Below are 56,201 nucleotides of genomic sequence, written 5' to 3'. Positions count from 1 at the left end.
AATATTGCTGGTAATTCTTATAGCAGTTCTATCTTAGATATGCTTAAATCACATGAAAAATCAGCGCCAGAATCTAAATATATAGGGCAAGAAATTATTAATGTAAAAACGCTTGACGGTGTAATGAGTGAACTTTCAGTAGGCGAAACCAATATTTATCTTAAAATAGATACTCAAGGTTTTGAAAGTAAAGTCTTAAAGGGTGCTGAAATGTCGTTAGACCGTATCCATACTATTCAGTTAGAGATGTCATTAGTACCACTATACAAGGATGAGTTGTTATTTGATGAGTTATATAAGATTCTATCTTCTAAAGACTATGTTTTGGTTTCACTTGATCCTGGTTTCTCAGACAGTAATTCTGGTCAGATGTTGCAATTAGATGGCATATTCCATAGATTTTAAATAATTGAAATCCTTGTAGCGTGTAGCCAAATACGAATAATCATCAAAACACTACCTTTCATCAGTTTGAAAATAGTATTAATTAAAAAAAAAGCCTAAGAGAGCAATGAAAAAGACACTTAAAAAGCATTTCCCAAATTTTTATAATAAACTGAGCAAGGTAAAGCAAGATAGGATATTAAAAAAATTCAAACGAGTACACCCAAATACAAATTTTTTTCCTACAGAAGAAGCGATAAAATTATATTCTCAGCATAACCAAGATTATATAATTTATAATAATTTTTTTAAAGAAAAGAAAGATGGTGTATTTTTTGATGTAGGCGGAAATCATCCTTTAAATATAAATAACACAAGGTATTTTGAAGAGATAGGCTGGAATGGATATGTATTTGAACCCTTACCAAGTATGCAACCTCTTTGGGAGAAGCACAGAAAGGCTAAATTTTTCCCCTTGGGTGCTTCAGATAAGGCAGACGAACTTACCTTTTCAGTTGTAAAAAATGTTACAGGCTGGGAAGATATGCTTTCATTTGTAAAGAAAACAAGGGATAAAACCTACGCTGGGCATGAGACAGAAGATATTATTATAAAAGTAGTGCCATTAAGAGATGTTTTAAAGAAGGAAAACATAGTCCACATAGATTATATGTCTATTGATGTAGAGGGGCATGAATTAAATGTCGTTAAGGGTATTGATTTTAACGAAGTCAAGATAAGTGTTTTAACCATTGAAAATGCGCCTCCAGGAAGCACAGGATATGGGGATGATAATATTAGAAAATTAATGTTCAAAAATGATTATATTTTATGGGGTAGAATTATAGACTTGGATGATATTTATGTGCATAAGGATTTTTTAAATACACTTGAATTTACATCATAAGTACAGCAGCATCCTTGGTTTTTTTAAGCACACTAAAACAAGCAATTATCAGCACTTTTTAGTGTCATTACTTTTTATAAATGGTATTAGAGACCTTTGCATAAATATGAATAACCATCAAAACGCCATCTTTCATCAAATTACAAACTTTTTAAAAACACCCTTAGCCCTGCTAGGAGTGGATTTAAAAAATTTCCAATTTAATAAAATCTGTCATTTTGCTAATCATCCCTATTTATGCAAAGGTCTCTATTAGAATAAAAAATAATTAGAACAATATATTTGACAAATAAATATCAAAATGGTTAAATGCATAATATATTAGTCATAAAGACACGATAATGAATTATCAAGAATTTGGAAAATTTATCAAACAATTGAGACAAGGTCAAAAAATATCTCAACAAACTATGGCTAATCACCTTTGTATTTCTAGGGCCACTTTAAGTGGTTTTGAAAATGGGGTGAGCGGGGAAATTGGTTTTAAGAAAGTTTTGCAGATTGTTGATTATTTAGGTTATGAACTTAATCTCAAGGAAATGAGTGCTTTTCCAGTATTTGAAGAGGTGATAGATGGATAATTTAGAGGTATTAGTCAATCGGCATCTCAGTGGTCAAATACTGTTTGAAAATAATGAATATATCTATAATTATAAGACGCAAGATAAGCGTAATTTTGTCTCATTGATAATGCCAGTGCGAGAAAAAAGTTATATCCATTATAAATTGCATCCTATCTTTGAAATGCATTTACCCGAGGGGTATTTACTTTCTGTGATTAAGAAACATTTGGCTAAAATAATGAAGTTGGATGATTTCGGTCTTTTAAAGGCGATGGCACCCGCTGTTAATGCGAGAGTAACCTATAGCAATACACAAAAAATAGAAAATAAGATAACATTGAATGAGTTAATACATCCAAATAATAAAAATCTTTTTAATGAGTTGGTAACAAAGTTTGCGTTGGACTCTGCCTTGAGCGGCGTGCAACCAAAAGTATTGGCAAAAGTAGAGGATAAAGCCACCCTAAATTGTAAAGAGTATATCGTCAAATCTTGGGGCGATGATTATAAAGAATTGGCACTGAATGAATATTATTGCATGAAAATTGTGCAAGGTGCCAATATTCCCGTGCCTGATTTCTTTATTTCTGATGATGAACGATTATTCATTATGAAACGATTTGATATATTGAATAATGGCAAATGTTTGGGTTTTGAAGATATGTGTGTGCTTTTAGCAAGGCAAAGAGATGATAAGTATGAAGGTACTTATGAGCAAATTGCAAAAGTTATTAAAACATTTGTTACTGCCAAATATAAAAAATCGGCCTTAAAAGTTTTTTTTAAAATGATTGTAATTAATAACCTTATTCAAAATGGCGATGCACACCTTAAAAACTTTGGTTTAATTTATGAAGATATAGATAATATCAATTTAGCACCCGCTTACGATGTTGTCTGTACCAGTGTTTATATTGAGCATGATATACCCGCACTCCATCTATTAGGTAGCAAAAAATGGCAGAATAAACAGCATTTATTGCGATTTGGTATTGAAAGCTGTGAGCTTACTGTTAAAGAAGTTAATATTAATTTTCAACAATGTGTTGACTCTATAATGTTAGTTGCCAATAAAATCAGTGTCAGGATTAAAAAGGAAAGCGATAAAGATAAATTGGATGTATTAACGAAATTGCATTGTATATTTATGGGTACTGCGATACAGAAAAAATAGATTGACGCCATTTTTAAAAAAAATATAAATTTTTATCAAGACCCTAATCCAAAAGATAACTGCAAAACTTACTAAGGAAACTGCAAATGATTAAAGCACCAAAAATATCAATAATTACAATTGTATTCAACGATGCCAAGGGTTTGGAAAAAACTATTCAAAATGTTATTAATCAAACCTACGATAATATTGAATATATTATTATTGATGGCGGTTCAACAGATGGAACGATAGAGGTTATCAAAAGATATGAAGACAAAATATCCCGCTGGGTCAGTGAACCTGATAAAGGTATTTATGATGCGATGAATAAGGGCGTTAATTTGGCGAGCGGGGATTGGATGAATTTTATGAATGCGGGAGATGGTTTTTTTGATACAAGTATCGTAGAAAAAGTGGTTCCTTTACTGGATAACGATATGTTGGTCGTATATGGAGATACTGTTCTTGATTATGGGACTTACACATCTTTAAGGACAAATTTGGATTTGTCTAACATGTACTATGGGCAAGTATTGGGACATCAAAGCTCTTTTACTAATGCCATTTATCAGAAAAAAAATCCATTTAGTTTGGAATATGAAATTGCAGGGGACTATGATTTTCTCTTGAATGCTTATATCAAAAATAAGGATGGGTTTAAGCAAATCCCAATGGTTGTTTCTGTTTTTTCAATGGATGGAGTCTCTAGTAATAATGAGATACAGTCAACATTAGAAAGAATAAGAATTTTAAAAAAAGTCAAACAATATAAATTAAAAATTCGGCTTGCTTACTACCTAGTTTTATTAAGGATTATGATTAAAAATAAATTACCAGCAAAAATAATAAAAAGGATTAATGTTGGGGAGAGACAATAATGCTGCCGTATATTTTTTTTTATTTAATTATTCTATTTGTCGGGTTGTGGAATACTAAAAAAATAAATTTTAAATATGGTGTGCTGTTTTTTACTGTATTTATTTTCTCTGCTTTTAGGTTTGATGTGGGTTATGATTATGAGAATTATTACAGAATAGTCTCAAATTTAGCATTTACAGATTATACACAATTTGAGCTTATATCCAAGTATATAGCAAAATTCTCCAATTATATTGATTTTACCCAGTTATTTTTTATTGTCACTTCGTATGTCATTATTTATAGTGTTCACTATGTTTTAAAAAATTACAGTAAAGATTATTTTTTATCACTACTAATTTTTATCTCTATTCCGTATTTTTATTTTATGTCCTTTAGCATTATCAGACAATATTGTGCGATAGCCATAGTTTTTTATGGAATTAAATATATTTTTCAAAGGAAATTTTTTTTCTATGTTGCTACAGTAATAGTAGCATCACTGTTTCATTACAGTGCAATTGTTGCTGTTGTTATCTATTTTTTAAATAGAATCAGTTTAAATAGAGTAACATCCATTGCTTTAATTATAAGTTCATTTTTTGTAACATCTGTTCTACTTGATGTTATTGTACAGATTCCTAGATATGCTTCTTATGCTGATTACAATACTGGAACGGGAACAAGCATGCAGGTATTCTTATTGTCAATGTCTGTTGTTTTTATACTTTTCTTTGATGCTTTTAAATCCATAGAAGCAAGGTTTTACTACACTGTATTTATTGTGGGTGCTTGTATGTATAGTGCATTTATTCTTATGGGGGAGGCGGCTGCAAGAATATCTTATTATTTTATTATTTATTTGATTTTGTTAATTCCTGAACTGAGATACAAGTTCAAAAAGAAACAATTCTACTTGGCAGTAATTTTGTTTTCAATATTAATGTATGCAATTACTTTTTACCTTTCATATACAAATCCATACAAGAATCATCTTGTTCCATATCAAGTATTCTGGTTTAAGGATGACAAAAATTTAAAGTCAGTTAAATGAAAAATAACAAAAAAATCGCAGTTATTATTCCTACTTACAAGCCACAAGAATATCTAAAAAAATGTTTGGATTCTCTTGACATTCAAACTCTGTCTAAGAATAAATTTTGTGTTTATATTGCTTTGAATGGGGGTAAGCAGCCTTATGAAAATGAAATATTATCCTTACTAAAATTGTATAGTTTTCACTCTAAATATATCTACATTAAAGAGTTAGGTGTCTCTAATGCTAGAAATAAATTAATTGATTGTTCTAAAGAAGAATTTATTGCTTTTATTGATGACGATGATTTGGTATCACCCAATTATTTGAGCAATTTATTAGAGGTTTCTACAGAAGAATATATGGGAATTGCCAAGGTTTATAATTTTAAGAAAAGCATTAACACTGTAACAAGTCATTATGTAGGAATATTATACGACAAACTTTCTCAATCAGAGGTGCCCAAGTTTAAAACTCGTAAATATTATTCACCCATGTGTGCAAAGTTAATCCACAGAAATATAATAGGCGAGACTAGATTTGATACTCATTTAAAAAATGGTGAAGACGCTTTATTTATGGCGACTATTTCTATAAATATAAAAAAACTTTGTAAGCCTTGTAATGAAGTTTGTTATTATATTTATGAACGCCCTAATTCGGCAAGTAGAAGGAAAATTTTATTCAAGTACAGACTTAAAAATTATGCGTATGTAATTAGAGAATATTTTAAATTATTGATATCACCAGGCTATAATAAATTATTTATTTTAACTAGAATTCTTGCCACACTCAAAAAACTCATCATGGGGTTAAATTAAATAGGTACAAAAAAATATTGAGAATTTAATTTTAATCATCACACTACTATATAATTCAGAGGAATTTATCTACATCTAAATAGAATCAATTTTAACCCAAAACTTATCAAAATTGGGAAAATGATTATTCCCCAATCCATAAAGTAGAGATTGCAAAGATAGTGCTATCCTTTGTCCCGTCTGTGTTTGCAAAAAATATTAGTCCCCCATAGGTTCGGCGGCTATTTTTTGTAAATGCAGACGGGGCAAAGGGTGGTATTATACCATTTATAAAAAGTAATGACACAAAAGCACTAATTATTGTCCGTTTTAGCGTGCTTAAAAAACCAAGGATAGCAATAAGTATCCTTGATTTTTTAAGCACACTAAAACAAACAATTATCAGCACTTTTTATAAATGGTATTAGGTTTGTGATTTCTATTTTTGGATTGGGGATAAGGATTGGTTTTTGTATTATTATTTTTTAAAAATGGTTTTTTACTAATCACCCTATTTATCCGCAAGAGAAGTTATATACTGCAAAGGTCGCTTTAAATATATTTATTGCGAATTATTTTTATAGAGCTTTATACTGAACAGACATTGGCAGATGGTATTGTTGATTAGCTGTCTAATAAAAATTTTAAGTTAAAAGGAGTTTACAATATGTATTATGATGATAACAGGGGTAAATGTTCAGGCAGATTTCCTATTTATGCAACAAGAGACCTTTGAATAAATATGAATAATCATCAAAGTGCCACCTTTCATCAAATTGCAAACTTTTCTAGCAACACTAAGCAGCCCTGGGTAAAAACACCCTTAGCTCTACTAGGAGTGGATTTAAAAAATTTCCAATTTAATAAAATTTGTTATTTTTCTAATCATCCTTATTTACCCGCAAGGGAGGATACGCACTGCAAAGGTCTCAATAAACATATTATTTACACATGAAAATATCTATTATTACAGTAGTTTTTAATGCAAAGAAAACTATAAGAGAAACCATTCATTCGGTTTTAAGTCAAACTTATGCAAATATTGAATACATTGTTATTGATGGCGGTTCAACCGATGGGACTATTGAAATAGTAAAAAATTATGGCAATAAAATATCAAAATTTGTCAGTGAAAAAGATGCTGGTATTTATGATGCAATGAATAAAGGTATTGCTTTGACTACTGGCGATGTTATTGGATTTTTAAATGCCGATGACTTTTATGCAGGTAGCAGTGTTATTGAAAATATTTCAGCAGCGTTTCAGCGATATGAAGTTGATAGTGTGTATGCGGACTTAGAGTATGTAGAACAAAAAAAAATAGAGAATGTTGTGAGGTTTTGGAAGTCTTCATCTTATAAAAAAGGTGCATTTAAAAGAGGATGGCATCCTGCACACCCTACTTTTTTTGTTAAAAAAGATATTTACAGTAGATACGGTAGTTTTAATTTGAGTTATAAAATTGCTGCTGATTATGAATTAATGCTAAGATTTCTTGAAAGATATCAAATATCATCACACTACCTGCCCTATGTATTGGTAAAAATGAGAACTGGGGGTGAGAGCAATAAAAATGTGTTGAATATTATTAAAGCAAATATAGAAAGTTATCAGTCTTGGAAAGATAACGGGCTACCTGTTAATCTATTTATGTTTATGTTGAAACCAATTTCAAAAGTGTTTCAATATTTTAAATAACTTTAGTTATAAGTTGGTAGCAATAAAGTATAATTGCTTCATTTATTCTCATTAATTCTTTTTGCAAGCATCACTAATTACTTTAATATTTTCAGCAATTTTGTCTGTTTTGATTGTCATTTTGGCAGACAAAAAACAGTGGTTTTTAAATCAGCACGATTTAATCGGGGTGCAAAAGTTTCACCATCATCCGGCACCCCATGTGGGCGGTTTGGCGGTGTTCTTTAGTTTCTCCTTTGGGTGTTATTTTCTACCGCCCGATATTCAAAGCATTTTGCAGCCTATATTATTGATTTCATTGCCTATTTTTGTTATCGGTTTAATTGAAGATTTGAGTGCCAAAATATCACCCTTATGGCGTTTAATGTTTATATTGCTCTCTATTGGCAGTGCTTTCTTATATCTTGATATTGGTATTTCTTCATTGGGTTTTCTGTGGACAGATAATTTATTGTCTTACCCGGTAATCGGCTTGATGTTTACGCTGTTAGTGGTTGGCGGTGCGGTGAATAGCGTGAATGTGATTGATGGTTATAATGGATTAATGTCGGGCTATGCGATGCTTGCATCAACAGCGATGGCAATTGTGGCTTACCAATTAGGTGATGTATTGATAGTGCAACTTGATTTATTGTTGATTGCGTCTATTTTAGGTTTCTTTTTACTCAACTTCCCAATGGGGAAATTGTTTATGGGTGATGGCGGGGCGTATTTTATTGGTTTAATGTTGTCGATGATTGGTCTGGTATTTGTGAGCAGACACGATGAATTGTCTAATTGGTTTGTGCTATTACTACTAATGTATCCGATGTTTGAGTTATTATTTAGTATTTATAGAAGGAAAATTATCCACAACACCCCTGCTAGCGAACCCGACCCCTACCACTTGCATACGCTGATACATAAAATCTTAGTAAAGCGTCATCCTCAAGGCGATAAAATAATGAATAACAGTCTAACAGCACCTTTTTTATGGGTCTTGTCTTTGGTGGGCATTATTCCTGCCGTGTTTTGGTTTGACAATAAGTGGGCGTTAATTGGCTGGGCGTGTTTATTTATGTTGATTTATATCGTTATTTATCGTCGTATTCAATCGCGCTATGTTTGATAATATTTTAATGGTATGTGTGGGTAATATTTGTCGCAGTCCGATGGCTGAGGCGTTGTTGCGTGATAGATTGGCTCAACAAAAAGGGGTAAAAATAGCATCAGCAGGAGTAGGGGCTTTGGTAGGGCATAGTGCTGATGCAACTGCACAAGCGCTAATGTTGGATCAAGGCGTTGATATTTCCATGCATAAAGCGCGCCAATTGAACGATGAATTATTGAGCGAATATGACTTGGTACTGGTGATGGAAAAAGACCATATTGATGCAGTACATGATATTGCACCATTATCAAGAGGCAGAGTGCATTTATTGGGGAAATGGAGTGATTTTGAAATTCCCGACCCCTATAAACAGTCAAAACATGAATTTGAATCAGTACTCAGATTGATTCAGCGTGGCGTTAATGAATGGGTAAATAAATTGTAAAATAACCCCAACATTCGGTAAAATAATTTCTTTCCAATTAAAAATAAAAATAATGAATTATTCAAAAATTGTGATATTATTCACGGCTGTATTGATACTAAATGCCTGTTCTCCAGGTATGAAAATGGATAAAAATATCTATGATGGCGATATGTCTGATACCATTTTAATTACCCCAGCATTGGTTAAGAAGTTGAATGCCAATCATGAAAACAATCCTATCTATAAAATTGGCAGACAGGATGTACTGACAGTTAAAGTTTGGGGTGATGACAATTTAAGCACTATTGATGGTGATAAAAATAAAAATCGAAGGGCTAACGGCTTAATTGTGCAAAATAGTGGGGAAATTTTTTACCCCTACATCGGTAATGTTAAAGTCATTGACAAATCCATTGAGCAAATTCGCATCCTGCTCACTAAAAAACTCAGTAAATATATTAACGACCCTCAAATCAGTGTAAGCGTTAGCGAATACCATTCAAAACGCGTGCATATTATGGGTGAGGTGCAAAGACCTAAAACTTATGCAATTACAAACACGCCAATGAGTCTTTTAGATGCAACACTGTTGGGCGGTATTAACAATGCCACAGCCGATACTCAGCAAATATATATTATCCGTCGCCTCGATAAAAACAAGCCAACCATTTATCAATTTAATGGTGAATCCGCCGATACAATGCTTCTGGCAGGGCAATTTTATCTAAAACCTAATGATGTGGTATTTATTGCACCTGCGGGTGTTGCTTCATGGAATCGCGTGATTAGCAATATTCTTCCATCGGCTAATTTAAAAGCAGCAGCAGGTAACTAAATTATATGGAACCCTCAACACACACAAGTCAAAACCTATCTATTGATAGCGAAAATGAGATTGATTTACAAGAATTATTTGGCACTCTGGTAGAAGAAAAATGGCTGATTGCGATTGTTACTGCTGTCATTTTTGTTATTAGTTTATTTTATGTCTTAGTCGCCACGCCAATCTATCGGGCCGACACGGTTTTACAAGTCGAAGATAAATCTAGTAATATGCTGAGTTTGGGTGATTTAGCTGATTTTTCTTCTGCCTCGCCTACCTCAGCAGAGATTGAAATCATAAAATCACGCAATATTATCGGTAAAACCATTGACAGGCTTAACTTAGACATTCAAGTTAAACCCGATTATTTTCCGATTATTGGTGCGGCTATTGCACGCAGAAATAATGACAAAAACATTACCCAAGACAGTAGTTATACTGGCTATGCTTGGGGCGGTGAACGCATTAAGATTGAACAACTTACTCTACCTCGTCTTTTGCAAGAAGATGGTATTACCTTAGTTGCACAAGAAAATCAAACATACGAGCTTATTGATACAAATGGCGAGTCATTATTAACAGGAAAAATAGGAGAACTGGCACAAGCACAGGGTGTTACAGTATTTATTTCAGAGTTAGTTGCCAGAATAGGGACTGAATTTAGCTTATCAAAGGGTAATCGCTTCAAGATTGCTAACGACTTAAAAAAAGACATTAAAGTAACTGAGATAGGTAAGAAAACAGGTATTTTAAACATTAGTTTAGAAGGTTCGGATTCAGCATTAATCAGTCGTATTATTGATAGTATTTCAACATTTTATCTAAGACAAAATGTTGAACGCACCTCAGTAGAGGCTCAACGCAGTTTGATTTTTTTGCAAAAACAAATCCCTTTAATTAAAGATGAAATGGAAGCAGCCGAAGTCGAACTCAATAATTATCGAGGTAATAAAAGCTCAGTTAATCTAACTTTAGAGACACAATCCTTGCTTAATCGAATTATCACTATTGAGACACAACTTTCTGAATTAGAGGTAAAGCGTTCGGATTTATCTAAAAAATATACCGATATTCACCCGATTATGATAACACTAACAAGTCAAGAAGCTAAGCTCAAGGAGCAATTAGAGCGAATCAACGGAAAAGCACACGGACTGCCAAAAACACAGCAAGAAATATTGCGCCTGTCTCGTGATGTGGAAGTGGCGACCACAATTTATACGCAATTATTAAATAAAACCCAAGAATTAAAGGTCGTCAAAGCAGGAACAGTAGGCAATGTGCGTATTATTGATAGTGCCTTGACTGCTGAGCGTCCTATTAAGCCTAAAAAATTACTGATTGTCTTTGTTAGTACGCTACTGAGTTTGCTTGCGGCTATTGCATGGGTGCTTGTGCGTCGTGCTATGAATAAAGGCGTGGAAAACCCTGATTTAATCGAACAAAATACCAATATCCCTGTGTACGCCAATGTGCCACTCAGCCCAGCACAAGTATTACTCGGTAAAGACAGAAATACGGGTAAAGTTAAGCATGCTATTTTATGTGAACAAGACCCTAAAGATATTTCCCTTGAGGGCTTGAGAAGTTTACGCACTAATCTGCATTTTGCCTTGCTTGAAGCCAAGAACAACATTGTGATGATAACAGGACCATCTCCTGGCATTGGTAAAAGTTTTGTTTCAACCAATTTTGCTCATATAGTTGCCCAATCTAATCAAAAAGTGCTACTTATTGATGCAGATATGCGTAAAGGACATATTCACGAAGAATATAATGTTTCGCGTAGTCCTGGTTTAAGTGAGTTGATTGTGCAAAAATCTGACATAAAAAATGTCGTTCGCAATAGTGGCTTTAAAAATGTTGATATTATCACCACGGGAAATCTTCCGCCAAATCCTTCTGAGTTGCTGTTGCACGAAAATTTTGCAAAAAATTTGAAGCATTTATCTAAAGAATATGATTTAATTTTAATTGACACTCCACCATTACTTGCTGTTACTGATGCCGCCATTATTGGTAATTTGTGCGGGACAACTTTTGTTTTATTGCGTTATAGCGCACATTCAATGGCAGAAATTCAAGCTACCGTTAAACGACTTCAGCAAAATAATATTGAGCCACGAGGTTTTATTTTTAATGCCCTGCAGCCACGCGCAGGGTATGGGAAATATGCACATTATCATTATGAGTACAAATCATAAATTTGGTAATTTAAAATTGCAGTAAAACACTGCCCCAGCTAAATCCACCGCCAATTCCTTCAAGCAATAGTTTTTGCCCTTTTTGAATGCGTCCATCACGCACTGCCACATCTAATGCCAAAGGAATAGAGGCAGCAGAGGTGTTACCGTGTTTAGGTAGGGTAACAATAACTTTGTCCATCGGGGTTTTAATGCGTTTGGCAACGGCTGAAATGATACGAATATTGGCTTGATGCGGCACCATCCAATCTAACTCTTCTGCTGTCATATTGCATTCTTTGAGTGTGTCTTCTGCCAAAGCAGAGAGACGACTGACGGCAATTTTAAAGACTTCGTTACCCGCCATCTCAATAATACCGACTTCGTTAATACGATTATTGCTAACTTGCAAAGAAGAGAGATAACGCCCATCACTGAATAATTTTGAATGCAAAATACCTGTTTCTTCACTACCCTCAAGCACAACTGCACCTGCACCATCGCCAAATAAAATGGCAGTGCCACGGTCGTTCCAATCAACAATGCGGGATAAAGTCTCGCTGCCAACCACTAAGACTTTATTGGCAGCCCCTGTTTTAATATATTGCTCGGCAGTAGTGAGTGCAAAAATAAAACCAGCACAGACTGATTGTAAATCAAACGCAGGGCAATTAGCACCCAGTGCATTTTGCAGTATTGTTGCTGTTGCAGGAAATATTTTATCAGGAGTGGTAGTGGCTAAAATAATTAAATCCAACTCACTGGCAGCAATACCTGCCATTTCTAGGGCGTTTTTGGCAGCAATCTCGGCTAAATCGCAAGTACTTTCATTGGTAACCACGCGTCTTTCTTGAATACCAGTGCGACTGGTAATCCATTCATCTGTGGTGTCAATAGTTTTGGATAGGTCGTCGTTGGTTACTATCTTGGGAGGCAAGTAAGAGCCTGTGCCGATAATTCTTGCAAATTTATTCATTCTAATTCCGAAGCCACTTGGCTTTCAATTTTTTTAATAATTTTAGCGTTGGCTTCAAGGTGTGCTTCTTTAATTGCTTGAAAAAATGACTCTGCATCTGCACCCCCATGGCTTTTAACCACAATACCCCGAAGCCCTAATAGACTGGCACCATTATATTTACCAGGATTAAGACTGGCTTTAAAATCTTTTAAAACCGGCGTGGCAATGAGAGCGATAATTTTGGTGAAAAGGTTTTTAGTGAAAGCTTGTTTAAGGTAATGCCCCATCATTGATGCCACGCCTTCACTAGCTTTAAGGGCAATATTACCTTCAAACCCATCACAAACGACTAAGTCAACCGTGCCTTTATAGATATCATCACCTTCAACAAAACCAGCATAGTTTAAGTTTGAATTTTCAAGCAGTTCCGAGGTTTTTTTAATATTCTCATTGCCTTTCATTTCTTCTTCACCGATATTGAGCAAGCCCACACTTGGCGCACTAATATTTTCAGTGTGTTTGACGGCAATAGCACCCATAATGGCAAATTCAAGTAAAGCCTTAGGAGTGGAATCAACATTGGCACCTAAATCCAACATGTGAGTGTGTCCATCCATAGTTGGTATACGCCCCATAATCGCAGGGCGGTCAATGCCTTTGATGGTTTTAAGCACGAAACGAGAAATTGCCATTAACGCCCCTGTGTTACCTGCACTAACGCAGGCATTAACTGTGTTATCTTTGACGAGATTAATAGCAACACGCATTGAAGAATCTTTCTTTTTGCGTAGTGCAATAGCAGGGGATTCGTTCATCGCAACTACTTCACTTGCGTGAGTAATACTAAAACGCTTGGCGAGTTTTTTACTATCAGGATGTTGATCAAGTTGTGCTTGAATGCTGGACGCATCCCCCACAAAAACTAGGTGTAAATCTGCAAATGCACCCAAGGCTTTAACACCTGCTACAATAGTAACAGGTATCCCATAATCCCCCCCTGAGGCATCAATAGATACCTTGATTGTCATTGGGAATTACGCTTCTACTTCTGGCACTTCTTGTGCTTTATTGATCACTTTTTTACCCCGGTAGTAGCCATCAGCAGTGATGTGGTGACGCAAATGCGTTTCGCCTGTTTCTTGATCTTCGGATAAAGCAGGGCTCGCTAGTGCGTTGTGTGAACGACGCATGCCTCTTTTTGATGGGGTTTTTCTACTTTTTTGTACAGCCATTTTAATACTCCTATTTTTTATTTTTTAATTGTTCTAATATTGCAAAAGGGTTTTCACGCTTACACGCTTCTGCCGGTAAAGTATCCTGATACGATACACATTCATGCTCATGCATGGGGGTCATCGGCACAGAGATTAACACTTCATCTGTTATAAATTCTATGGTCGAAAATTCTTCGTCAGCGTTCAGAATTATCTCAAAACAAGGGGCTAACTTCTCACCTTGTTGCTCGTTTTTTAAAAAAGCAAGTTGAAATTTAGGAGTTAAATGAACACTAACTTCATTTAAACAGCGCTGGCAGGTAAGTGCCAAATCCAACTTAACTTCACCTTTAATACAAGGAATCCTGCCTTCTTCAAGGCTAAAATTAACTTTAACGGCAACGGGTGATTCTGAATTACTTGCCAGTTTGCTGATTCGGGGGAAATCCTTCACTTGATATTGCTGTGAAAAGATAAGCCCCTTAGCAGCGAACTTAAAAAGTTTAATTATTTCCGGTATTCCTTGTTTCATAATAAAAAACTCAATAATTTTACCAAAAATAGCAACATAAATGTATTTAATTTAGTCGTTGTCTGCTGGCTTCAAATAGGGCGATACCTGTCGCCACAGAAACATTTAAACTTTCCACATTACCCCGCATTGGAATCATTGCCAATTGGTCGCAAGATTTCTTAGTTAATACACGCAGTCCTAAGCCCTCAGAACCCATAACAATAGCGATTGCTGCGGTTAAATCTACTTGGTAGAGTGAAGTTTCTGTTGAGCCGTCTAAGCCCGTAATCCAGATATCAACTTCTTTAAGTGCTTTAATAGTGCGTGCCAAATTAGTCACTGAGAATATTTTAAGTTGATTAAGTGCACCTGCTGAAGTTTTATGCACCAAGGCATTGATTGGTGCCGAACCGTCTTTGTTAATCACCACACAGTCTACACCGGCTGCATTGGCACTACGCAAACAAGCCCCCAAATTTCTCGGGTCTTGAATTGAGTCTAAAATTAGAATGAAAGCAGATTTTTCCAGTTTAGCAACATAAGTCATTAGTTCATCTTGGTTGGGCAGGGTGGGTAATAATATTTCCGCTACAATACCTTGATGGGTTTGATTTTTAGTGAGTTTATCTAATTGCTGTTTGCTGGCTGGAAAAGTATTGACACCGAGTTGATTGAGTTGCGTGACAATAGTATTTAGGCGTTTATCGTGACGGTTATCTAATGTCCAGACTTTTAATAGACATTCTGGTGTGGTTTCGAGCTGTGCTTGGATTGGGTGAAATCCAAAGATGACGATGGATTTAGACATGTTACTTCAATTTGTCTGTAAAAATCTCGATGTAAGCATCTTTGCGTAAACTTTTTATCCAACCTTGAAAGAAAGCAATTTGCTTAACACGGATGAGTTGTGCTTTGATATTGGCAAGATGTACCATCGCTGTTACAGCTGATTTTTTAGGGTTATTAGCTAGTGTTTCATCAATTTCTGCTTGAGTTAGAGTGATATTGGCTTGTTGTAAGACCATCTTCTCAAGCCCATTAAGGGTAAGATTTTGAGTGACGGTGGCAACAATTTGTTCAAATTGATTGTTAGAGCGAAGTTGTGCTATGGTCAAGCCATTTTGTTTGGCAACATTGTCCAACACTTTATTGACGGCATCTGCTTTAAGGGTAATACCTAATGTTTGAATTTTTTCTTTTTGTAAGGCAATGTCAATTTGTTGTTGAACTAAGGCTATTTTTTGCTTTACCGTAGTTTTTTTGTTGATCTTAGCACTGATGCTGTCCATGGTAATGACGGTATCATTGACGATAGCAATGATGCTATTTGGTGTAGAAAAAGCTACAGATGACAAACTTAATAAAAATGCGAATATGATTTTCATTATTTTATTTCTCTAAGTCAACTAGGTAGTTAGGTATTTCTTTTTCTAAACGCGTTGCTAAGGCAGAGTCGCTTGACGCTAAGCCTTTTAATACTAATTCAAATTTAGTGACTTTATCGTGAATACCTGCACTGGTGTATTCGTCAAAGTGTGCAACGCGTATTGCCCAGCAGCAAGATCCATAAGCGAAACCGACTGTTTTTCTGTTGGTGATTGAGTCACTGAGAGAGCGATTAACCCCTGCAAATAAATGCACTTTCCGAGAGATTGGATACGCACCATAAACACCTGCTGTCCTCTTGCCTGCATCATTTTCATGGGTAAGAGAGATGAATTTTCTTGGATTTAAAACATAGCTTAAAGTAGTGTTACTTCTTGCAACTGATTTAGTGTAAGTATCGTATTGTATGGCGTTTTTAAAAGTAAATTTATCCAGCGTTATATCGGCACCAGCTGCGATATTTGACCTCTTATTTTGAGTGACTAATGTGCCATCCAGTTGCATTGTTGTATCGCTTAAATGATGTGCTTGTGCGATTTTTAGGGTTAAGTAAGTTTCACCCGTGTTTTTGTCAATGAAACTGGATTCAAGCCCAATCACCACATCGTTGGTTTTGCTAATTCTATCCAGTCCGGTAAATTTCTTGCCTGAAAATAGGTTTTCATATGACTCGCCCATATATTCAGAATCAAAATTTTGTAAGGCACTTTGGTCTTTACCAGGGGTGTAGTTGTAAGCCAATCTTGGGGTTAGTGTTTGTATTAAACTTTTGCCAAACAGACTGGTGTTTCTTTCAAGTAGCAGTTTTGAGTCAATGCCAAAACTATAAATAGAACGGTCTTGATTGGCATCACTCTTCATTGCGTAGTGAGTTTTAGAAACAGTAAATTTGGGCTCTATTGAATAGGCATTGGTTTCAATATGACGACTAAAGTCTGCTTGAATATGTCGGCGTGAGCCCTCTTTCTTGTTAGTAGTGTTTGCATTTTTATGTTCAAACTGAGTAGTAATAATGGAAAAATTCGCCTCTCTCTTACCCACCCCCCCTACCTTTTTATTAAGGAATATTTCACCGGCACGAGTGTATTCAGCATCACCAGAAAGTAATTGCTCCTTTTCTGCAAAAACACCACCAGTGATATTTTTAATTTTATCATCATAAGCCATATTTACTGACGACATCAATGAAATCTCATCTGTATTTTTGTGTGCAATTTCTTTAAGGTAATCGCGGTCTGACACACGATTAGTAATAACGCTTAATTCAGTCTTGTCATTTAAGGATAAATCTAATTTTGTATTCAGCAACCAACGATTGTCTTTTTTGATTTTGTCCTTATCTAAGTAATGTCCCTCAATTTCAATACGACCTTTATCTAATAGTTGACGGTATTTACCTTCAACGACACTACCTCGAGTAGAAATATGGTTTAAAGTTAATAAAAAATCACGATCGGTAGTAATATTAAAATAGTAAGGAACGCGAATTTGGTAGCCTTTGCTTGCACTGGCATCTGATTCGGTGTAATCACCCATGCTTGGTGCTAAAAATCCAGAACTTCTGCCTTTTAATGTCCATTCGTGATGCGGTGAGTAAAAAATAGGTATACCCATAAACTCAACAGTAACATTTTCAGCAACACCCAAATTGGCTTTTGTGTCCAGCGTTACCTTGTCTGCTTTCATTTGCCAGTCTGTATTACCGATTGGACACAAACTATAGCTCATTAAATCAAAAGTTTGCTTGTTACCGCTGTCAACGATTTTTGCTGCTTGTCCGTTAATTTTGGCTTTTGGGTAATGGTAATTGGCTTGCTCAAAAGCAGTATGTAATATTTTATTATCCTGTTTTTTAATGACAACGCTATCACCCGTAAGCATAATATCTTTGCCTTGGAATTTAACATTGCCCTTGGCACTTGAAGTTTTAGTGGCTTTATTCAGTTTGATATTATCAGCCGATAGATAGTATTCAGTTGTATTTAAAGACGCATTACCTGTTAATAGATAGTTACCTTCACTGCCTTCACTGTGATCTGTAGTTACATCCACATTTTCAGGGTCGGTAGAAAGCATTTGTTTAGGGAAAAGTAGTGGTGTGCTACTGCAATTAACGGTGTATCCTGCCTCTTGTGCACTGACAACGCCTGACAATAAAAGTAGTGTAGAAAGAGCGAGTAACTTTCTCATAATTGATATCTGTATTTAATTTTAAAAAATAAGTGTGAATTTTAACATTTATATAAGACATATATTAGGAGACCTTTGCATAAATATGAATAATCATCAAAACGCCATCTTTCATCAAATTACAAACTTTTTAAAAACACCCTTAACCCTGCTAGGAGTGGATTTAAAAAATTTCCAATTTAATAAAATCTGTCATTTTGCTAATCATCCCTATTTATGCAAAGGTCTCATTAGAACAAAAAAATTTAATAATAATAGAAACTTCAACCTCTAATATTTTGGGTAAAATAACCGAGATTTTATAAAACACAGAGGAATTTCATGGCTTGGAACGACGATAAAAAAAACCCTTGGGGTGGCAATGGTCAAACCCCACCAGAGTTAGACGATGTAATTAAAGAATTTAAAGATAAATTTAGTGGCATTATTGGCGGCAAACCAAAATCAGGTTCGGGTAAAACTACCGCCCCTTCAACAGGTGGACTTAAGTATATATTCCTTGTCGGAATTATTTTATGGGCATTATCAGGTATCTATATTATTGACCCCGCTGAGAAAGGTGTGGTATTGCGTTTTGGTGCTTTCCAAGAAGAAACTGGACAAGGTCCACATTGGCATTTTCCATATCCAATTGAAACGCTTAATCGTATTAATGTTGAGCAGATTAGAACAGCACAAATTGGTTATCGGGATGCGGTTAGTAATCGTCGTGGTGGCAATGTGTCGTCTGAGTCGTTGATGTTGACTAAGGATGAAAACATGATTGATGCCAAGTTTGCGGTGCAATATAAGATTGATGATGTGCAGGCTTATTTGTTTAATGTGGCCAATCCTAGGTTGACTTTGCGTCACGCTGTGGAAAGCGCCATTCGTCAAGTGGTCGGTAAAAATACGATGGATTATGTGCTAACAGACGGTCGTGTGGCAATTGCGGATGATATTCAAGAAAAATCACAAGCCTTATTGGATACTTATCAGGCGGGGTTGATTATTACCACGGTTAATATGCAGGATGCACAACCACCAGAGCCCGTGCAGGCGGCGTTTTCGGATGCGGTGAAGGCACGAGAAGATAAGCAGCGATTGATTAACGAAGCAAAAACTTATGCCAATGATATTTTGCCAAAATCTCGGGGTAAGGCGGCGCGCATATTGGAAGAGTCCAAGGCCTATAAGTCGAAAGTAGTTTCTAAGTCTGAAGGTGAGGCATCGCGTTTTAAGCAGATTTTAGCAGAATACAAAAAAGCCCCTAAAGTGACTAAGGAGCGCCTATATCGGGAGACGATGGAAATTGTATTGGCGAATACCAGTAAAGTGGTGGTAGATTCAAAAGCCAATAGCATGATGTATTTGCCGATTGACAAATTAATTAATGCCAATAGGTCTAGCACCGAGGTTGTTATGCAAGGTGTGCAGCCAGAACAAGATAAGCAGGGCGGTAATATTAGAAATGTATTCCGCAATAGGGAGATTAGATAATGAAAAAATTAGGAATAGTTATTGTTGTATTGGTGCTTTTTATTAGCATTTCAGCATTATATACAGTGAGTGAAACACAGACAGCCATTAAACTTCGCTTGGGTGAAATCGTGTATGTTGATCGTGAGCCAGGGCTTAAATTCAAAATGCCATTTGTGAATAATGTGGTGAAATTTGACAATCGTATCCAAACTTTGGACACGCCAGCGGATCGGTTTTTGACAGGGGAAAAGAAAAATGTGATTGTGGATTCTTATGTGAAATGGCGTATTACCGATGCTGAACAGTTTTATAAATCGACGGGGGGTAATATGGCAAGAACCAAAAACCGCTTGGCACAAATTATTAAAACGGGGCTGAAAAGTGAATTTTCTAAACGCACCATTGCCGATGTGGTATCGGGTGAACGCAGTGAAATTATGTCAAGCATTGCCAAATTAGCGAAAAAAGATATTGCTGAATTTGGTATTGAGATTGTTGATGTGCGTATCAAACGCATTGATTTATCGCAAGAAGTGTCTAACTCTGTGTATCGTCGTATGCAAGCAGAACGCCAACGAGTGGCTAAGGAATTTAGGTCAAAAGGTGCGGAAGAAGCGGAAATTATTCGAGCAGCAGCTGACAAGAAACGCACGATTATTTTGGCAGACGCCTATCGCGATAGTGAAAAAATTCGAGGCGAAGGTGATGCACTTTCTGCCAATAATTATGCACAAGCTTATACTAAAGATGTGGATTTCTATTCATTTTATCGCTCGTTAGAATCTTATAAAAAAGCGTTTTCAGGTCAAAATGATATTATGGTGTTAAATCCAAATACGCAGTTTTTTCGTCACTTTAATCCAGAAGTCAAGTAATCACAATGAGTGCTTGGCAATTGCCTGAAGGTATTGATGAATTAACGGGTGATGGGGCGTTGGCGTTTGAATTGGTGCGTCGTCAATTGTTGGATTTATACAAGGAAAAAGGCTTTGGCTTGGTAATTCCGCCGATGGTAGAAAATGTAGAATCTTTACTACTTACCAGCGACTCAGTAAATCAGAAAACCTTTAAATTTTTAGATCCCGCTAGTGGAAAAATGCTAGGTGTGCATGCGGATATTACCCCGCAAATTGCCCGTATTGATGCCAAGAACAACAACAGCAAAAGTGCAAAATATTGTTATGTAAATAGCATTTTGCAAACTAAAGCTGATGATTTTTACGCCTCTCGTTCACCTATTCAAGCAGGGGCTGAATTATATGGCACTGAAGATATTAGCGCTGATGTTGAAGTTATTGAATTGATGTTAGCAAGTTTGAAACTACTGGAGATTAGCCCCATTGTGTTAAGCTTGGGCAATATTGCCATCTTTGATGCACTAATTGAAGACGAATTGTTGGTAGAAGAACTGGCATTAACACTCAGACACATCTTTGTCAAGCGTTCTATACCTGATTTGACTGTTTTTTTAAACACCAACAAACTCAAAAATGCCGATAAGTTTAGTGCATTGATGCAGCTAGAAGGTGATGCCAGTGTTTTAGAAGCAGCGTCAGCACTATTTAAAAATCTACCTAAGGCACAGGCAGCCATTCAAGATTTAACCAATATCAGCGCCCAACTGAACGCCGCAGAAGTTAAAGTCGTATTTGACCTTGGCGAACTCAAAACCTATGAATATCATACAGGTGTTATTTTCTCTGCTTACAGTGAAAATTACTCCAAAGCGTTAGCACAAGGAGGTCGCTACAATGGACTCAGTGCTTCGTTTGGGCAATCAAGGGCGGCAACTGGCTTTTCATTTGATTTAAAGTTTTTATCGCAATCAGAAAATAATTAGGAAATAAATTATGTCAAAAAATGTTGTTATTATCGGCACTCAATGGGGAGATGAAGGCAAAGGTAAAGTGGTTGATTTAATTACTGACAAAGTATCAAGCGTGGTGCGTTTTCAAGGGGGGCACAATGCAGGGCACACCTTGGTAATTGACGGCCAAAAAACCGTATTACATCTTATTCCATCTGGTATTTTACGCGATAGCGTTGAATGCCTCATCGGTCATGGCGTGGTGCTTTCTATGTCTGCACTGATTAAAGAATTGGGTGAATTAGACACTGCTGGCGTTGACGCTAAATCCCGTCTCAAAATCTCGCCAGCCTGCCCGTTAATTATGCCCTACCATGTCGCACTAGACAACGCCAGAGAAGCCAAACGAGGAAAATCTGCGATTGGCACTACTGGCAACGGTATTGGCCCTGCTTACGAAGACAAAGTAGCGCGTCGTGGCTTGCGTGTAGGCGATTTATTAGATTTAGACACCTTTGCTGAGAAATTGGCAGAAGTAATGGAATACCATAACTTTGCCCTACAGCATTATTACAATGCCCAAACCTTAGATTACGATACAGTCTTGGCAGAAGCCCTAGAACAAGCCAAAACCGTGATTCCAATGATTACCGATATTACTGAGAAAATTCATCAACACATTGCCAACAATGAAAACCTCCTATTTGAAGGTGCACAAGGTGCATTACTAGACATTGACCAAGGCACCTATCCATTTGTCACTTCCTCAAATACCACCTCAGGCGGTGCAGTAACAGGATCAGGTGTCGGTGTTACTGATATTGACTATGTCCTTGGTATCGTTAAAGCCTACACCACCCGTGTCGGTGGCGGACCATTTCCAACCGAATTGATTTACGATGTTAGCACCGATAAAGGTGATGCAATCGGCAAAGTCCTGGGCACAGTTGGACATGAATTTGGTGCTACGACAGGGCGACAACGCCGTTGCGGCTGGCTAGACATGGTAACCCTTAATCGCTCATTTAATCTCAACGCCGTTACTGGTATCTGTTTAACCAAACTTGATGTGTTAGATTCATTAGATAGCATCAAAATTTGTATAGCCTACGAATTGAATGGCAAGCAAATCACCACACCGCCCTACGATGCACAAGGCTATGCCGATGCAAAACCCATCTATATTGTAATGCCAGGCTGGAAAACTTCCACCATTGGTACAGATTCATTTAACAGCCTGCCACAGCAAGCACAAGACTATATTCGCAAGATTGAAGAACTTTCAAACTTGCCTGTAGATATTTTATCCACTGGTCCAGATCGTGAAGAAACTCTGATCTTAAACCACCCATTTGACGAGTAAAAAATTATGAGCGATCCACACAAAAATAGAGAATCAGAAAAATACGACAACCCCATCCCATCAAGAGAATATATTCTTGAATTTGTACAACAAAAACCCCAGTCATTTGACGACTTAGTTGTTGCAATGGATGTGAATGGTAAACAGAAAAAACCCCTAACACATCGCCTAAGAGCAATGGTTCGAGACCAGCAACTGACTTTAGACCGTGAAGAAATGTATAATATTTTTGACCCAGAACGCGATATTATGCTTGGCACAATCACCGCCAATCCAAAAGGTTTTGGCTTTGTGGTATTAGACGACTACGAACAAGATTTACGCCTTTCTGCTTACCAAATGAAGCAAGTCTATCACGGCGACAGAGTCAAAGTGCGAATGCTAGATGCACGAGGTGATTCTGAGATTGTAGAAGTGCTTGAAAGCCGCACCACCTTTGTCGGACGGCTACATATAGGCAAAAATGAATCTTGGATAGTGGTCGATGACAGACGCGTTTGCAATAATATTATCATTCAAGAGGTTAATCCTGATAACAAAAATGAACAAATGGTTGTGGTCGAATTAACCAAAGCACCTACACTAAAAGACCTTGCAGAGGGTAAGATTACCAAAATCCTTGGCGATTATATGGACGAAGGTGTTGAGACTGAAGCTGCACTCTATCGCAACGGCATTCCTGTCGATTTTTCAGAAGCAACCTTAGCTGAAACAGTCCAACTACCAACTGAAGTTACCGCAGCAGAGAAACAAGGGCGTATTGACATCACCAAGATGAAACTAATTACAATTGACGGCGAAGACTCCCGTGATTTTGACGATGCCGTCTATGCAGAACCAACCAACAACGGCTGGAAATTAGTCGTTGCCATTGCCGATGTTTCTCACTATGTAGTAGAAGGTTCAGCTCTCGATATCGATGCAATTGACCGTGGTAACTCGGTTTACTTCCCAAGACGCGTCATTCCCATGCTACCCGAAGAGCTTTCAAACGGGCTATGCTCAATTAACCCTGATGTAGAACGCCTATGTATGACCTGTGAAATGAATATTGACGCACAAGGTAACCTACTTGACTACAAATTTTTCCCAGCAGTAATGTTCTCCCATGCACGCTTGACCTACACTAAGGTCGGAAAAATTTTAGAAGACCATGATGCAGTATTAACTCAAGAATACAGCAGCGTTATGGACAATCTAAACGCACTATATGATCTATACAAAGCCCTAAAAGAAGCCAGAACTCGCCGTGGTGTAATGGACTTTGATCGCATTGAAACCCAAATTTTATTTGACGACAACGGAAAAATAGAAAATATCGTTGCTACTTCCCGCAATGATGCTCACAAACTCATTGAGGAATGTATGCTCATGGCAAACCAAGCCACTGCCAAATATCTCGCTGAAAACGAAGAAGACTTTCTATATCGTGTCCACCCAAAACCCACCGCAGAAAAAGTCGAAGTTACCCGTCAATTTTTAACCGCAGTCGGCTTAACTCTAAAAGGAGGCGACCAACCAGAAACTGTGCATTTTGCCCAAGTGCTACAAGATGCTAAAGGCCGTGATGATGAAAATATCATTAAAACAATCGTCCTACGCACCATGAAACAAGCGATTTACACCCCCGATAATGAAGGTCATTTTGGTTTAGCTTTCGAAGATTACACGCATTTCACCTCCCCAATCAGACGCTACCCCGACCTGCTCGTTCATCGTGCAATTAACCGAGTTCTCAACAAAAACATCCACAAACCCAGTAAAAAAATGGCAGAAATGGGCGAACACATGTCCGTTACAGAACGCCGAGCCAACGATGCCACCCGTGATGTTGAACAATGGCTCAAATGCGAATACATGCGTGACAAAGTTGGTGAAACCTTTAACGGCATCATCTCAGGAATCGCCAGTTTCGGTATCTTCATTGAACTCGTTGAAGTCTATACCGAAGGAATGATTTCCATTCGCGATCTAAAAGATGACTTCTACGCCTTCGACGACATCCATCACAAACTCAAAGGCCAACGCACCGGTAAAACCTTCCAACTTGGCGATAAAATTACCATTCAAGTTGCCTCAGTCAACCTAGATGATAGGCAGATGGTGTTTGTGCCTGTGGAATAAAATTATTTTTTTTAAATTTACCTTAGCCCCAATCCAAAAATAGAAACCACAAACCTAGCATCCCCTTTACCCCGTCTGCATTTACAAAAAATAGCCGCCAAACTATAGATGGAACTAATATTTTTTGCAAACACAGACGGGGCAAAGGGTAGCGCTATCTTTGCAATCTTTACTTTTGGATTAGGGCTTAGTAAGTGGTAGTATTGTATAACTATGGGAGGTTAATTACGGCTAGTTAGCCTTTATTAAACTATCTTCAATTTATTTTATTAACTAGATGTTGATATAGTCTAATTATCTAGTATAATAGTTGCTAATTTAGTTAACTACTATATGGAGTTTTCAGTGACAGATAAAGTTAAAGAAGCTAAACTATGGGCTGACTGGACTAAGTAGCAACGAAACTTCATTCACGACACTCTCAACGAAGCAAGAAAAATATTATAACAAAAATTAAAATTATGAATAATAAAAAACTACAAGCGTATTTTGAACTAAGCGATGGTGATACATTAGTTGATGTAAAGTTAGCACTTGGTAATGCCACATCTGCTCCTAGTGAAATACTTAATCAAATAAAAGAGGCGATTAGGGCAGACAAAGATGGTATGTTAAATGATTTTGTTGACTTTTAGTTGTGTCTGATGCTCTTTGGCAGGAATCAATTTCTGCCTCTTTTTCCTGTATAACCTCCTACTTTGAAAAAAATAATTCAGATGCTACGCCCGAATTAACCTTTTTAAGACCTATAGCAATTACTGCTCAAAATAATCCTTCTGGCTGGGCTGCTAAAGAAGATAGAACGAGTTTGCTTGATATAATTGAACAAAAAATCAATAAGTCTATTCGTATAAAATATTTTGACAATAATATGGCTCCAGATGTAAATGGATTTGTTGTTGAAAAAAGAAAATCAGCGGATATTTATGTTAACAAAAATTTAAATTATTGTTATAGTCGTTTTATTGTTGCAAAAGAACTAAATCATTTATTAATGAATGAAAATGGTGACTTGAAAACTGTTGAGTATGTAGCTGAATTTATAGAATTAGTTTCTTTTTTGATGTTAGACTCTACCCCTAAAGATGATGGTCAAGCATCTGAGAATATTGCTTATTATGGTGCAATGGAACTCTTAATACCTAAACAATATTTTGAATCCGATTGGTTTAAATCTAATAATAGTAATCATGATATAGCGTTACAATTAAGATGCCCAACTCAAATCATAGAGATAAGAAAAGATAAGGAAATTCAAAATAAATTTTTAGAGATATACGAAAAGTTTTGAGTATTATTTTATAAAATATTAATGCAATCATTATCAAAATCATTCTCTACAGGCTTATTTTTTGCTCCATAGGGGGGGGCATTATCTTTGTAGCAATAAGTGCAACAAATAGATTAGCACCGTTAGGTGCGACACAATTTATTAATCATTCCTTATAAATAAGTATTTTTCATTACAATCAATTTCAAATTTTTCTAAGAAAGGAATACACTCGTTTTAAAGGTGTCGATATTTGGCATCTTAGATTTTAGGTTTCACTCCTACGGAGTTTGGGTTTGTGGTGGTTTCTTGTGCTACAAAGGTTTCACCCCTATGGGATTTTATCTTGTTCGTTTAAGCACACCAAAACGAACAATTATCAGCACTTTTTATAAATAATGTAAGAGGTTGAACCTCTTACATTTACAAAAACTAACAAAAACTATTCTTTAGTCAGTTACTGCACCCTCAGAAGCGGATTTAGCCAATTTAGCAAATTTAGCCAATACACCTTTGGTGTAGTTTGGTTTTGGTTGCACCCATTTAGACAAACGCTCATCAACAATAGATTGGTCAACAATTAACTCTAAAACATTATTTTCAGCATCAATTAAAATTTCATCGCCGTCTTCAACGGCGGCTAGGACGCCACCTTTAAAGGCTTCTGGAGTGATGTGACCAACGACGAAGCCGTGAGTGCCACCAGAGAAACGACCATCGGTGATGAGGGCAACTTTACCACCTAAGCCTTTGCCCATTACGGCAGCGGTGGGGGCGAGCATTTCACGCATACCAGGTCCGCCAGCAGGGCCTTCGTAGCGAATGACGATGACATCACCTGCTGTTATTTGGTCGTTGAGGATGGCACTGAGTGCGTCTTCTTCTCTGCCGAAACATTTTGCTGTGCCTTGGAAACTCAAGCCTTCTTTACCGGTGATTTTTGCTACAGAACCTTCGCTTGCAAGGTTGCCGTATAGAATCCGTAGGTGCGAATCTGCTTTGATTGGGTGGTCTAGGGATTTGATGATTTCTTGTGAATCGGCATAGGGTTTAACCGCTTTTAGGTTGTCTGCCATAGTTTGACCTGTAACTGTCATACAGTCGCCGTGGAGCAGTCCAGCGTCTAGTAGCATTTTCATTAGGGGTAGGGTGCCACCGATTGCTACCAATTCGCTCATCATATATTTACCTGAGGGTTTAAGGTCAGCAATGACGGGAACATTTTTACCGATGCGAGTGAAGTCATCCAAGGTTAATTTAACGCCCGCAGCGTGTGCCATGGCAATCAGGTGTAGCACTGCATTGGTGGAGCCACCAAGGGTAATAATGACGGTGATGGCATTTTCAAATGCTTTGAGTGTCATAATGTCGTTTGGCTTGATGTCTTTGTCTAATAAATGCAGTACGGCTTCGCCAGCACGCACACAATCGTTGTTTTTATCTGCCGATATGGCATTTTGTGCTGAGGAATTGGGCAAACTCATACCTAGGGCTTCAATGGCACTTGCCATGGTATTGGCGGTGTACATTCCTCCGCAAGAACCTGCACCAGGGATGGCAGTTTTTTCAATATTTTCTAGTGCAATCGCATCAATGGTGTTATTGGCAAATTGTCCAACGGCTTCAAACACACTGACAATATCGGTGTGTCCTTGACCCGGTTGAATTGTGCCACCATAAACAAAAATACCAGGGCGATTGAGGCGTGCCAAGCCGATGATGCAACCAGGCATATTTTTATCGCAGCCACCAATGGCTACCACGCCATCAAAACCTTGACAACCAACAACAGTTTCAATAGAATCGGCAATCACTTCACGAGAAACTAGAGAGTATTTCATTCCCTCAGAACCCATAGAAATACCGTCTGAGATGGTAATGGTATTAAAGATAACACCTTTGCCGCCAGAGGCATTCACGCCTTTTTCTGCTTCATCTGCCAGTTGATTGATGTGCATATTACATGGGGTTACCATTGACCAAGTGGAGGCAATGCCAACTTGGGGTTTGCTGAAATCCTCTTTGTTAAAACCGACTGGATAAAGCATAGCACGACTGGGTGCGCGCTCGTAACCATCAACAACTTGAGAGGAGTATTTTCTAGATTTTGAAGACATAATTACTGGGTATGGATATAAAGGACTAAATTTTAGACTAAAATGAAACATTTTTTAAGCCTTTTAAAAGCCCAACTCTAAAAGTAGCGTGTGTAAAAACAGTATTTTGGATTGAGTGGAGAGTTAAATTGGATGCTGCACAACAAATATTAGACTTGATTGCACCTTTTGTTAAGGAGGGTAAAATTTTGCCCAGAACTTATGCTCAAATTGAGGATGGCATAACTGATTTTGTGTTTTTGATGCAGGCGGACACTGTGATTGCTTGCGCAGGATTAAAACATTGCCAAGAGGGCGGTGCAGGTGAGATTTATGCACTGGCAGTATCAAAGGCGGTGCAAAATCAAGGTATTTCAGTCAAATTATTGGATAAAATTATGCAAAAAGCAGCAACAGATAAATTATCCAAAGTATTTGCGTTAACTAAACACAATGCCGAATGGTTTTTAAAACAAGGATTTATGCAGGTGAAAATTAGCGAATTACCCAAGAAGCGTCAAGTTTTATTTGACCATCAACGCAATTCATCTATATTTATTAAGGAAGTCAGCTTATGAAAATTAAAGAACGGATTCGTGGTTATTTACCTGTAGTGATTGATATTGAAACTGCTGGTTTTAATTGTAAAACCGATGCTATGCTTGAAATTTGTGCAATTACGATTGGTATTAATGAGGAAGGGGTATTTTACCCAAAAGACACTAAGCATTTTCACATAAGTCCTTTTAAAGGGGCTAATTTAGAGCCGGCAGCACTTAAATTTAATGGTATTGATGTAGACAATCCTTTGCGTATGGCAGTTACTGAAAAAGAGGCGTTGGGTGAAATTTTTCAAGCGGTTCGTATTGAAATAAAAAATGAAGAATGCACTCGTGCAATATTGGTTGGGCATAATGCCTTTTTTGATTTAGGCTTTTTGACCGCAGCAAGCGAGCGTTCGAAGTTAAAAAATCCATTTCATCAATTTTCAACCATTGATACTGTTAGCCTGTCTGCTTTGTATTACGGTGAAACGGTATTGGCAAAAGCCATCCGTGTGGCGAATATTGAGTGGGAGGATGCCAATGCGCATTCGGCACTTTATGATACGCAAAAGACGGCTGAGTTATTTTGTCAGATATTTAACGCCCAACAATATAGTTAGAGACCTTTGCATAAATATGAATAATCATCAAAACGCCATCTTTCATCAAATTACAAACTTTTTAAAAACACCCTTAGCCCTGCTAGGAGTGGATTTAAAAAATTTCCAATTTAATAAAATCTGTCATTTTGCTAATCATCCCTATATTATGCAAAGGTCTCAGTTAGGCAAGTTTGGCGGCTTCTATTTCAGTCCAGTCTTTGGCTTCTTTAATTAGCACTGCTGCTGATTTTCCTGCAACACTAATTGGCTTGCCAATCACCACGGTAATGGTGCCGGGTATTTTTATAAAATCGCCTTTCGCCCAGAGTTTTCCGGCATTATGATAGACAGGGCAGATATCACAACCCGTCTTTTTAGCAATAGAAATACCGCCTTTTTGATATTCACCTAATTTGCCATAAGGTTGGCGCGTTCCTTCTGGAAATACGACCACATAAAGCCCTTCAGCAATTCTATTAGCACCTTCTCTAATGACTTTTTTCAAAGCTTTTAGTTTTTCGCCACGATTAATGACAATCGGTTTTAACATTGCTAAACCCCAGCCAAAGACAGGTATCCACAACAGTTCTTGTTTTAGCACCCAAGTGTGATGCGGGAAAATCGTTTGAAAACCAATGGTTTCCCAAGTGGATTGATGATTAGAGATAATCACACACGGTTTTGTAGGGATATTTTCTGTGCCAATGACTTCAAGTTTGATGTTCAGCGTAATGCGTAGCCACCATATACAAAAATCAGACCATTTGCTTATAATAGCGTAGCGTGTTTGCACTGGCATAAAAAACACAGGCAGTGAAACCGCTACCAAAATGATTGAAACTGATATTGACCCTAAAAAGTAAAGTAGAGATCTTATAAATAACATCTGTATGCCGTTATAATTTATAAACTTGAAATTTTAACGACTTTTGCAATGACTAACACACTTCTTTTTGATTTAGATGGAACACTAATTGATACTGCGCCTGATTTGGCGTATGCGTTGAATGTTTTATTGCTAGAAAATGGCGTAGATGAAAAACCTTATGAAGACATCAAGCCTTTGGTTGCATTTGGCGGAAAAGCTTTGGTAAGTATGGGATTTGACTGTGATGAATCGCATCCTGAGTTTGTTAATAGACATCAAAAACTGTTGCAAATTTACACCGATAATATTGATAAACATTCGAAAATTTTTGCAGGGATTGAGAGGTTGATAAAAGCCCTTCAAGCACAAAAAATATTATGGGGCATTGTTACTAATAAACCAGAAAATTTAACACATTTATTGTTGCATAAATTGAATATTAGCCCTGATGTCGTGGTTTGTGGCGACACACTGGCGTATAATAAACCGCATCCCGCTCCCTTGCTTTATGCTTGCGCACAATTAGCTGTTAAACCGTCAACTTGTTGGTTTATTGGCGACGATAAAAACGATATGTTGGCAGGCAAAAATGCAGGTATTAAAACTGCGGCAGTTACTTATGGTTATGGCAAAGTAACCCCAGATTGGGATTATGATTATTTGATTCACCACCCAAAAGACATACAGGAGTTGATTTAATGGATATATTACTGAGTTTCGCATTGGGGGCACTTGCTGTTTTCTTGTGGCTAAATAAGTTTAAAGACAAGAATATCAAACTTGAAGCAGAATTGGAGGCGCAAGCCAAAAATTTTGAGTTTGTGCAAAATTCAAAAGAAAAAATGGATCAAGCATTTGCAAAGATTTCTGCCGAAGTTCTGAAAAAAGACAGTGCAAATTTAAACCAAGAAAATGCCAATTTACTCAATCCACTTAAAACCCAAATCGAAGAATTTCGCAAAAAAATGGAAGGACTTTCTACCGACCAAGCCAAAGACCGAAGCGCCTTAGAGCAACAAATAAAAACACTGGCCGATGCCCATAAAAATACACTTGAAGGCACAGAAAAACTCACCAATGCACTAACCTATGACAACAAACAGCAGGGCGATTGGGGTGAGATGATTTTGGAATCTATTTTAGAAGACTCTGGGCTCAATAAAAATGAACAATACCATATACAGACTAACTTAAAAGACGAAGAGGGTAAAAATTTAAGACCCGATGTGGTAGTGCATTTGCCTGACAATAAAGACATTATTATTGACTCAAAAGTCTCACTTAAAGATTATCAAAATTATGTTTCTGGCGATACTGATGCGATTAATGCGCATATTAAATCGATTGATAAGCACATTAAAAATATCTCACTTAAAGCGTATGAAAATTTGGAAGGGGTGAATACCTTAGACTACATTTTTGTTTTTTTCCCGATTGAAGCGTCTTTGCTAGTAGCATTGGAGCAAAAACCCAATTTATTTAACGATGCGTTAAAGAAAAATGTCGCCCTAGTCTCACCCTCAACACTAATGATGAGCCTAAAAACTGTGCACCACATCTGGAATACAGAACGGCAAAATCAAAATACCGAAGAAATCGTGCGTCAAGCAGGGGCAATGTATGACAAATTGTCTGGATTTATTAGCTCAATGGACGATATGCAAAAACAATTAAATAAAGCCCAAGACAGCTACCAAAACGCTCGCAGTAAACTCTCTGAAGGCAAAGGAAATCTGATTAGTCGCGCAGAAAAACTCAAAGCACTAGGCATACAAAGCAAAAAGGAAATAGTATGAATATCTCAACTTATTATCAAATCACAACAAATGAACTAAAAGGTAAGGTAATTCTAGTTACTGGTGCTAATCGTGGCTTTGGTAGGGCGATGACGCTGGATTTAGCCAAAGCCGGTGCAACTGTGATTATGCTCGGGCGTGACCTCGGTTCGCTGGAAGCTGTGTATGATGAAGTATTGGATGCAGGGCATCAAGAGCCAATTCTCTATCCGTTTGATTTGGAAGGAGCAACACCCGAACATTATGAGCAATTACAAGCAGCTATTTTTGCCAATTTTAACCAACTGGACGGGCTTATTCATAACGCTAGCATTATCGGCACAATGATGCCAATTGAACAATACGATATCAAACTGTGGTATTCAGTAATACAAATCAATGTGAACGCTGTATTTATGCTTACTCAATTCTTGATCCCTGCTTTGAACAAGTCTGCAGATGCTCGCGTGCTGTTTTTATCGTCATCGGTAGGGCGTAATGCACGGGCTTATTGGGGGGCGTACGGGGTGAGTAAATTTGCCATTGAAGGGATGAGTAAAACCCTGTCAGAAGAATTGGAAAAAACCAATATCAGCGTCAATTCTCTAGACCCAGGGCGAATGCAAACTGAGATGAGACGCACTGCATACCCTGCTGAAAATGCCGATAAAAACCCAATACCTGAAAGTAAAAGCCCTGCGATTGTGTATTTAATGAGTGAAAAAAGTGAAAAAGTGAACGGCGAGCAACTTACTTTATCCAACGCCTGATTAACTGGAAAAGCAACAGCATCAACCAAAGCAAAAATCCTATTATGCTGAGTACAAAAGAAAAAGCAGCAATCGGTGTTAACAAGGTTTCATGTAACACCCCTTGTGCATCTATATATTGCGGATAAAAAATTTTCTGTATCAATCCAGAAACAAACGATAACGCTAGAAAAAACAAAGAAAACACTAATAAAAACTTTTTCATCGTCTTATTAACGCTGTAAATCAGCCGTTAAATGCGGGTGAATGGCTTTCAATATCTCTTTAAAAACCTTCTCATTACCAGCCACCACATTACCTGTTTCCAAATATTTTCCCCGACCTGAAAAATCACCGATAAAACCACCCGCTTCTCTAACAATGAGTGCACCAGCAGCAATATCCCAAATATTGAGTTCAATCTCCCAAAAACCATCCATTCTGCCCGCCGCCATCCAAGCCAAATCCAATGCCGCAGAACCTGCACGACGAATACCCGATACCTGCGGATGAATAGTTTTAAACATCGCCAAATAAGCATCCAAATGCTGTGGCGCTTTGAAAGGGAAACCTGTGCCAATTAGCGTATTTTCAAATCCACGCGTATTACTCACACGAATTCTTTGCTCATTGAGGTAGGCACCATCGCCTTTTGAAGCGGTAAACATCTCCTCTTTGAACGGGTCATACACCACAGCGTGTCGCGCCTCATTATCTATATACAAAGCAATTGAAACTGAATACTGCGGAAAACCGTGCAAATAGTTAGTTGTGCCATCAAGTGGGTCAATGATCCATTGAAAACGCTCATCACCCAAAATCTTGCCATTTTCCTCCCCTAAAATCGAATGATCAGGAAAAGCATATTTCAACTCGTCTATAATGGCATCCTCAGCAGCCTTATCCACTTCGGAAACGAAATCATTGGCCGCTTTGTTTTCAATCGTTAAAATATCAATCTGATTGTGGTAGCGTAAGATGATATCACCTGCTTTGCGAGCAGCTTTAATGGCAATAGTAAGCGTAGGATGCATAATAAATAGACAAAATGACAAAAGAAACGAATTATACCTTTGATAATGTCCGTGTGGTTATGGTTAACACCACTGAACCAGGTAATATTGGTGCTGCCGCCCGTGCAATGAAAAACATGAGCCTTTCTAAGTTGTATTTAGTCAACCCAAAAGGCTACCCATCTGCCGTTGCTACCGCTAGAGCCAGTGGTGCAGATGATGTCCTATCACAATCTGTTGTCTGTGAATCTCTTGAAGAAGCCCTACAGGGAACACATTTAGTCATCGGTGCCAGTGCTCGTCAGCGCAATATTAAATGGAGGCAGATGGATGTTATTGGCGCGTGTAGTGAAATCAAACAAACCACAGGCATTGAAGGGCAAGAAGTTGCCATTGTCTTTGGCACCGAAAAATTCGGCTTAACCAATGAAGAATTAGACCTGTGCCAAATCCTGATGACCATTCCTGGCAACCCAAACTATTTCTCACTTAATGTCGCTTCCGCTATCCAAGTTTTCGCCTACCAAAACTATGTCTATAACACCACCATAGAATTTGAAGAAAGCACCAATGAATTAGCCAGTTATGAAGAATTGGAAGGCTTCTACACCCACCTCACCCAAATGTTAGAACATATTGACTACTTTGAAGACAAACGCCCTAAAGTTTTATTGATGCGTCGCCTAAGACGATTTTTTGGTAGAGCAGAACCTGAAAAAGAAGAGGTAGCTATTTTTAGAGGTATTCTCAGAAATATTAAGCCGTTTGAGAAACAATGAAGAATAAGTTTATTAGTGGAGACCTTTGCATAAATATGAATAATCATCAAAACGCCATCTTTCATCAAATTACAAACTTTTTAAAAACACCCTTAGCCCTGCTAGGAGTGGATTTAAAAAATTTCCAATTTAATAAAATCTGTCATTTTGCTAATCATCCCTATTTATGCAAAGGTCTCTAGTGGTGGATATAAAAAGACAGTCACAAAAAATTCCACCCAGTAAAAAACAATATATCTATAAAAAAACCCGAATAAATCGGGCTTTTTATGGATTAAAAAATGAATTACTTAATCAATTTATTCATTCGCTTCACAAACTCAGCAGGGTCAGGTAATTGCCCGCCTTCGCTTAACACAGCTTGATCGAATAACACATGAACCAAATCTTCATCAACTTTAATTTTGAGTTTTTTCACCAAGGGGTGTTTTGGATTGATTTCTAAAATCGGTTTGGTGTCAGGTACATCTTGACCGAGTGATTTCATAATGCGTTCCATATTGCCCCCCATCTCGTTTTCATCGGCAATAAGACAAGAGGGCGATTCACTTAGACGAGAGGAAACTTTAATTTCTTTAACTTGTTTTTCAAGGATTTTTTGCATATCAACAATGACTTTTTCAAAGTCTTTGGCGACGGCTTCTTTTTCTTTTTTCTCTTCCTTGGAATCTAAATCTTCTAAATTACCTTTTGCAACTGATTTAAGTGGAATGCCATCAAACTCACCAAAATTACTCACCATCCACTCATCAACACGATCAGACAGAAGTAAAACTTCAATGTCTTTTTGGTTGAAAATCTCTAAATGCGGTGAACCTTTAGCGGCTTCATAAGTTTCAGCAGTGATGTAATAAATGGCTTTCTGCTCTTTTTGCATACTTTTTACATAGCATTCAAGTGTGGCAGTTTGCGTGCTGTCATCACTTTTATTGGTAGCAAAACGCAACAAGTTGGCAATTTTATCTTTATTGGCAAAGTCTTCAACTACACCTTCTTTCATCACCATGCCAAATTCTTGCCAAAAAGCCGCATATTTTTCAGGTTTATTTTTTGCCATTTTTTCTAACTCTTTAAGGATGCGACTAACCGACGCTTTGCGAATAGTATCAACGACTTTACTACCCTGTAAAATCTCTCTTGATACATTCAAAGAAAGGTCTGCTGTGTCAATCACACCTTTAACAAAACGCAGATAAAGTGGCATTAACTCTTCGTTATCTTCCATAATAAACACGCGTTTAGCATACAATTTAATACCACCTTTACGCTTCGGCTCCCACATATCGAATGGAGCTTTTGATGGGATATAAAGCAGGGAAGTGTAATTGAGGTTGCCTTCCACTTTATTGTGTAATTGCGTCAATGGCGCTTCAAAATCAAAAGTTAATGATTTGTAAAACTCATCATAATCTTCTTGCTTTAAATCGGCCTTATCCTGCGCCCAAAAAGCATTTGCCTTATTCACAGCTTCATATTCAATGTCTTTGCTGTCTTTTGAGTGCTTAATCATCATAATCGGCACGGTAATATGGTCAGAATACTTGCTGATAATGCCACGCAAACGCATGTCATCTAAAAACTCGGCTTCATCATCTTTAATGTGTAGCGTGATTGAAGTACCAAAATCAGGGCAATCAACTTTCTCAATAGAGTATTTTCCCTTACCAGCAGAAGTCCATTGTGTGCCTTTTTTCCCTTTGGTTCCTGCTTTTCTTGTGGTCAGTGTTACTTTGTCAGCAACGATAAATGCAGAGTAAAAACCGACACCAAACTGACCAATTAAATTAGAGTCTTGTGCTTGTTTTTCGTTCATTCCTTTTAAGAATTTTTTAGTACCAGAATTGGCAATCGTACCAATATTTTTATTGACTTCTGACTCAGTCATACCGATGCCATTGTCGGTGATGGTAATAGTTTTTTTGTCTTTATTGACTTCAACATAAACCGATAAATCTTCTTTTCCTTCCACCATCATGTCATTTGAAAGCGATTCAAATTTCAATTTATCAATCGCATCAGATGCGTTAGAAACCAGTTCTCTAAGGAAAATTTCTTTATTTGAATACAAAGAATGAATCATCAAATCCAATAGTTGCGAGACTTCCGTTTGAAACGAATGTGTTTGTTTTTCTGCCATAATCTTATTGTTAGTTTAAGTAAAATACCTTAATATAGTCAAAAAATAAAAATTCAAGCGTTAATGCAAAAAAATATTGACAATTTCATTTCCTATCTTGATATTGAGCGTAATTATGCGCTAAATACTCAACGGGCATATAAAGAAGACTTGCAACAATTGGTAGAGTTTTTACAGCAACAAGCGATTAAAAGTTGGGCAGAAGTAACCATAGAACACCTAAATTTATTAATAATGAATTTACGCAGTCATGGCAATAATGGCCGTAGCATCCGTCGCCATTTGTCTTCTGTGCGTGGATTTTTTACTTATTTAGTTAATCATAATATCTTGCTGAATAATTGTGCATTGGGTTTGCAATCGCCAAAAATTGACAAGGCTTTACCTAAAATCCTTGATTACAATCACATAGAATTATTGGTAAAACCAAGATCGCAAACCACATTAGAACTGCGTGATATTGCGATTATTGAAGTGATTTATTCTTGTGGGCTTAGGGTGTCAGAGTTAGTGGGTTTGAATACTAATTCAATTGACCTTACAGAAGGTTTTGTAGAGGTTATAGGCAAAGGTTCAAAAATGCGTCATACTCCATTAGGCAAAGCAGCACAAAAAGCAATTACCAGTTATTTGCAAAAATCAGGTGTTACCCAAGATGCTTTATTTTTAAACAATAAAGGGCAAAGAATTGGCGTCAGAGCAATCGAATTAATGATAAAAAAACGCGCAATAGAAGTCGGCATCAAAGTCAGTGTCCACCCCCATATGCTTCGTCATGCGGCCGCGACACATTTCCTGCAATCCAGTCATAATTTGCGTGCCGTGCAAGATTTTTTAGGGCATAAAAGTATCAAATCCACGCAAGTTTATACCCATTTAGACTTTTTAGAATTAAGCAAAGTCTATGATAAATGTCACCCACGAGCCAAGAAAAGCATATGAATTTCCAAACCCGATTAACTGCCAAAATTCTAACACTCGGCGGGGTGGTTAGCATTCCGACAGATACACTTCAAGGTTTGAGTTGTTTGCCTATTTGTGAGCAATCTATACAAAAGATGTTGCGGATTAAACACAGAAGTGTTACAAAAGGCATTATTCTGCTTGCCAGCGATATTCGCTTACTCTTAGCATTTGTGCAAGATATTAATTTATTGTTAAAAATTCAGCCACAACGACACCCAACTACTTACTTACTCAAAGCTAATCCCAGTGTTTCACCTTTAATTACAGGCGAGTTTGATACTGTTGCGGTGCGTGTTACTGATAATCCATTAATTGCCGATTTATGCAAAAGATGCAACAGTGCCTTGCTTTCCACCAGTGCGAATATTAGTGGTAAGCAGGGCGCTAATAGCGTTCTTAAATTAAATATTGATTTTCAGCAGCAATTAGATTATATCCTTACTCCAAAAAGGGATAATAGTAAGGCTTCACATATTATTAATTTACAAACAGGAGAGCGATTACGATGATTGAGCAAGTTAAACACTATTTATTAGAATTACAAGCCGATATCTGCGCCCAGTTAGAAGTCGTTGATGGCAGAGCATCGTTCATCAAAGACAAGTGGGAAAAGCCTAATGGTAAAGGTGACGGACTCACCCGAGTGCTGACGAATGGTGCAGTTTTTGAACAAGCAGGGGTTAATTACTCCATCGTTCACGGCGATGATATGCCTGCGTCTGCCACCGCACTTAGACCTGAATTAGCAGGGTGTAATTTCACCGCACTCGGCGTCTCATTGGTCATTCATCCGCTCAACCCTTACGCACCAACTTCACACGCTAATGTCCGATTTTTCATCGCTGAAAAAGATGGTGCAGAGCCAATTTGGTGGTTTGGTGGGGGCTTTGATTTAACCCCGTATTACGGCTTTGACGAAGACTGTATTGCCTGGCATCAAAGTGCAAAAAATGCCTGCATACCTTTTGGCAAAGGTACACACACAAAATACAAAAAATGGTGTGATGATTATTTTTATATGAAACACCGTGACGAACAACGCGGTATTGGAGGATTGTTTTTCGATGACTTAAACACAGGCAGTTTTGAAGACTGTTTCGCTTTTATGCAAAGCGTTGGTAACAGCTACATCACCGCTTATCGCCCAATCATAGAAAAACGCAAAGACACCCCATATACTGACCACCAGCGTCAATTTCAACTTTATCGTCGTGGTCGTTATGTTGAATTTAATCTAGTTTATGACCGTGGTACACTATTCGGACTGCAAACAGGTGGGCGCACCGAATCCATCCTAATGTCATTACCCCCATTGGTGCGTTGGGAATACCAATACGAGCCTGAAACGGGCAGTCCTGAAGCCAAATTATACGATTATTATCTAAAACCACAGGAATGGGTTAATGCAGATTGATATTGATGTTAAGAGGTTGCTGTGCCCAATGCCTGTCATCAGATTAGGTGAAACCATTGAGGAAATCGCAGTAGGTGATACCATTAAAATAACTGCCACCGACCCTGGTGTATTGCACGATATACCTGCTTGGTGTAAGGTTCACGGACATGTAGTCCTCAACATCGTTGAAATTAACAGCGAGATTATATTATTAATAAAAAAAGACAAAAAAAGCCTTATTAAGACTTACAAATTTTGAAGATAACATAGTTGCTGATTAGAATGGTCTTATTGACCGTCTAACAGATAACAATGATATTTTTTACCTAGATAAATCTAACTCTGTCTTGACCGGTGCTACTTATAAAAGTGACTTTTTGAATATGCTATTGAATAGGGCGTTTCTGTCTCTACTTTTACAACTGTCATAAGCAGCTGGCAATACGCTCAAAGATACTGCGAGTAACTCCGCAGAATATCCATTGCCAATTTTAATAAAGAGACCTTTGCATAAATAGGGATGATTAGCAAAATGACAGATTTTATTAAATTGGAAATTTTTTAAATCCACTCCTAGCAGGGCTAAGGGTGTTTTTAAAAAGTTTGTAATTTGATGAAAGATGGCGTTTTGATGATTATTCATATTTATGCAAAGGTCTCAAGTTGCTTTTTGGGATAACACTAGCAAAATGCTCTTTATCAAAACTGCTGACTTTGAACTCCTTACCAAAAATATCATACTTTAACAACCTTAAAGTTAGTTAGTTCAAAACCAAAAAAATCACCCTTTAGGATGTTTTTTTGTTTTGAAACAAGGGGAGGTAAGTAACGGGGCAGATACCGCCTTAAAAATAAATAAAATTCATTTTCAAGAAGTTTAAGCATAATTATGCATTAAAATGTATTTGTTCTCTGACTTTACAGAAGAACCTCTGAGTTTAGGAGTGTGGTTGCTTTTAGACTTATCGACCCAATTCACAGGGTCATTTTGGTCTTGACTTCGGTTAAGGCCATTTTTTTTGGCTGTTAAGTCTTAGATGCAAAGATAAAAACTAATGTTTGCTATTCAGGAATTGGTGATTGCTCATAGCTATATTCTCTATTGAATGTGTTGTGTTTTTCAAGAAGTGCGATACAATGCCGCTCAACAGCCACAAAACCCTATGGTGTTAGGTGGCTATATCTAAACAAGAGTCTCAAAAAAACCTTATAGTTGAGACCTTTGCATAAATAGGGATGATTAGCAAAATGACAGATTTTATTAAATTGGAAATTTTTTAAATCCACTCCTAGCAGGGCTAAGGGTGTTTTTAAAAAGTTTGTAATTTGATGAAAGATGGCGTTTTGATGATTATTCATATTTATGCAAAGGTCTCTAGTTATAGGAATTGAGTTTTTATTGTCCATTACTTTAAGGCTGAAACTTAGAAGTCATTGGGTAACGGCGCTCTTTACCGAAGGCGTTGGGGCTAACTTTAGGACCTGGGGCACTTTGGCGGCGTTTGTATTCATTGTTTAACACCATTTGGCTGATGCTTTTGACAGTGTCTGGATTGTAACCTTGTCGGATGATGTGGCTTACAGACTGATTTTGTTCGATGAACAACATTAATATGGCATCTAACTCATTATAAGGAGGAAGGGAATCACTGTCTATTTGACTGGGGGCGAGTTCGGCAGAGGGTTCTCTGTCAATGACACGACCAGGGATGACATAGTTGAGGGTATTGCGGTATTTGGCAAGGCGATAAACCATGGTTTTAGCAATATCCTTAAGTGGGGCAAAACCGCCAGACATATCGCCGTATAGGGTGGCATAACCGACTGCCATCTCAGATTTGTTACTGGTGGTGAGGACAATTTTTCCTGATTTATTGGAAATAGCCATCAATAGCGTGCCACGAATACGGGCCTGTAAGTTTTCTTCGGTGGCATCTATTTCTGTACCCACAAATAGGGAGCTGAGTTGCATATTAAAACTGCCAACCATTGGATGGATGTTGATTTCTTGGTAATCCACGCTCATACTGCTGGCTTGGGCTTTAGCATCTTCTAAACTCATGCTAGAAGTATAATTATAGGGCATCATCACTGCTTGGACATTGTTGCTACCGAGTGCATCAACAGCAATAGCAAGGGTTAAGGCAGAATCAATACCACCTGACAAGCCAATGATTGCACCGTTAAAGACACTATTTTTGTTAATATAGTCTTTTGTAGAAAGGACTAGGGCGTCATAGAGGGTTTTTTCTACGGGTTCGTTAGTATTGACTTCAATCAAGGTATTTAAATTCTGTGTTATTGCCTGAAAAAAGGGAAATTGCTGGGTAACTTCACCGTCTGCGTTCATTGCAAATGAGCCGCCGTCAAAAACGAGTTCATCTTGCCCGCCAACCATATTGACATAGATAAAATCTACTTTGTTCTCCAAAACCCTTTTTTTAATAACTTTTAAGCGCTCTTCATGTTTGCCAACTTGGAAAGGGGAGGCGTTTAAACTAATGATTGTTTGTGCACCAAAATCAACTGCCATACTGACAGGCTCAGCATTCCAAGCATCTTCACAGACAACTAAACCGATGCGACGACCGCCACACTCAAATACGAAAGGCTTGTTGCCCTGTTTGAAATAGCGTTTTTCATCAAATACGCCGTAGTTAGGCAGGTATTGCTTATGGTAAGTGTGGATTTTCCCGTATTGTATCAGGTAAGCACTGTTGTATAAGAAACCAGCAGAGCGAGTAGGGGCGCCAAATACTATACTCATGGACTCAGGGAGTTGGGTACGGATGTGTTCTATAGCATGCTCTACTTGATCAATAAAACCTTCTCGTAACAACAAGTCTTCTGGCGGGTAACCGATGAGTGCTAATTCGGGAAAAAGTAGCAGATTAACACTTGAATCAAAGGCTTTAAGAGATAAATCAATGATTTGCTTGGCATTATTGTTTATATCGCCAACAATGGGGTTAATTTGGGCGATATTAATTTTTAAAGACTCTGAGTCATTTGAAATGTTTTCAAACTGTTCCTGCCAAAATTTGAGCTTTACTTTATTTTTGTTAATTTTAGCTTGTTCAATTTTAGTATTGACGACAACCTCGGCAGGAGAGAGCCCCAAAATAGAAGCAAACAACCAGGCATGTGTCTCAGATAGGGCAGATTTACCCGATTTATATTTGCTTAAATTAGACTGGTTAATATCGTATTCTTGAGATATTTTATAGTCTGAGAGCCCTGTCTTCTTGCGGACTTCCGCCAGATATTCCTTTGTTTTTGTTGCCATTTCGCCTAAGTGTATTTTTTAACTAATTGTAGGTAATTATACCCACTGCAAAAAGCGATTAATTAGTTAAAAAATATAAGGGGTGGTAAAAAAACCATAATAAACTTATAACTATTTGATTTTTAATTAAAATAATAATTTAAAAACTGACATAAAAATGGATAAATAATGATTAGGTGAATGGGTAACTTTCAGGGTAGTTTAGGTTTAATTTAGGGAATGATTTGGCATTTAGCACTTATTTGAATGTCGATTTATGTATACTTTTAAGCATATTAAACAATAATTTTATAATTATGCAAAAACTCTTAAAACCCGTAGCACTATCACTATTAACTGTTATTAGTTTACAAACAAAAGCGGACATATTAAGTAATGTTCAAGCTAAAGGCACTTTGAATTGTGGTGTATCGACTGGTTTAGTCGGATTTTCATCAACAGATTCTGCTGGTAAGTGGAAAGGACTTGATGTAGATATGTGTCGTGCCGTTGCAGCCGCCACTTTAGGGGATGCCAACAAGGTGAAATTTGTGCCATTAACCAATAAAGAGCGTTTTATTGCACTACAATCAGGTGAAATTGACCTGCTTTCAAGAAATACAACCTGGACAATCACGCGAGATGCCTCCATGGGAATGAATTTTGCAGGGGTTAATTATTATGATGGGCAAGGTTTTATGGTTAATAAATCTTTAGGAATTACAAGCGCTAAAGAGCTTGATGGTGCTACTTTTTGTCTGAAAGCAGGAACAACTACTGAATTAACATTAGCAGACTATTTTAGGTCCAATCATATGAATTACAAGATAGCTATTTCTGATACTGCGGCACAAGCTATCAAAGGTTTTGCAACAGGGCGTTGCGATGCATTAACCTCGGATCAATCGCAGTTATATGCGTTAAAAACTACCTTAAAAAACCCGTCATCTGCCATCATTTTGAAAGATGTTATTTCTAAAGAGCCATTGGGTCCTGTGGTGCGCCAAGGTGATGACAAATGGTTTAATATCGTTAAATGGTCGCTAAATGTAATGATTAGTGCCGAAGAGATGGGTATTACCTCAAAAAATGTTGATAAAGCCTTTAAAAATCCTGAAGCATCTCGCTTGTTAGGGCGTTCTGGAAAATTGCATGACTACTTGGGTTTAGATAAAAAATGGAGTTACAATATCATTTCTCAAGTGGGTAATTACGCACAAAGTTTTGACAGAAATGTCGGTAAAGACACGCCTTTAAACATCTCAAGAGGGTTAAACGCACTATGGACACAAGGCGGCATCCTGTATTCTCCACCGTTCAGATAGATAATGTCATTTTTACGCAACAACAGGATAAGGGCTGTCTTATTCCAAGTCATTGTGTTGCTGGCAATTATATTTTTCTTTTATAACGCCACTGGTAACGCACTTTCTAACATTGAAAGCAGAGGGATTCAGACGGGTTTTGGGTTCTTGGAAGCTGAATCAGGCTTCGATATTGCCGAACATTTGATAGATTATTCTTCCACCTCAACAAACCTTAGGGTTTTCTATGTTGGGCTGATAAACACGATTTTGGTGTCTGCAGTGGGCATTGTCTTTGCCAGTATCATTGGTTTAATCGTTGGTATTGCTCGATTGTCTAACAATTGGCTGATTAGCAAATTGGCAAATGGTTATATCGAATTGTTTAGAAATATCCCAATTTTATTGCAGATTTTTTTTTGGTATAACCTTGTTTTGACAGTGTTTCCACACCCAAAACAGAGTTTCGAGTTGTTTGGTTCAGTGTTTATAAATTTGCGTGGCATCTATTTGCCTAAGCCGATGGCTACCGATGGATTTATGTGGGTGATATTTGCTTTAATATTAGGCGTTATGCTCAAAATAGCAATAAAACGCTATTATAATAAGCGACAAGATGAGGTGGGGACTAAGGTAAACACGCTGGGTTATTCATTGTTATTGGTGGCTGGACTACCGACTGCGGTATATTTTATACTGGGTTCTCCGCTAACCTTTGATTATCCTGCATTAAAAGGCTTTAATTTCAAAGGTGGAATGAGTTTATCTCCAGAATTCCTGTCATTAGCCTTTGCACTCAGCATTTACACGGCGACTTATATCGCCGAAGCCATTCGTGCAGGTATTGAATCAGTATCTAAAGGGCAAAAAGAAGCAGCGATGGCAATGGGACTGACACAAAAGCAATCATTACGCTTGGTGATACTGCCACAGGCACTCAGAGTAGCTATTCCGCCGATTATTAACCAATACCTGAATCTAACCAAGAATTCCTCATTAGCAGCAGCTATTGGCTATTCTGAGCTTGTCAGTGTGTTTACAGGCACAGTACTCAATCAAGTGGGGCAGACTGTTGAGATTATTTTGATGACAATGGCGGTTTATTTGACAATATCTTTGGTCGTTTCCATGGTGTTAAATCTGATTACCCGTCAAATGAGCATTAAAGGGCAATAGCGTGGCTACTTTTGAGCAACAATTAAGCAGAAGTACACCAAAATCAGAGACAGGTGCCTCTCATTGGATTAGGAAAAATCTGTTCTATAGCCTTTCTAGCAGTGTATTTACGCTAATTGCATTGTATTTTATTTATTTGGTAGTGCCTCCTTTAGCGAATTGGATGTTTTTTGATGCGACTTTTGCACAGGTAACCAACGAACAATGCGGTAGAGAAGGTGCTTGCTGGAGTTATATCATTGAAAAATCTGACTTATTTATCTATGGCTTTTACCCGCCAGAAGAGATTTGGCGTCCGCAGTTAGTATTGGCACTAACATTAAGTTTTGTTTTTGTGTCTAAATCGCTTAAACACTATGCACACAGAGTCAAAATCATTATTGGTCTAATTGTTATTTACCCAATCATTACATTTTTTTTATTATATGGTGGTTTTGGACTTAAAATCGTTGAAACTCATCAGTGGGGAGGTTTAATGCTGACTATTGTGGTGGCTACAGTGGGTATTGTGGCTTCATTTCCAATTGGTATTTTATTGGCACTCGGGCGGCAGTCTAAAATGCGGGTGATTAGACTGCTATCAGTGGTTTATATCGAGTTTATCCGTGGTGTGCCATTGATCACCATTTTATTTATGGCATCGGTTGTGTTACCGTTGTTTTTCAAGGAAGGAATGGATATGGATAAACTGTTGCGTGCTTTAATCGGTATTACCTTATTCCAATCAGTATATATCGCTGAGGTAATTCGAGGAGGGTTGCAGGCCATTCCTAAAGGGCAATATGAGGCAGCAGATGCAATGGGACTGAGCTTCATACAAAAAACAGGTTTGATTATTCTACCGCAAGCATTGAAAATATCAATACCTAATATTGTTGGCTCATTTATTGCATTATTCAAGGATACAACGCTGGTTCTTATCATTGGATTATTTGATATTTTATCTATGGTACATTTGACGACTAGCGACGAGTTGTGGCTTGGTAGAAGCACTGAGGGCTATGTATTCGTAATGATAGTGCTCTGGATTATCCTATACTCAATGAGCCGATATTCAAGACAATTAGAACTTAAATACAACACAGAACACAAAAAATAAATATTATGAATGAAAATATTATTGAAATAAACGGTTTAAACAAGTGGTATAGCAATTTTCACGCACTTAAGAATATCAATCTCAAGGTTAAAAAAGGTGAGATTATCGTCATTTGTGGACCATCAGGCAGTGGCAAGTCCACACTAATTCGCTGTATTAATTTCTTAGAGAAGTTCCAAGAGGGTTCTATTACCGTTGACGGAACAGTACTTAGCGACAATGTGGATAAGATTAGACAGATTAGATCGGAAGTCTCTATGGTGTTTCAGCATTTCAACCTATTTCCACACCTTAGTATTATTGATAACCTGACTTTAGCACCTATCTGGGTGCATAATGAAAGCAAGCAAGCAGCAAGAGATAAGGCCTTACAGTTATTGGATAGGGTGGGTATTAGGGACCAAGCTGAAAAGTATCCAAATCAGCTCAGTGGCGGGCAACAGCAACGCGTTGCAATTGCCAGAGCACTATGTACCTCGCCTGGGATAATGTTATTTGATGAGCCAACCTCTGCACTTGACCCAGAAATGATTGCAGAAGTGCTAGATGTGATGGTGGAACTCTCCAAAGAGGGCATTACAATGCTTTGTGTAACGCATGAAATGGGTTTCGCTAAGAAAGTAGCTGACCGTGTTATCTTTATGGATGAAGGGCAGATTATTGAAGAGAATAAGCCGGATGCATTCTTTAATAATCCAGAATCAGAACGCTTACAATTGTTTTTAGAGCAAATATTGAGCGAGTAGGAGTAGGGACTATGGATTGGTTTTCAAACAATAATATCAAAAAAACAGAGTCTATTGAAGACAATGTTAAAGATTTTAAGAGGAATTCTGATAACAAAATTGATGCAAAACAACGAGGATTTGACTTCATAGAAAACTCCTATATATCAGTAAATAAAGATATATCAGGGACTAAGTTGGGACTAAGTTATAACTTTGAATATTTAACAAAAAATCACATTGAAATTTTAAAGCAATGCAAGCTTGAAAATACAGCTACAGAGTTGATGGAAATTTCAAAAAGAAGCAACAAGTCAAAATTCAAAAATGATATTTTAAACCCATTGCTTAAATCTAATTTTTTAGAATTAACTATCCCAGAAAAACCAAAGAGCCCAAAACAAAAATATCGACTAACTGGGAAATTTGTTGCCAAAATTCCTAAAGGTTGACTTTTTAAAGTTTTTTTTGACAATGACCGCCAAATTCTATATTTAAACAACTTTACTAATGAATTAATACAAAGGGCAGCCGATGACAATAATCGTTTAAAAAATAAATTTTAGTTTTTTTATACATAACCTGAGACCTTTGCATAAATAGGGATGATTAGCAAAATGACAGATTTTATTAAATTGGAAATTTTTTAAATCCACTCCTAGCAGGGCTAAGGGTGTTTTTAAAAAGTTTGTAATTTGATGAAAGATGGCGTTTTGATGATTATTCATATTTATGCAAAGGTCTCAACCTATTGATTTTTAATTATTTATGACTAATATCACTCCAATTAAAGTTACAATTGACTCTTTTCAAGAATTGGTCATCAAAAAGTCACATAAACAATTGGTGATTTTGGATATTTCTGCAGAATGGTGTGGACCATGCAAGATTTTAGAGTCTGTTTTAAATAGTGTTATAGCAGAGTATAATTACGATGAATTTTTATTGGCAAAACTTGAGGCAGAAGATGAAAATATGAAAATTGCAGGGCAGTATTCGGTGCGTGGATTTCCAACGGTGATTGCCTTTGTCAGGGGCAAAGAAGTTGATCGCTTCCACTCTGCAAAAGAACATGATTTTGTTCATGATTTTATAGACCGTAATTTAGAGGGATTTTAGATGAAAACTGGTATTTTACTGACTAATTTAGGCACACCTGATGCCCCAACAAAGCCTGCTTTAAAACGATATTTAAAGCAGTTTTTATCAGATGAATGCGTTATTCAGCCGCCTAATAAATTAATATGGTGGCTGGCTTTAAATGTGGCTATTTTAAATATTCGTCCAGCAAAATCTGCCCTCAATTATGCCAAGATTTGGAACAGTTTTGGGGAGGGCTCTCCGCTGTTAAATATTACCAATTTACAAGCCAAAGGTATCCAAGAATTCATTGCCAATGATTTTGGTGATTTAGAGCTGGAAGTAGGGATGCGTTACGGTAATCCATCGATTGATTTGGCACTAGAGAAATTAAACTTCAAAGGCTGTGAAAAAATCGTGGTTTTGCCAATGTATCCGCAATATTCAGACACTACAACAGGCTCAACCCGTGATGTAGTCAATATGGTACTTAAAAACTGGGAAAATACACCAAAACTGGTATTTATTGATGATTACCATCAAAACGAAGGCTATATTCAATCTTTGGCCAATTCCGTGATTGAACACCAGCAAAAGCACGGTAAACCCGACAAGTTAATGATATCATTTCATGGCATACCTCAACGCTTTGTCGATAATGGTGATGTTTATTACGATCACTGCATTAACACTACCAAATTACTCGCCGAAGCACTTGATTTAAATGAAAATAAGTATCAACTATGTTTTCAATCTATATTCGGCCGTGAAGAGTGGTTAAAACCGCAGACAAAAGCCAGTTTGGAGTCCTTAGCCCAGTCCGACACCAAACATGTACAAGTCATTTGCCCAGGATTTTCAGTTGACTGCTTAGAAACCATCGAAGAAATTAACGAAGAAAATAGAGGCTATTTTATGCAAGCTGGTGGAAAAGAATTTAGTTACATTCCCGCACTAAACAACCGCCAAGACCATATAAAAGCACTTTCCAACATTATTTTATCCAAAATTAATTAACTTCGCATAATTTATATTATGTTAAATTGTATATTATTAGAACCCAAGAAAACAAAGATTTTTCACTTCCCCTTGTCAATTATAGGTCTAACCTTGTCAATATCTAACCCAACTCAAATCTGACACAAATGAATACTTTATTCAATGTATATTTGCAGAATCATCAGCGGGTTTTTGAGTGTCCTGTAACGGAATCTGTGCTTAAAAGTGGACTTAGACACGGCGTAGCAATGCATTATGATTGTAGTAATGGCTCTTGTGGCACTTGTGAAGCTAGGCTTATTAAAGGTGAGATTAAACAGATAAAACACCATGATTTCGTGTTGACAGATAAACAAATGGCAAAAAATACCTTTTTAATGTGTTGTAATGCGCCTACTACTGATATTGAGGTGGCAGTAGAGTTAATTGGCGATGTTAAATCTATTGCCATTCAAGAAATTGATGTTAAGGTTAAACATATTCGCCTTGTCAATGAAAATATGGCAATTTTAAGCCTGAGGACGCCAAGATCAAAAACATTGAAGTTTATGGCAGGTCAAGATGTTGAGTTGTCTTTTAATGATAAAACACACCGCTACCCTGTTGCCTCCTGCCCTTGTTATGGGATGGATTTGGAATTTCACATTAGAAATGGAGTGCATGATGCTTTTGCAAGTGAAATTTTTAATGGCAGACTTAAAGACAAAGCGGTCGTTAGTTTAGAAGGTCCAAAAGGTATTTTTGTGTTGAAAGAACAGTCAACACGGCGAATGGTATTTATCGCTTGGGATGGCGGATTTGCACCGATTAGAAGCCTAATAGAACATGCTTTTTCATTAGAAATGTCTAATCCTATGCATTTTTACTGGGCATACCCTGCCGATGAGAAAGCACCCTACCTAGATAATCATGCGCGTTCTTGGGAGGCGGTAATGGATGAATATTTTTATACAGCCATTGCCTGCACCTTTAATCGCGCCAACAAAAATGATTGTCACAAAGTAGCTAAACAGATTTTTGACTCCTTAGATATTAAGGTTGTCAATCAGGCAGATGTTTATATTTCAGCACCAGCTGAAGTATTGATTTATTTAGGTGAATTACTACTTGAAAATGGATTGGATGAAACTCAACTTATCGCTTCGCCAATTTAGTTAATTTTCACGATTTTTTATGGGAAACAGATTTTATTAAATTGGAAATTTTTTAAATCTACTCCTAGTTTAAAAAGTTTGTAATTTGATGAAAGATGGCGTTTTGATGATTATTCATATTTATGCAAAGGTCTCTTATAAAAACTTTCTGCTATATCCACCCATTTTTTTTAAAGTATCATATAAAATATTAAATATTAACAACACCCAAAGGACAACCCCATGCCAGGACAAACAAAATACTTCATCAGCAACACCAACGACTTCTTTGTCAACTGGTATTCCGATATCACCGGACTTGAATCTCACGGACAAGCATTCTTCGCTGACATTGACCAAGATGGTGACCTAGACCTTATCATCGGCAATACTGCAGGTGCATTAACCTAAAAGGTCATTAGCGTCTAATTAATTTTTGTAGTGTTTTAACCCAAAAAGCAGATGAATAAAAATATCCAAGTTACCAAGAGAAATGGCAAAAAAGAACCGATAGATATGGAGAAAATTCACCGTGTAATTGAGTGGGCATCTAGGGGTTTGAAGGGAGTCAGTGTTTCCCAAGTTGAAATCAGTGCACAACTGGCTTTTTTTGAAAATATTAAGACCGAAGACATTCATGAAACCATCATTAAATCAGCTGCTGATTTAATCTCTACTGATGCACCTGATTATCAGTATTTAGCGGCCCGTCTAGCTATCTTTCATCTGCGTAAAAAATCATTCCAATCTTTTACCCCACCTTCCTTATTTGCACATGTGACTAAACTCACTGATGCGGGTATTTATGACACAGATATTTTGGAAAAATACAACAAAGCAGAGATTGAAGCGTTAGATGCACACACTGACCACGAACGCGACATGAAGTTTTCTTATGCAGCAGTAAAGCAATTAGAAGGAAAATATCTGGTGCAAAACCGTACCACAGGTGAGATTTTTGAATCGCCACAGCAGTTATATATGTTGGTAGGTATGTGTTTATTCCAAGAATATGAGGCTGACATGCGAATGAACATTGTTAAACGCTTCTATGACGCAGTTTCCACTTTTAAAATCTCTTTGCCGACACCGATTATGTCAGGTGTTCGCACTCCAACGCGTCAATTTTCTTCTTGTGTTTTGATTGAAACAGCCGATGATTTAGACTCTATCAGCGCCACCGCAGGGGCAATTGTTAAATATGTGTCTCAACGAGCAGGTATTGGTGTGAATGCGGGTAGAATTCGTGCGCTAGGCAGTCCTATTCGTGGCGGTGAGGCAGTGCACACAGGTTGCATTCCTTTCTACAAACACTTCCACACAGCGGTTAAATCCTGCTCCCAAGGCGGTGTGCGTGGAGGCGCTGCCACCCTATTCTATCCATTTTGGCATTTAGAAGTAAAAGACCTATTGGTGCTTAAAAACAACGCAGGTACGGATGAAAATCGAGTGCGTCACCTAGACTATGGTGTGCAATTCAATGGTTTGATGTATCAACGATTTGTTGAAGACGGTAACATTACTTTATTCTCACCAGATGAAACAACGGGCTTATACGAAGCATTTTTCGAAGATCAAGACGAATTCAAACGCTTATATGAGCAATACGAACAAAATAATTCTATTCGCAAGAAAACCATCAAGGCGCGTGAGTTGTTCGCCACCTTTATGCAAGAACGCGCCAATACTGGGCGTATTTATGTGCAGAATGTAGATCATTGCAATACTCACGGTGCATTTGACTCCAAAGTTGCCCCTGTGCGTCAATCCAACTTGTGTATGGAAATTACTTTGCCAACCAAACCCTTGTATTCCGTGCAAGATGAAAATGGTGAGATCGCTTTATGCACACTATCAGCAGTTAATTTGGGTGCACTTGACAGTCTGGATGAATTGGAAGAAATTACCGAAATTATTGTTCGCGCCCTAGATTCTCTCTTAGATTATCAAGATTATCCAATTAAGGCAGCGCAATTAGCCAGTATGAACCGTAGAACGCTGGGTATCGGAATAACCAATTTGGCTTATTATTTGGCAAAAAATGGTGCTAAATACTCTGATGGATCGGGTAATGATTTGGTTCATAACACCCTTGAAGCATTGCAATACTACTCACTTAAAGCCTCTAATAAATTGGCTCAAGAAAAAGGTAAATGTCCTTTATTTCACCAAACACAATATGCAAAAGGCATTATGCCAATCGATACTTTCAAGCAAGATATAAATACTTTCTGCCATACTTCTTTGCAATTAGATTGGGAAACTTTGCGTAAAAATATTGTCAAAATAGGACTTAGAAATTCAACACTCACCGCATTAATGCCCTGTGAAAGTTCATCACAAATCTCAAATTCTACCAATGGCATCGAGCCACCACGAGGTTTCATAACCGTTAAACAATCCAAAGACGGATTGTTAAAACAGGTGGTGCCAGAATATGAAAACCTCAAAAATCAATATGAATTATTATGGGATATTAAGGACAACGAAGGTTATTTACAATTGTGTGCGATTATGCAAAAGTTTGTTGATCAAGCGATTTCCGCCAACACACACTATGACCCTTCTAAATTTGAAGGCGGAAAAGTGCCAATGAAATTGTTCTTAATAGATTTATTAAAGGCTTATAAATACGGTGTTAAAACGCTTTATTATCATACGACACGCGACGGTAGTGGTGAGAACGAAAATAAGCCAGAAAAAGAAGATGAAAATGGGTGTGCAGATGGTGTTTGCAAACTATAAATAGAGACCTTTGCATAAATAGGGATGATTAGCAAAATGACAGATTTTATTAAATTGGAAATTTTTTAAATCCACTCCTAGCAGGGCTAAGGGTGTTTTTAAAAAGTTTGTAATTTGATGAAAGATGGCGTTTTGATGATTATTCATATTTATGCAAAGGTCTCAAATAAAAGAGGATAAAAGAAAATGTCATACAGTATTTTTACCAAAGAAGTGAGCGATACACTTACCGAGCCGATGTTTTTTGGCAATAGCGTGAATGTGGCGCGTTTTGATAAGCAAAAATATGAAGTATTTGAAAAACTAACGGAAAAACAGCTTTCCTTCTTTTGGCGACCTGAAGAAATCGATGTAAGCAAGGACAAGATTGACTTTGCCAAGCTATTGCCCAATGAAAAGCACATTTTCATCTCTAATTTACAATACCAAATTTTGTTAGATTCCGTGCAAGGTCGAAGCCCTGTTATTGCTTTTTTACCAATTGTATCACTGCCTGAGGTGGAAAACTGGATTGAAACTTGGTCATTTTCTGAAACCATTCACTCGCGTTCTTATACGCACATCATTCGTGCAATTACAAATGAACCGGGCGTGGTATTTGACGATATTATGAAGACAGACGAAATTATCAAGCGTGCAGAAAGTGTCTCAGAAAAATACGATGAACTGATTAAATGTACACAAGCCTTTTTACTACATGGGGAAAGCACCTTGACCATAGGTGCTGCCACGGTTAATATCAATCTATATTGCTTAAAAAAGAAACTTTATCTAACCTTAATGTCGGTTAATATCCTCGAAGCCGTGCGTTTTTATGTGTCATTTGCATGTTCATTTGCCTTTGCAGAACGAAAAGTGATGGAAGGCAACGCCAAAATCATCAAAATGATTGCTCGTGATGAGGCGTTACACCTATCTGGAACACAACATATGCTGAATTTGATGCGTAGTGGTAAAGACGACCCTGATATGCAAAAAATAGCCGCTGAGTGCGAAGAAGAAGTTATTACCATGTTCAAGGAAGCTTGCAATCAAGAAAAAGAATGGGCAGAATATTTATTCCGTGATGGCTCTATGATTGGCTTAAATGCTGAAATTCTAAAGCAATATTTAGAATATATTACCAACATTCGCATGAAAGCAATCGGGCTTGAACCAATATTTGACGACCGCGCTAATCCATTGCCGTGGATTAATCATTGGCTAGACTCTGATAATGTACAAGTTGCCCCGCAAGAAACTGAAATCACCTCTTATTTAGTGAGTGCCATTGATAGCAATATGGATGTAGATGATACTGATTTCGGCGAATTTAAGCTCTAATTAGTGTTTAAGATAGACATTGACAACATCAGCGGCAAGACTGAATCACTGTATGTATATGGTGAAAAATCAATTTTAACCGAATTGGAAGAACACAATGTGTTGGTAGAGCATTCCTGCCGACAAGGGCATTGCGGTACTTGTATATTGCAACTTTTGGCAGGGGATGTAATGCATGAAGATTGTTTAGTGCCACTGTCTCGCGGGGAAATCCTTGCCTGTCAAGCTAAGCCAACTACCGATATCAAGATTGGATTGCGTAGTTTTTAGTAGAGACCTTTGCATAAATATGAATAATCATCAAAACGCCATCTTTCATCAAATTACAAACTTTTTAAAAACACCCTTAGCCCTGCTAGGAGTGGATTTAAAAAATTTCCAATTTAATAAAATCTGTCATTTTGCTAATCATCCCTATTTATGCAAAGGTCTCTAGTAAATGGATTTGTCATTTAGATAGGACAATACTTCGTCAGAACTACCTTTAAACACTACCCTATCCATCTTTTTCTGAATTTGATAATTATACATTGGGTCGTAATAACCGACTAATAACTCTTCTACCACAGGATGAAAACCCGTGCTATCACCTTGCTCTTTATAAAGTGAGAGCGCATTATTGAGCAAATTTAACATAGATTGATAACGCTCTAAACCCAAGCGTTTTTGGATTTTTTCTAAACTTTTTAGCCAATAATTGGCAAAATTATCAACCCCTTTTTCATTATTTTTGGCAATAAAATCTGCACATAGGTTAATCACATAAGCATCCATACTGATTTTAAGACGCTCTTCAACAGTGGCTTCAAGTAGCACCAATTCAACAGTAGAAGTCTTTGCCTGCACACATTGTGGAATATGCACCCTACCAACATTTGAACCTTCGTCTTCAAAAGCAAGTAGCGTTTGATTTTGTTGTTTAATGAGTTGAATTGCCAATGCATTTTCAAAATTAATCTGTGTCGGTTGTGGCGTGGTGGTATTGCCAAAGGCAGAACCACGGTGGTTTGCCAAGCCTTCTAAGTCAATCTTATTCTTCAACTTATCCAATAGCAGCGTTTTGCCGCAACCCGTCTGCCCGCCAATCACAATCGGGGTAACTTGCCCCATAATACGGTCAGTTTCATCAATTAAAAATCGGCGTAGCGCCTTGTAGCCCCCTTTAATGCGTGGATAATCAATACCTGAAGCTTCAAAAATCCATTGTTGTGTTATTTGGCTACGCAAACCTCCCCGAAAACAATAAAGTGCGCCATTTGGGTATTTTTCAATAAATTCAAGCCATTTTCTAATGCGTTGCGCCTTAATATCGCCTTGCACCAACTCATGCCCCAAGAGTATCGCCTCATCTTGCCCTTTATTTTTATAGCAAGTGCCTACTAACTCTCGCTCTTTATCACTCATCAGCGGTAAACTATAAGTATGTAGAAAAGCCCCCTGCGCAAACTCAGTCGGTGCTCTGGTGTCAAATAAAGGGGTGTCGTTAGCAAATAAACGGCCGAAATCCGTAATTTGAGTGAGTTCAGGCATTGATTTGCACGATTGCTTGATTGTCATCATTTGCCACAATAGCGCCAATAGCAGTCAAATCAAATCCTGCACCTTGCATTACTTGCTGAAACTCGCTTTGTCCGTTGTCTGCCACCATAATCAATAGCCCTCCACTGGTTTGTGGGTCACAAATAATAGATTGCACTTCGCTTTCCATTGCACTAAGATTGTGCCCGTAACTGTCAAAGTTGCGTTGTGCACCCCCTGGCGAACAGCCATCAGCTAAATAATCTTTTATATTTGGCAGAGTTGGCACTTTGTCATAATCAATGGTAGCAGATACCTTAGAACCTAAGCATACTTCGGACAAATGTCCACCGAGTCCAAATCCTGTCACATCGGTAATAGCATTCACACCCTCTATTTTTGCTAATTTTGCACCAATATCATTAAGTTCGCACATTGTGTCAATTGCGCGTTTTTCATCTTCATCTGTGATTTTCTTTTGTTTCTGTGCCGTGGTTAAAATACCAATACCAAGTGCTTTAGTCAGATAAATTTTATCGCCAATTTTTGCCGTAGAGTTCTCTTTTAGATGTTTAACCGCTACCCTACCTGTCACTGCTAAGCCAAAAATCGGTTCAGGCGAATCAATACTATGTCCACCAGCCAATATCATACCCGCTTCCTGACAAACACTACGCCCGCCCTCAATCACCTGTT

The 56,201-nt window shown here is 37.5% G+C and carries 66 protein-coding genes (2 of these 66 running past the window's edge); 47 read left to right on the top strand and 19 right to left on the bottom strand.

Annotated elements, in window-relative coordinates; genetic code table 11:
* The 14 genes from AB8525_RS01230 to AB8525_RS01165 form a co-directional block, all read left to right on the top strand.
* On the top strand, positions 1-405 hold the 3' portion of the coding sequence (locus AB8525_RS01230) for an FkbM family methyltransferase (protein WP_369178139.1). The gene continues 315 nt to the left of window position 1, outside the view; the window shows 405 of its 720 coding nt (coding positions 316-720); its start codon lies beyond the left edge, outside the window; its stop codon occupies positions 403-405.
* A gap of 106 nt (positions 406-511) precedes the next feature.
* Complete coding sequence (locus AB8525_RS01225; RefSeq protein WP_369178138.1) at positions 512-1,291, top strand: FkbM family methyltransferase; 780 nt, start codon at positions 512-514, stop codon at positions 1,289-1,291.
* A gap of 106 nt (positions 1,292-1,397) precedes the next feature.
* On the top strand, positions 1,398-1,547 hold the full coding sequence (locus AB8525_RS01220) for a hypothetical protein (protein ID WP_369150050.1): 150 nt from the start codon (positions 1,398-1,400) through the stop codon (positions 1,545-1,547).
* A gap of 85 nt (positions 1,548-1,632) precedes the next feature.
* Positions 1,633-1,872, top strand: coding sequence for a helix-turn-helix domain-containing protein (locus AB8525_RS01215; RefSeq protein WP_369151970.1), 240 nt, complete (start codon positions 1,633-1,635; stop codon positions 1,870-1,872).
* Positions 1,865-3,028: a type II toxin-antitoxin system HipA family toxin gene (locus AB8525_RS01210; RefSeq protein WP_369151968.1), complete on the top strand. Its 1,164-nt coding sequence runs from the start codon at positions 1,865-1,867 to the stop codon at positions 3,026-3,028. The genes AB8525_RS01215 and AB8525_RS01210 overlap by 8 nt, the downstream gene beginning before the upstream one ends.
* 86 nt (positions 3,029-3,114) lie before the next feature.
* Positions 3,115-3,888, top strand: coding sequence for a glycosyltransferase family 2 protein (locus AB8525_RS01205; RefSeq protein ID WP_369178136.1), 774 nt, complete (start codon positions 3,115-3,117; stop codon positions 3,886-3,888).
* The gene (locus AB8525_RS01200) at positions 3,888-4,922 is read left to right on the top strand and encodes an EpsG family protein (RefSeq protein WP_369178134.1); all 1,035 of its coding nucleotides are present in this window, start codon (positions 3,888-3,890) and stop codon (positions 4,920-4,922) included. Before AB8525_RS01205 ends, AB8525_RS01200 begins: the two co-directional genes overlap by 1 nt.
* On the top strand, positions 4,919-5,725 hold the full coding sequence (locus AB8525_RS01195; protein WP_369151964.1) for a glycosyltransferase family A protein: 807 nt from the start codon (positions 4,919-4,921) through the stop codon (positions 5,723-5,725). Before AB8525_RS01200 ends, AB8525_RS01195 begins: the two co-directional genes overlap by 4 nt.
* 721 nt (positions 5,726-6,446) lie before the next feature.
* Entirely contained in the window at positions 6,447-6,659 is a 213-nt protein-coding gene (locus tag AB8525_RS01190; RefSeq protein WP_369178133.1) for a hypothetical protein, read from the top strand.
* Complete coding sequence (locus tag AB8525_RS01185; protein ID WP_369151960.1) at positions 6,656-7,402, top strand: glycosyltransferase family 2 protein; 747 nt, start codon at positions 6,656-6,658, stop codon at positions 7,400-7,402. Before AB8525_RS01190 ends, AB8525_RS01185 begins: the two co-directional genes overlap by 4 nt.
* A gap of 61 nt (positions 7,403-7,463) precedes the next feature.
* A complete protein-coding gene (locus AB8525_RS01180) occupies positions 7,464-8,510 on the top strand; it encodes a glycosyltransferase (RefSeq protein WP_369178131.1) in 1,047 nt (348 codons plus the stop codon).
* On the top strand, positions 8,503-8,937 hold the full coding sequence (locus AB8525_RS01175) for a low molecular weight protein-tyrosine-phosphatase (protein ID WP_369178129.1): 435 nt from the start codon (positions 8,503-8,505) through the stop codon (positions 8,935-8,937). Before AB8525_RS01180 ends, AB8525_RS01175 begins: the two co-directional genes overlap by 8 nt.
* A gap of 52 nt (positions 8,938-8,989) precedes the next feature.
* Positions 8,990-9,754 (top strand): polysaccharide biosynthesis/export family protein, encoded by a 765-nt coding sequence (locus tag AB8525_RS01170; RefSeq protein ID WP_369178127.1) that lies wholly within the window; start codon positions 8,990-8,992, stop codon positions 9,752-9,754.
* Positions 9,755-9,759: 5 nt separating this feature from the next.
* Entirely contained in the window at positions 9,760-11,946 is a 2,187-nt protein-coding gene (locus AB8525_RS01165) for a polysaccharide biosynthesis tyrosine autokinase (RefSeq protein WP_369178125.1), read from the top strand.
* A 10-nt stretch (positions 11,947-11,956) separates the two neighbouring features.
* Here the strand turns inward: AB8525_RS01165 and AB8525_RS01160 are convergent, their stop codons facing one another.
* From AB8525_RS01160 to AB8525_RS01130, 7 genes are read right to left on the bottom strand one after another with little or no spacing between them, the layout of a single operon-like run.
* Positions 11,957-12,901 carry a beta-ketoacyl-ACP synthase III gene (locus AB8525_RS01160; protein ID WP_369151948.1) on the bottom strand — a complete coding sequence of 315 codons (945 nt, stop codon included), beginning with the start codon at positions 12,899-12,901 and terminating at the stop codon, positions 11,957-11,959.
* A complete protein-coding gene (plsX, locus tag AB8525_RS01155; protein ID WP_369178123.1) occupies positions 12,898-13,911 on the bottom strand; it encodes a phosphate acyltransferase PlsX in 1,014 nt (337 codons plus the stop codon). The genes AB8525_RS01160 and plsX overlap by 4 nt, the downstream gene beginning before the upstream one ends.
* Positions 13,912-13,917: 6 nt before the next feature.
* A complete protein-coding gene (gene rpmF / locus AB8525_RS01150) occupies positions 13,918-14,115 on the bottom strand; it encodes a 50S ribosomal protein L32 (protein ID WP_369151944.1) in 198 nt (65 codons plus the stop codon).
* A gap of 10 nt (positions 14,116-14,125) precedes the next feature.
* Positions 14,126-14,629 carry a DUF177 domain-containing protein gene (locus tag AB8525_RS01145; RefSeq protein ID WP_369178121.1) on the bottom strand — a complete coding sequence of 168 codons (504 nt, stop codon included), beginning with the start codon at positions 14,627-14,629 and terminating at the stop codon, positions 14,126-14,128.
* A gap of 46 nt (positions 14,630-14,675) precedes the next feature.
* On the bottom strand, positions 14,676-15,419 hold the full coding sequence (rlmB, locus tag AB8525_RS01140; RefSeq protein ID WP_369178120.1) for a 23S rRNA (guanosine(2251)-2'-O)-methyltransferase RlmB: 744 nt from the start codon (positions 15,417-15,419) through the stop codon (positions 14,676-14,678).
* Between the two features lies 1 nt (position 15,420).
* Positions 15,421-15,996 (bottom strand): hypothetical protein, encoded by a 576-nt coding sequence (locus AB8525_RS01135; RefSeq protein WP_369151936.1) that lies wholly within the window; start codon positions 15,994-15,996, stop codon positions 15,421-15,423.
* 4 nt (positions 15,997-16,000) lie between these two features.
* The gene (locus AB8525_RS01130; protein WP_369178118.1) at positions 16,001-18,187 is read right to left on the bottom strand and encodes an LPS-assembly protein LptD; all 2,187 of its coding nucleotides are present in this window, start codon (positions 18,185-18,187) and stop codon (positions 16,001-16,003) included.
* An 85-nt stretch (positions 18,188-18,272) separates the two neighbouring features.
* Between AB8525_RS01130 and AB8525_RS01125 the strand changes: the two genes are divergently transcribed.
* The 8 genes from AB8525_RS01125 to AB8525_RS01090 all read left to right on the top strand — a co-directional run bounded on the left by AB8525_RS01125 (position 18,273) and on the right by AB8525_RS01090 (position 26,233).
* The gene (locus AB8525_RS01125) at positions 18,273-18,461 is read left to right on the top strand and encodes a hypothetical protein (protein ID WP_369151931.1); all 189 of its coding nucleotides are present in this window, start codon (positions 18,273-18,275) and stop codon (positions 18,459-18,461) included.
* Between the two features lie 47 nt (positions 18,462-18,508).
* Complete coding sequence (hflK, locus tag AB8525_RS01120; RefSeq protein ID WP_369151928.1) at positions 18,509-19,666, top strand: FtsH protease activity modulator HflK; 1,158 nt, start codon at positions 18,509-18,511, stop codon at positions 19,664-19,666.
* Entirely contained in the window at positions 19,666-20,523 is an 858-nt protein-coding gene (gene hflC, locus AB8525_RS01115) for a protease modulator HflC (RefSeq protein ID WP_369178117.1), read from the top strand. The genes hflK and hflC overlap by 1 nt, the downstream gene beginning before the upstream one ends.
* A 5-nt stretch (positions 20,524-20,528) precedes the next feature.
* Positions 20,529-21,488: an ATP phosphoribosyltransferase regulatory subunit gene (locus tag AB8525_RS01110; protein WP_369151923.1), complete on the top strand. Its 960-nt coding sequence runs from the start codon at positions 20,529-20,531 to the stop codon at positions 21,486-21,488.
* Positions 21,489-21,498: 10 nt separating this feature from the next.
* Positions 21,499-22,818: an adenylosuccinate synthase gene (locus tag AB8525_RS01105; RefSeq protein ID WP_369151921.1), complete on the top strand. Its 1,320-nt coding sequence runs from the start codon at positions 21,499-21,501 to the stop codon at positions 22,816-22,818.
* A 6-nt stretch (positions 22,819-22,824) separates the two neighbouring features.
* Positions 22,825-24,942, top strand: a complete 2,118-nt coding sequence (gene rnr, locus AB8525_RS01100; RefSeq protein ID WP_369178115.1) for a ribonuclease R — start codon at positions 22,825-22,827, stop codon at positions 24,940-24,942.
* 461 nt (positions 24,943-25,403) lie between these two features.
* Positions 25,404-25,577, top strand: a complete 174-nt coding sequence (locus AB8525_RS01095; protein ID WP_369178113.1) for a hypothetical protein — start codon at positions 25,404-25,406, stop codon at positions 25,575-25,577.
* A gap of 2 nt (positions 25,578-25,579) precedes the next feature.
* A complete protein-coding gene (locus tag AB8525_RS01090; protein ID WP_369178111.1) occupies positions 25,580-26,233 on the top strand; it encodes an ImmA/IrrE family metallo-endopeptidase in 654 nt (217 codons plus the stop codon).
* Between the two features lie 428 nt (positions 26,234-26,661).
* Here AB8525_RS01090 and ilvD read toward each other — a convergent pair whose 3' ends face one another.
* The gene (ilvD, locus tag AB8525_RS01085; protein ID WP_369178109.1) at positions 26,662-28,329 is read right to left on the bottom strand and encodes a dihydroxy-acid dehydratase; all 1,668 of its coding nucleotides are present in this window, start codon (positions 28,327-28,329) and stop codon (positions 26,662-26,664) included.
* 128 nt (positions 28,330-28,457) lie between these two features.
* Between ilvD and AB8525_RS01080 the strand changes: the two genes are divergently transcribed.
* Genes AB8525_RS01080 through AB8525_RS01070 form a run of 3 tightly spaced genes read left to right on the top strand, consistent with a single transcriptional unit; the run spans position 28,458 to position 29,690 of the window.
* Complete coding sequence (locus AB8525_RS01080) at positions 28,458-28,886, top strand: GNAT family N-acetyltransferase (protein WP_369178108.1); 429 nt, start codon at positions 28,458-28,460, stop codon at positions 28,884-28,886.
* Positions 28,883-29,473, top strand: coding sequence for a ribonuclease T (rnt, locus tag AB8525_RS01075; RefSeq protein WP_369178106.1), 591 nt, complete (start codon positions 28,883-28,885; stop codon positions 29,471-29,473). Before AB8525_RS01080 ends, rnt begins: the two co-directional genes overlap by 4 nt.
* A 16-nt stretch (positions 29,474-29,489) precedes the next feature.
* Entirely contained in the window at positions 29,490-29,690 is a 201-nt protein-coding gene (locus AB8525_RS01070; RefSeq protein ID WP_369178104.1) for a hypothetical protein, read from the top strand.
* Here AB8525_RS01070 and AB8525_RS01065 read toward each other — a convergent pair.
* Positions 29,637-30,254 carry a lysophospholipid acyltransferase family protein gene (locus tag AB8525_RS01065; protein ID WP_369153137.1) on the bottom strand — a complete coding sequence of 206 codons (618 nt, stop codon included), beginning with the start codon at positions 30,252-30,254 and terminating at the stop codon, positions 29,637-29,639. The two genes, AB8525_RS01070 and AB8525_RS01065, sit on opposite strands and share 54 nt — an antisense overlap.
* Before the next feature lie 135 nt (positions 30,255-30,389).
* Between AB8525_RS01065 and AB8525_RS01060 the strand changes: the two genes are divergently transcribed.
* From AB8525_RS01060 to AB8525_RS01050, 3 genes are read left to right on the top strand one after another with little or no spacing between them, the layout of a single operon-like run.
* Positions 30,390-31,022 carry an HAD family hydrolase gene (locus AB8525_RS01060; RefSeq protein ID WP_369178102.1) on the top strand — a complete coding sequence of 211 codons (633 nt, stop codon included), beginning with the start codon at positions 30,390-30,392 and terminating at the stop codon, positions 31,020-31,022.
* Complete coding sequence (locus tag AB8525_RS01055; RefSeq protein ID WP_369178101.1) at positions 31,022-32,119, top strand: DNA recombination protein RmuC; 1,098 nt, start codon at positions 31,022-31,024, stop codon at positions 32,117-32,119. Before AB8525_RS01060 ends, AB8525_RS01055 begins: the two co-directional genes overlap by 1 nt.
* A complete protein-coding gene (locus AB8525_RS01050; RefSeq protein WP_369178099.1) occupies positions 32,116-32,868 on the top strand; it encodes a YciK family oxidoreductase in 753 nt (250 codons plus the stop codon). The genes AB8525_RS01055 and AB8525_RS01050 overlap by 4 nt, the downstream gene beginning before the upstream one ends.
* Here AB8525_RS01050 and AB8525_RS01045 read toward each other — a convergent pair.
* The gene (locus AB8525_RS01045; RefSeq protein ID WP_369178098.1) at positions 32,849-33,073 is read right to left on the bottom strand and encodes a DUF3955 domain-containing protein; all 225 of its coding nucleotides are present in this window, start codon (positions 33,071-33,073) and stop codon (positions 32,849-32,851) included. The genes AB8525_RS01050 and AB8525_RS01045 overlap by 20 nt on opposite strands.
* A 7-nt stretch (positions 33,074-33,080) precedes the next feature.
* The gene (locus AB8525_RS01040; RefSeq protein ID WP_369151905.1) at positions 33,081-33,881 is read right to left on the bottom strand and encodes an inositol monophosphatase; all 801 of its coding nucleotides are present in this window, start codon (positions 33,879-33,881) and stop codon (positions 33,081-33,083) included.
* A 5-nt stretch (positions 33,882-33,886) separates the two neighbouring features.
* Between AB8525_RS01040 and AB8525_RS01035 the strand changes: the two genes are divergently transcribed.
* On the top strand, positions 33,887-34,639 hold the full coding sequence (locus AB8525_RS01035) for an RNA methyltransferase (protein ID WP_369153136.1): 753 nt from the start codon (positions 33,887-33,889) through the stop codon (positions 34,637-34,639).
* 35 nt (positions 34,640-34,674) lie between these two features.
* Positions 34,675-34,821, top strand: a complete 147-nt coding sequence (locus tag AB8525_RS01030) for a hypothetical protein (protein WP_369149988.1) — start codon at positions 34,675-34,677, stop codon at positions 34,819-34,821.
* A 104-nt stretch (positions 34,822-34,925) separates the two neighbouring features.
* Here the strand turns inward: AB8525_RS01030 and htpG are convergent, their stop codons facing one another.
* On the bottom strand, positions 34,926-36,776 hold the full coding sequence (gene htpG, locus AB8525_RS01025; RefSeq protein WP_369178096.1) for a molecular chaperone HtpG: 1,851 nt from the start codon (positions 36,774-36,776) through the stop codon (positions 34,926-34,928).
* A gap of 63 nt (positions 36,777-36,839) precedes the next feature.
* Between htpG and AB8525_RS01020 the strand changes: the two genes are divergently transcribed.
* The 4 genes from AB8525_RS01020 to AB8525_RS01005 are packed head-to-tail and all read left to right on the top strand — an operon-like array spanning position 36,840 to position 39,397.
* Complete coding sequence (locus AB8525_RS01020) at positions 36,840-37,718, top strand: tyrosine recombinase XerC (protein WP_369178094.1); 879 nt, start codon at positions 36,840-36,842, stop codon at positions 37,716-37,718.
* Entirely contained in the window at positions 37,715-38,251 is a 537-nt protein-coding gene (locus AB8525_RS01015; protein WP_369178092.1) for an L-threonylcarbamoyladenylate synthase, read from the top strand. The genes AB8525_RS01020 and AB8525_RS01015 overlap by 4 nt, the downstream gene beginning before the upstream one ends.
* Positions 38,248-39,156, top strand: a complete 909-nt coding sequence (gene hemF / locus AB8525_RS01010) for an oxygen-dependent coproporphyrinogen oxidase (protein ID WP_369178090.1) — start codon at positions 38,248-38,250, stop codon at positions 39,154-39,156. The genes AB8525_RS01015 and hemF overlap by 4 nt, the downstream gene beginning before the upstream one ends.
* Positions 39,146-39,397 carry a sulfurtransferase TusA family protein gene (locus tag AB8525_RS01005; protein WP_369178088.1) on the top strand — a complete coding sequence of 84 codons (252 nt, stop codon included), beginning with the start codon at positions 39,146-39,148 and terminating at the stop codon, positions 39,395-39,397. Before hemF ends, AB8525_RS01005 begins: the two co-directional genes overlap by 11 nt.
* A gap of 102 nt (positions 39,398-39,499) precedes the next feature.
* On the opposite strand, the gene AB8525_RS01000 is transcribed toward AB8525_RS01005, so the two are convergent.
* From AB8525_RS01000 to AB8525_RS00990, 3 genes are all read right to left on the bottom strand, one after another.
* The gene (locus AB8525_RS01000; protein WP_369151892.1) at positions 39,500-39,781 is read right to left on the bottom strand and encodes a hypothetical protein; all 282 of its coding nucleotides are present in this window, start codon (positions 39,779-39,781) and stop codon (positions 39,500-39,502) included.
* Between the two features lie 518 nt (positions 39,782-40,299).
* The gene (locus AB8525_RS00995) at positions 40,300-40,497 is read right to left on the bottom strand and encodes a hypothetical protein (protein ID WP_369178086.1); all 198 of its coding nucleotides are present in this window, start codon (positions 40,495-40,497) and stop codon (positions 40,300-40,302) included.
* A 52-nt stretch (positions 40,498-40,549) separates the two neighbouring features.
* Positions 40,550-42,424, bottom strand: a complete 1,875-nt coding sequence (locus AB8525_RS00990) for an NAD+ synthase (protein WP_369178084.1) — start codon at positions 42,422-42,424, stop codon at positions 40,550-40,552.
* 296 nt (positions 42,425-42,720) lie between these two features.
* Here AB8525_RS00990 and AB8525_RS00985 point away from each other — a divergent pair, with 296 nt between their 5' ends.
* The 5 genes from AB8525_RS00985 to AB8525_RS00965 are packed head-to-tail and all read left to right on the top strand — an operon-like array spanning position 42,721 to position 47,159.
* Complete coding sequence (locus AB8525_RS00985; protein WP_369178082.1) at positions 42,721-43,728, top strand: amino acid ABC transporter substrate-binding protein; 1,008 nt, start codon at positions 42,721-42,723, stop codon at positions 43,726-43,728.
* Between the two features lie 3 nt (positions 43,729-43,731).
* Positions 43,732-44,883 (top strand): amino acid ABC transporter permease, encoded by a 1,152-nt coding sequence (locus AB8525_RS00980; protein WP_369178080.1) that lies wholly within the window; start codon positions 43,732-43,734, stop codon positions 44,881-44,883.
* 1 nt (position 44,884) lies between these two features.
* Complete coding sequence (locus tag AB8525_RS00975; protein ID WP_369178078.1) at positions 44,885-45,982, top strand: amino acid ABC transporter permease; 1,098 nt, start codon at positions 44,885-44,887, stop codon at positions 45,980-45,982.
* 5 nt (positions 45,983-45,987) lie between these two features.
* Positions 45,988-46,728 carry an amino acid ABC transporter ATP-binding protein gene (locus tag AB8525_RS00970; RefSeq protein ID WP_369151884.1) on the top strand — a complete coding sequence of 247 codons (741 nt, stop codon included), beginning with the start codon at positions 45,988-45,990 and terminating at the stop codon, positions 46,726-46,728.
* A gap of 11 nt (positions 46,729-46,739) precedes the next feature.
* On the top strand, positions 46,740-47,159 hold the full coding sequence (locus AB8525_RS00965; protein ID WP_369178076.1) for a Fic family protein: 420 nt from the start codon (positions 46,740-46,742) through the stop codon (positions 47,157-47,159).
* A 96-nt stretch (positions 47,160-47,255) separates the two neighbouring features.
* Here the strand turns inward: AB8525_RS00965 and AB8525_RS00960 are convergent, their stop codons facing one another.
* Entirely contained in the window at positions 47,256-47,435 is a 180-nt protein-coding gene (locus AB8525_RS00960; protein ID WP_369178075.1) for a hypothetical protein, read from the bottom strand.
* 40 nt (positions 47,436-47,475) lie between these two features.
* Here AB8525_RS00960 and AB8525_RS00955 point away from each other — a divergent pair, with 40 nt between their 5' ends.
* The 5 genes from AB8525_RS00955 to nrdA all read left to right on the top strand — a co-directional run bounded on the left by AB8525_RS00955 (position 47,476) and on the right by nrdA (position 52,664).
* Complete coding sequence (locus tag AB8525_RS00955) at positions 47,476-47,826, top strand: thioredoxin family protein (RefSeq protein WP_369178073.1); 351 nt, start codon at positions 47,476-47,478, stop codon at positions 47,824-47,826.
* Positions 47,827-48,804 (top strand): ferrochelatase, encoded by a 978-nt coding sequence (hemH, locus tag AB8525_RS00950; protein WP_369178071.1) that lies wholly within the window; start codon positions 47,827-47,829, stop codon positions 48,802-48,804. It begins immediately after the preceding gene.
* Between the two features lie 128 nt (positions 48,805-48,932).
* Positions 48,933-49,940, top strand: coding sequence for a 2Fe-2S iron-sulfur cluster-binding protein (locus AB8525_RS00945; RefSeq protein ID WP_369178069.1), 1,008 nt, complete (start codon positions 48,933-48,935; stop codon positions 49,938-49,940).
* 222 nt (positions 49,941-50,162) lie between these two features.
* Positions 50,163-50,330 carry a hypothetical protein gene (locus tag AB8525_RS00940; protein WP_369178067.1) on the top strand — a complete coding sequence of 56 codons (168 nt, stop codon included), beginning with the start codon at positions 50,163-50,165 and terminating at the stop codon, positions 50,328-50,330.
* A gap of 51 nt (positions 50,331-50,381) precedes the next feature.
* Positions 50,382-52,664: a class 1a ribonucleoside-diphosphate reductase subunit alpha gene (nrdA, locus tag AB8525_RS00935; RefSeq protein ID WP_369178066.1), complete on the top strand. Its 2,283-nt coding sequence runs from the start codon at positions 50,382-50,384 to the stop codon at positions 52,662-52,664.
* Here the strand turns inward: nrdA and AB8525_RS00930 are convergent.
* A complete protein-coding gene (locus AB8525_RS00930) occupies positions 52,659-52,811 on the bottom strand; it encodes a hypothetical protein (protein WP_369151869.1) in 153 nt (50 codons plus the stop codon). The genes nrdA and AB8525_RS00930 overlap by 6 nt on opposite strands.
* A gap of 39 nt (positions 52,812-52,850) precedes the next feature.
* On the opposite strand from AB8525_RS00930, the gene nrdB reads away from it, so the two are divergent.
* The 3 genes from nrdB to AB8525_RS00915 are packed head-to-tail and all read left to right on the top strand — an operon-like array spanning position 52,851 to position 54,423.
* Positions 52,851-53,987 (top strand): class Ia ribonucleoside-diphosphate reductase subunit beta, encoded by a 1,137-nt coding sequence (nrdB, locus tag AB8525_RS00925; protein WP_369151868.1) that lies wholly within the window; start codon positions 52,851-52,853, stop codon positions 53,985-53,987.
* Positions 53,988-53,990: 3 nt separating this feature from the next.
* Positions 53,991-54,257, top strand: coding sequence for a 2Fe-2S iron-sulfur cluster-binding protein (locus AB8525_RS00920; RefSeq protein ID WP_369178064.1), 267 nt, complete (start codon positions 53,991-53,993; stop codon positions 54,255-54,257).
* A 19-nt stretch (positions 54,258-54,276) separates the two neighbouring features.
* Complete coding sequence (locus AB8525_RS00915; RefSeq protein WP_369149988.1) at positions 54,277-54,423, top strand: hypothetical protein; 147 nt, start codon at positions 54,277-54,279, stop codon at positions 54,421-54,423.
* Here AB8525_RS00915 and mnmH read toward each other — a convergent pair.
* Positions 54,420-55,547, bottom strand: a complete 1,128-nt coding sequence (gene mnmH, locus AB8525_RS00910; protein WP_369178062.1) for a tRNA 2-selenouridine(34) synthase MnmH — start codon at positions 55,545-55,547, stop codon at positions 54,420-54,422. The genes AB8525_RS00915 and mnmH overlap by 4 nt on opposite strands.
* A protein-coding gene (selD, locus tag AB8525_RS00905) for a selenide, water dikinase SelD (RefSeq protein ID WP_369178060.1) crosses the window boundary here: on the bottom strand, positions 55,510-56,201 show its 3' portion. It continues 343 nt past the right edge of the window; the window shows 692 of its 1,035 coding nt (coding positions 344-1,035); the start codon falls outside the window, past its right edge; it ends in the stop codon at positions 55,510-55,512. Before selD ends, mnmH begins: the two co-directional genes overlap by 38 nt.

The organism is Candidatus Thiodubiliella endoseptemdiera, from assembly GCF_964212635.1.
GTDB classification, from domain to species: domain Bacteria; phylum Pseudomonadota; class Gammaproteobacteria; order PS1; family Pseudothioglobaceae; genus Thiodubiliella; species Thiodubiliella endoseptemdiera.
The sequence above is the reverse complement of the archived record's forward strand: the minus strand, read 5'-3'. Positions and strand labels throughout refer to the sequence as shown.

What these genes read in the sequence shown, in the direction of transcription:
- AB8525_RS01225 (WP_369178138.1), top strand. Translation starts at nt 512, where the DNA reads ATGAAAAAGACACTTAAAAAGCATTTCCCAAATTTTTATAATAAACTG.
- AB8525_RS01220 (WP_369150050.1), top strand. Translation starts at nt 1,398, where the DNA reads ATGAATAACCATCAAAACGCCATCTTTCATCAAATTACAAACTTTTTA.
- AB8525_RS01215 (WP_369151970.1), top strand. Translation starts at nt 1,633, where the DNA reads ATGAATTATCAAGAATTTGGAAAATTTATCAAACAATTGAGACAAGGT.
- AB8525_RS01210 (WP_369151968.1), top strand. Translation starts at nt 1,865, where the DNA reads ATGGATAATTTAGAGGTATTAGTCAATCGGCATCTCAGTGGTCAAATA.
- AB8525_RS01205 (WP_369178136.1), top strand. Translation starts at nt 3,115, where the DNA reads ATGATTAAAGCACCAAAAATATCAATAATTACAATTGTATTCAACGAT.
- AB8525_RS01200 (WP_369178134.1), top strand. Translation starts at nt 3,888, where the DNA reads ATGCTGCCGTATATTTTTTTTTATTTAATTATTCTATTTGTCGGGTTG.
- AB8525_RS01195 (WP_369151964.1), top strand. Translation starts at nt 4,919, where the DNA reads ATGAAAAATAACAAAAAAATCGCAGTTATTATTCCTACTTACAAGCCA.
- AB8525_RS01190 (WP_369178133.1), top strand. Translation starts at nt 6,447, where the DNA reads ATGAATAATCATCAAAGTGCCACCTTTCATCAAATTGCAAACTTTTCT.
- AB8525_RS01185 (WP_369151960.1), top strand. Translation starts at nt 6,656, where the DNA reads ATGAAAATATCTATTATTACAGTAGTTTTTAATGCAAAGAAAACTATA.
- AB8525_RS01175 (WP_369178129.1), top strand. Translation starts at nt 8,503, where the DNA reads ATGTTTGATAATATTTTAATGGTATGTGTGGGTAATATTTGTCGCAGT.
- AB8525_RS01170 (WP_369178127.1), top strand. Translation starts at nt 8,990, where the DNA reads ATGAATTATTCAAAAATTGTGATATTATTCACGGCTGTATTGATACTA.
- AB8525_RS01165 (WP_369178125.1), top strand. Translation starts at nt 9,760, where the DNA reads ATGGAACCCTCAACACACACAAGTCAAAACCTATCTATTGATAGCGAA.
- AB8525_RS01160 (WP_369151948.1), bottom strand. Translation starts at nt 12,901, where the DNA reads ATGAATAAATTTGCAAGAATTATCGGCACAGGCTCTTACTTGCCTCCC.
- plsX (WP_369178123.1), bottom strand. Translation starts at nt 13,911, where the DNA reads ATGACAATCAAGGTATCTATTGATGCCTCAGGGGGGGATTATGGGATA.
- rpmF (WP_369151944.1), bottom strand. Translation starts at nt 14,115, where the DNA reads ATGGCTGTACAAAAAAGTAGAAAAACCCCATCAAAAAGAGGCATGCGT.
- AB8525_RS01145 (WP_369178121.1), bottom strand. Translation starts at nt 14,629, where the DNA reads ATGAAACAAGGAATACCGGAAATAATTAAACTTTTTAAGTTCGCTGCT.
- rlmB (WP_369178120.1), bottom strand. Translation starts at nt 15,419, where the DNA reads ATGTCTAAATCCATCGTCATCTTTGGATTTCACCCAATCCAAGCACAG.
- AB8525_RS01135 (WP_369151936.1), bottom strand. Translation starts at nt 15,996, where the DNA reads ATGAAAATCATATTCGCATTTTTATTAAGTTTGTCATCTGTAGCTTTT.
- AB8525_RS01130 (WP_369178118.1), bottom strand. Translation starts at nt 18,187, where the DNA reads ATGAGAAAGTTACTCGCTCTTTCTACACTACTTTTATTGTCAGGCGTT.
- AB8525_RS01125 (WP_369151931.1), top strand. Translation starts at nt 18,273, where the DNA reads ATGAATAATCATCAAAACGCCATCTTTCATCAAATTACAAACTTTTTA.
- hflK (WP_369151928.1), top strand. Translation starts at nt 18,509, where the DNA reads ATGGCTTGGAACGACGATAAAAAAAACCCTTGGGGTGGCAATGGTCAA.
- hflC (WP_369178117.1), top strand. Translation starts at nt 19,666, where the DNA reads ATGAAAAAATTAGGAATAGTTATTGTTGTATTGGTGCTTTTTATTAGC.
- AB8525_RS01110 (WP_369151923.1), top strand. Translation starts at nt 20,529, where the DNA reads ATGAGTGCTTGGCAATTGCCTGAAGGTATTGATGAATTAACGGGTGAT.
- AB8525_RS01105 (WP_369151921.1), top strand. Translation starts at nt 21,499, where the DNA reads ATGTCAAAAAATGTTGTTATTATCGGCACTCAATGGGGAGATGAAGGC.
- rnr (WP_369178115.1), top strand. Translation starts at nt 22,825, where the DNA reads ATGAGCGATCCACACAAAAATAGAGAATCAGAAAAATACGACAACCCC.
- AB8525_RS01095 (WP_369178113.1), top strand. Translation starts at nt 25,404, where the DNA reads ATGAATAATAAAAAACTACAAGCGTATTTTGAACTAAGCGATGGTGAT.
- ilvD (WP_369178109.1), bottom strand. Translation starts at nt 28,329, where the DNA reads ATGTCTTCAAAATCTAGAAAATACTCCTCTCAAGTTGTTGATGGTTAC.
- rnt (WP_369178106.1), top strand. Translation starts at nt 28,883, where the DNA reads ATGAAAATTAAAGAACGGATTCGTGGTTATTTACCTGTAGTGATTGAT.
- AB8525_RS01070 (WP_369178104.1), top strand. Translation starts at nt 29,490, where the DNA reads ATGAATAATCATCAAAACGCCATCTTTCATCAAATTACAAACTTTTTA.
- AB8525_RS01065 (WP_369153137.1), bottom strand. Translation starts at nt 30,254, where the DNA reads ATGCCAGTGCAAACACGCTACGCTATTATAAGCAAATGGTCTGATTTT.
- AB8525_RS01060 (WP_369178102.1), top strand. Translation starts at nt 30,390, where the DNA reads ATGACTAACACACTTCTTTTTGATTTAGATGGAACACTAATTGATACT.
- AB8525_RS01055 (WP_369178101.1), top strand. Translation starts at nt 31,022, where the DNA reads ATGGATATATTACTGAGTTTCGCATTGGGGGCACTTGCTGTTTTCTTG.
- AB8525_RS01050 (WP_369178099.1), top strand. Translation starts at nt 32,116, where the DNA reads ATGAATATCTCAACTTATTATCAAATCACAACAAATGAACTAAAAGGT.
- AB8525_RS01045 (WP_369178098.1), bottom strand. Translation starts at nt 33,073, where the DNA reads ATGAAAAAGTTTTTATTAGTGTTTTCTTTGTTTTTTCTAGCGTTATCG.
- AB8525_RS01040 (WP_369151905.1), bottom strand. Translation starts at nt 33,881, where the DNA reads ATGCATCCTACGCTTACTATTGCCATTAAAGCTGCTCGCAAAGCAGGT.
- AB8525_RS01030 (WP_369149988.1), top strand. Translation starts at nt 34,675, where the DNA reads ATGAATAATCATCAAAACGCCATCTTTCATCAAATTACAAACTTTTTA.
- htpG (WP_369178096.1), bottom strand. Translation starts at nt 36,776, where the DNA reads ATGGCAGAAAAACAAACACATTCGTTTCAAACGGAAGTCTCGCAACTA.
- AB8525_RS01020 (WP_369178094.1), top strand. Translation starts at nt 36,840, where the DNA reads ATGCAAAAAAATATTGACAATTTCATTTCCTATCTTGATATTGAGCGT.
- AB8525_RS01015 (WP_369178092.1), top strand. Translation starts at nt 37,715, where the DNA reads ATGAATTTCCAAACCCGATTAACTGCCAAAATTCTAACACTCGGCGGG.
- hemF (WP_369178090.1), top strand. Translation starts at nt 38,248, where the DNA reads ATGATTGAGCAAGTTAAACACTATTTATTAGAATTACAAGCCGATATC.
- AB8525_RS01005 (WP_369178088.1), top strand. Translation starts at nt 39,146, where the DNA reads ATGCAGATTGATATTGATGTTAAGAGGTTGCTGTGCCCAATGCCTGTC.
- AB8525_RS01000 (WP_369151892.1), bottom strand. Translation starts at nt 39,781, where the DNA reads ATGAATAATCATCAAAACGCCATCTTTCATCAAATTACAAACTTTTTA.
- AB8525_RS00995 (WP_369178086.1), bottom strand. Translation starts at nt 40,497, where the DNA reads ATGAATAATCATCAAAACGCCATCTTTCATCAAATTACAAACTTTTTA.
- AB8525_RS00990 (WP_369178084.1), bottom strand. Translation starts at nt 42,424, where the DNA reads ATGGCAACAAAAACAAAGGAATATCTGGCGGAAGTCCGCAAGAAGACA.
- AB8525_RS00985 (WP_369178082.1), top strand. Translation starts at nt 42,721, where the DNA reads ATGCAAAAACTCTTAAAACCCGTAGCACTATCACTATTAACTGTTATT.
- AB8525_RS00980 (WP_369178080.1), top strand. Translation starts at nt 43,732, where the DNA reads ATGTCATTTTTACGCAACAACAGGATAAGGGCTGTCTTATTCCAAGTC.
- AB8525_RS00970 (WP_369151884.1), top strand. Translation starts at nt 45,988, where the DNA reads ATGAATGAAAATATTATTGAAATAAACGGTTTAAACAAGTGGTATAGC.
- AB8525_RS00965 (WP_369178076.1), top strand. Translation starts at nt 46,740, where the DNA reads ATGGATTGGTTTTCAAACAATAATATCAAAAAAACAGAGTCTATTGAA.
- AB8525_RS00960 (WP_369178075.1), bottom strand. Translation starts at nt 47,435, where the DNA reads ATGAATAATCATCAAAACGCCATCTTTCATCAAATTACAAACTTTTTA.
- AB8525_RS00955 (WP_369178073.1), top strand. Translation starts at nt 47,476, where the DNA reads ATGACTAATATCACTCCAATTAAAGTTACAATTGACTCTTTTCAAGAA.
- hemH (WP_369178071.1), top strand. Translation starts at nt 47,827, where the DNA reads ATGAAAACTGGTATTTTACTGACTAATTTAGGCACACCTGATGCCCCA.
- AB8525_RS00945 (WP_369178069.1), top strand. Translation starts at nt 48,933, where the DNA reads ATGAATACTTTATTCAATGTATATTTGCAGAATCATCAGCGGGTTTTT.
- AB8525_RS00940 (WP_369178067.1), top strand. Translation starts at nt 50,163, where the DNA reads ATGCCAGGACAAACAAAATACTTCATCAGCAACACCAACGACTTCTTT.
- nrdA (WP_369178066.1), top strand. Translation starts at nt 50,382, where the DNA reads ATGAATAAAAATATCCAAGTTACCAAGAGAAATGGCAAAAAAGAACCG.
- AB8525_RS00930 (WP_369151869.1), bottom strand. Translation starts at nt 52,811, where the DNA reads ATGAATAATCATCAAAACGCCATCTTTCATCAAATTACAAACTTTTTA.
- nrdB (WP_369151868.1), top strand. Translation starts at nt 52,851, where the DNA reads ATGTCATACAGTATTTTTACCAAAGAAGTGAGCGATACACTTACCGAG.
- AB8525_RS00915 (WP_369149988.1), top strand. Translation starts at nt 54,277, where the DNA reads ATGAATAATCATCAAAACGCCATCTTTCATCAAATTACAAACTTTTTA.
- mnmH (WP_369178062.1), bottom strand. Translation starts at nt 55,547, where the DNA reads ATGATGACAATCAAGCAATCGTGCAAATCAATGCCTGAACTCACTCAA.